The following is a 57671-nucleotide window of genomic DNA, read 5'->3' as shown; positions in this document are numbered from 1 at the left end:
TTGTGGCTCATGCTTCCTTGTCCGAACGCTCGTTTTTCCACCACATGATAAAACCGTATACGATATGCAGCAGCCCGAAGCCGAGCGCCCAGAAATAAAGCCCGTAGCCAAGGTACTGCGTATTGATCAGGCCGAGCAGGATCTCCAGTACACCGAGGTAACGGATATCGTTGACCGTATATTTACTGGCATTCACCAGCGCGAGACCGTAAAAGATGAGGCATACCGGCGCCACCAGCACGGGCAGGCGAAGCTGCAGCAACCACAGGATGACCAAGCCGCCCGTGATGAGCGGGATGAGTATGTTGGTGGTAAGCTGGCGCGCGGTGCGGTCCCAGATGGGCAACCCGCGGCGACGCGCGCGGCGCCAGGTAAAGAAGAACGCGGAAGCCAGCGCCAGCGCAAACACGCCTCCCGCCAGCAGCAGCAGCGACCAGATGAGCGCCTCTACTTCACGAACCTGGTAGGTATTCAGCAGGCGTCCGTGGTAGGGTGCCAGAAGCCGCGCCGCCACGAAAGCACCCACCAACGCCCAGATGCCGGCGGCAATACCGCTCAATCCGCTCAGCGACAAAAAGCGGCTGGAGCGGTTCATCAGGCGGCGGATGTCCTGGATCGCCTCGAGGGATTGGGTTTGCTCATTCATAAAAAGCACTTTGCATTACAAAGTAAATACTCTTTCCCGCTCTATTCCAAACTTTTCGCAAACTATTTTTCACTTACCGTTCTGTTCGCGGCTCGATGGGACGTCCGCCGAGCACCGGCGTGACGCTGAAGCCGCGCCGCCGCAACAGCGCCAGCACGCCTTCCGGGCCCGGCAGGTGCCCGGCGCCGATGGCGAAAAAAGTAGGTTGCCGCCGCGCGATGCTGTCCATACGTACCGCCATCTTCCGGTTGCGCCGCAGCAACTTGCGTACAAACTCCGAGCTGTCGCCGTAGCTGAGTCGCTCGATGCCGGCCAGGTCCTGCCGCAGGTACAGCTGGGTCAACTGCTCCGTCTGCGCCCGCACCGACTCTTCGCTGTCGAGAATGCCCTGTGTATCGAAGGGGCCGCTGAGCACTTCCTCGAGGTTGAACTGGTCGCTAAGGTCTTCGATGCCCAGCACCGGCTTACCCCCGCGGCGCGCCAACTGCTGTAGATACAGGTCCATCGGCTGCTCCATATCGTCGGGGCGGCGCCGGCGGTAGGGTCGCAGCTGCGCATAGAGCCAGGCTTCCTTGCGCCGGACGGTCCGTGCAGGCTTGTTCAACGCGCGCTCCAGCACAGGACCCAGCTTGCGAAACACCGAATCGGGAAGCACGGTATACACAAAGGCCGATGTGTCTTGCGCCAGCATGAACGGCAACAGCTCCGCCCCTGCCCGCTCAGGATCGAGCTCCATGGCAAAGGCGCGGGTCTGGTCCAGAAAATAATACAGGGAGTCGGTAAAAGCGAATACGCGGCGGTCCTGCAGGTGGATGGTGCCCCACAGGTAGGAGTCTGCATTCAGCCCGGCGCCCGAGATCCGCCACAGGAGCGTCGGCGGGTAGTCGCCCTGCGCGCCGGCACGCAGGGCCAGCCACAGCGGCAGGCAGCACAACAGGAAACGCGCGGCGCTTTTCATAACATTCCTTTCCGTAAAAGTACGCCGGCAGCTATTGGTCGGACAATTCGTCATCGATAAACTCCCGGATGCAATCCTGCATCGTTTTCGCGCTGTAGGCTACGTACGACACGTGGGCCGTAACGTCGTCGTTGCTCGGCTCGGCAGGGTTGGTGCTGAACGGGCCGGCCACGGCGGGATAGCCGGCTTTCGCGTCGTCGCCGACAAAGAAGACCTTATACAGGTAGAAGCGACGCTTTCGTCCATTCACCAGCTCATCGCGGGTGCCTACGAACACAGAGCGTTTCAGTTCGTATTCATCATTGGCGGCCGAGTATACGGCACTCTCCGCGAAGGAAGACTGGTTGCGGTATTTGACCGGGAAAAGATCGGCACGCTTGAGTCCCTGCAGCGCCGTATACAGCGCGGGGCGGGTGCCGCGGTCGGCGGCCAGCGGCAGCACATCGGCTACAACGAGCGGCTGCTTGTTGCGAAGCAGCGCTTCCACGGCATTCACCTGTGGATAACCAACGGGGCCGCGGAGCAGTGCGCGCAGCAGGGTGTTACCGGCAGGCTCATTCCAGTATTGGAGAAAGGTGATTACGTTGTTGATACGCAGCAGCCAGTTGTCGTTGCCCCCGATGTGCGCGTGCACCCGGTTCTTTGCCTGCTGCAGCAGTTGAGCGCTGTAGGGAGCGAGGTCGCTCTTTTTCAGCAGTCCGCTGTCGAGCAGGCGGGCCGTAGCCGGCAGGAGCCAATCCGTAGAAATACTGTCGCGGAACAGTCCGGCCACTTCCGGGAAGAGGCGCCGGGTAAGCGCCAGCGAATCGGTCAGCGCAGAACTCAGTACCGACGAGTAGCCCGCCGGCGGCGGTCCCAGCAGGAGCAGTGCCTTGAGGCTGTCGTAGGCCGCATCGGTCTGTTGTTGCGCGAGCAGCCCCAGCAGCGAAAGCTTCACCGGGCTGTTGGGCGCCAGGCGGCGATAAGCCTGCGGCAGGAAGGTGGCCGTAGAGGGATCGTCCATTCCGCCTACGGCCTTCAGCAGGTGGTCGTGGATCGTGGTGCCGGTGGAATCGAAATCGAAGTAAGGTTCGAGCAAAGCTTCCTGCAGCGCCGGGAGGTCTTTCTTTTCAAAGACGGCTTCTTCGAGGAATGCTACTGCGGGGGTACGAACGGTGGTATCGTTGCTGCGCAGTGCCGCGAGCAGTTGCGCCACGTTGCCACGGTCGCGCACGAAGGGGCCGGGCGATGCAATGCGGAAGTCGCGGAAGCAGGCGTCGGCACCATTGCCTTCAACCTCGGTCTCGGGGAGGTAGCTGTACAGCATATAGAGCGAGTCGCCGGAAGGCAGGATGCGCAGGCGGCGGGTGCTGATCGTCTTGAGTTCATTGCGGAAGCGGTATTCGTAGCCTTGTACCGTGCCGTTGGTTATGGGCACGGTGGAAAGCACGCTATCGCCGTACTGGTAATAGGTATCACGCCAACGCCTGAAAAATGCGCTGTCGGAGGTATACCAGCGGTAGCGCGACAGGGGGTGCACATCCACGTAGAAAGAAGTTTTGCGCACACTGTCGTGCGCCACGTATTGCACCGAAAGGCCGTCGGCAGTTTGGGTCTCTGTGCTCCGCTCGAAAGGAGCCGGGGCCGTGCTGCTGAAGCTGCGGGCCGAATCGGACTGCGTTGTCCAGCGGTCGGTGGGATACGGCAACAGGCGGAAGCTCCGGAAGAATCGATCGGCCAGCAGGGAGTCGGGCCCGCCGGAATTGGTGGTGGTCAGCAGGAGGTACACGCGGTTGCCGCGCACGAGCTGGAAGTAGCGCACACTGAGTCCGCCGGCGCGGTTGAAGCCGTTCACACGCATTTGCGGGTACTTGTCGCGGCGGACGGTATCGATGTTGGTGATGCTGATCCCGGGGCGGGCCTGGAGGTTGGTCACGGCTTCCTCGATGATCGAATTCGGGTCGGTGATGATGTAGCCCGGCAGCGTTTCGCGCACGGCAAGCACATAGAAGCGGGCGTTCGTGGCATCGAACCAGGATCGCGTTTCGATGCGCCAGCTGCCGGCGTCAACAGCCCGGAGTTGCTGCAGCATGTCGGCGTCTTTTTCGGGTGCGCCGGGAAACTGGACGCTGTAGCCGCGGGTGCTGTCGCTGTATTCCTGCCAGGGCTCGTTGCTGGTTGCAGCAAGGGGCAGGCTGCGGGTGCGCAGGATCTTCAGGGAGCCAAAAAAACGCTCCGCATCGGTGCTCTTGAGTTCGCGCTCGTCCTGGGTGCCGATCATCAGCAGGATGACCTCCGGACCGTTACCGATGCCGCGCACGCGGTAGTGCGTTTTCTCCTCGTCTTCCATCAGCATCTCGTATGCGCTGCGGCCGTTGACGAGCAGGCGGCGGATGGGGCCGGCCTTCTTCTTTCCCTGGCGCAGCAGGGCGAAGCGCTGCACGATCACGCTGTCGATCGGGTCGTTGCCACCGACGAGAAAATCCATCAGGAAGTAAGCGATCTCGGTATGCACATCAGCATGAACGCTCATCGCCATACCGGGGGGCGGCGTGCCTACGGGCGCGATGGCACCGGGTGTTTCCACCGAGTAGCTCGCCGAGTCGTTCTGGCTGCGCACCCACCCGATCTGTGACCGTTCGAAATGGTAGTCGGATGGATCGATTTTGCGGCCACCGAGCACGGGTTCTACGGTAAAGCCGCGGGCGCGCAGCAGGGAGATGACCCCGTCGTTGCCGGGCAGGTGCGCGGCTCCCATCGTGAAAAAAGTCGGGCGGAGCGCCATGAGGCTGTCGAGGCGGCGCGCCATCTTTCGGTTGCGGCGCACGAGTTCTTCAATGCCGGCCGTATCGCTGGCGGTCATCCTCTCCACGCGACTAAGGTCCTGCGCCACATACACCCGCACGAGGTCTTCGTAATAGCCGATCTCGTGCCGGTTGTGTTTGAGCAGCCGTTCAACATCGAGGACGGTCTTCATTTCCTCGGCCGGATCGAACTGGTCTTTGAGGTCTTCGATACCCGTTACCACTTTTTGCTTGCTGCGCGCAATGGTGTATAGGTAAACGTCCATCGCTTCGGGCATATCGTCCTTGCGCACCGGGAGGTCGGCATGGTCCTGCAGGTACATCCAGGCGCGGCGCTGCGTGATCGCTTCAGCGGCGATGCCGAGCTCCTTTTCGAGCTTCGGGCCTACGCGCCTGAAATCTGCCGGCGACAGCAGGTCGCGCAGCAGGGGCGTCGTGTCTTTTTCGGCGTAGAAGCGCACCACCGTGGCCGTTGCCTCCTCAGGGTCGAGCTCCATGGCGTAGCCGTCGGAGGTTTCGAGGAAGCGGTACAGCGAATCGGTAAAGCGGAATACACGGCGGTCTTTGATGTGCACGGTGCCCCAGAGATAGCTCGGGCGGGCTAGTCCTTTGCCGGAGATGCGCCAGAGCAGCGTTTTCGGCAACGGCGCCGTCTGGGCCGAAACGGCCGTGGCGGCAACGACTAAGAGCAGTAAGAATGAAGTACGGAGGCGCAGGGAGAAGGAGCTCATAAGCAGTGGTTCGGGAATTTCGAGTACAAATATAATTTGCAAATAATATCAATCAGGCTTCGGCAGCAGCGCGGATAACGGTGCAGGCGCGGCGGATCTCCTCTTCGCTGATGGTCAGCGGCGGCGAGATGCGCAAGCAGTCGGAGGCAAAGAGAAACCAGTCGGTGAGCACTCCTGCGGCGATGCATCGGTCGATGACGGCCTTGCAGTGCTCAAAGGATTCGAAGCGCAGGGCGAGCCAGAGGCCGCAGCGGTGCAGCGCGCGGGCGCCGGGCACATCGCGGAGCAATTCTTCGAAGTGCGCGCCTTTGGCAGCGGCACCCGCGGCCAGTTCTTCGCGGCGCAGCGCTTCAAAGGCGGCGAGGCCGGCGGCGCAGCAAACCGGGTGTCCGCCAAAGGTAGTGATATGCCCCAGGACCGGCGCATCGGCAAAGTGGTCCATATGCTCTTTGGAAGCAATGAAAGCGCCCAGCGGCATGCCGCCGCCCAACGCTTTGCCGAGCAGCAGCACATCGGGCACGACGCCGTAGGCCTCAAAGGCCCAGAGGGTGCCGGTGCGGCCGAAGCCGGCCTGTATCTCGTCCAGGATCAGCAGGGTGCCGGTTTCGGTGCAGCGGGCGCGCAGCGCCTGGAGCCACTCCTTCGATGGTGGCAGCACCCCCGCCTCGGCCTGCACGGTTTCGGCGATGACGCAGGCCGTATCTGTAGAAATACGGTCCAGCGCTGAAAGATCGTTGTAGCGCGCGTGGTGCACGCCGGGCAGCAGCGGACGGTAGGCATTGCGCCAGTATTCGGAGCCGATGATGCTGAGGGCGCCCTGCGTGGACCCGTGGTACGAATCTTCGAAGGCCACGATCTCCGTTCGCCCCGTCACGCGCTTTGCGAGCTTCATCGCCCCCTCCACCGCCTCGGCGCCCGAGTTGGTAAAGTACACGCTGCCCAGCGTTTCGGGCAACGTGGCGGCGAGGGCTTCGGCATAGCGCACCTGCGGGCTTTGAACAAACTCACCGTATACCATCACGTGCAGGTATGCATCGAGCTGGGTGCGCACGGCCTCCAGCACGGCCGGGTGGCGGTGCCCCACGTTGGCCACCGAAATGCCGCCGATCAGGTCGAGCCACTCTTCGCCGGCAGCGCCATAGAGGGTGCAGCCCTCGGCTTTAACGATCTCGAGGGCGAGGGGGGCAGTGGAGGTCTGGGCAACGTGTTGCAGGAAAAGCTGGCGCAGGTTCATTCCGCAAAAGTAAGGGCCGCAAAAAGGCGCCCGGGGGCGCCTTTTTGAAGTCTGGTTAAATCGTATTATAAATAGCGGCCGGCAACGAGGAGCTTCGCCATCGCCTGCAGGTACTCGACGCGGGTGCTGAAATTCGCCGGACCGTACTTTTTGATGCTGGAGTAGCGATAGGTGACTTTGTCTTTGGGTGTCGTCAGCGACTTCTCGGAGCCGGTGTAGCGGGCAACGGCGCAGCCGCCGTTGTTCAGTACTTCGAAGGCCAGCGGCGTTTCGCCATCGAGGTTCATGATACCACCGCTGAAGTCAAATTCGGAGGACTCGCTGCGGAAGCTTTTCAGCGTGCCTTCGCCGCTGATGGTGCCGAGTTGGGTTTCCCCCTGCTGCACCCGGTAGGTTACACGGACGTCGCGGCCGATCGTATCCACCTGGAGCAGTTGCACAGTAACGGCATCGAGCTGCCTGGCGTCGCTTTTCACCGGCTCATTGAAGGAGGCGATGCAGGCACGCTCGTGCGCTACACGGGCGAGGTAGGTGCTGCCGATGGCAACGGGGTAGTCTTTTTTGAAGCGGGCAGCGCCCTCGGGGCTGAAGGCACCGTTCTGGAAAAATCCGTATTTCGCGATGATGCCCGCCAGCGCCTCTTCGCCTTTCGGCAGCAGTGCGTTCTTATGGAAGGCATAGAATTGCTTCGTTTCGATCTCCACGGTATCCGGCGCACCGGCAAACGTCACGCGGAACCAGGTATTGGGCTCGCCATCAGGGCCGGTCCCGGCCGACTGGTGGGCGAAAACAGCCACGGGCTGCTTATCGAGCGTGCTGACAAAGAAATCCGGCACCGGCTCGAGGAATCCTTTCTTCTTCTTTTCGATGCGACAGACGGCGCTGTCGTTCACGTACACTTGATCTTTCTTTACTTTCACTGCCGGTTGGGCAAAGGCGCCGGCGGCCATCAGGAGGCCGGCAAGCAGCACAGTCATTCGTTTCATAAGGTGTGTTTGGTGTTTTGCGGAGCGCAAAGTTAGCTCCTCCGACTCACTTGCGCCTTTTCTATAATTCGTTATTTTCTCGGTATATGGCACTGATACTTCCGGTCGAAGACAAAACCCCGGTATGGGGCGAAAACTGTTTCATTGCGCCCAACGCCACCATCGTGGGCGACGTGGTCATGGGGCATGAATGCAGCATCTGGTTCAACGCCGTGATCCGCGGCGACGTCAACAGCATCCGCCTCGGCAACCGGGTGAATGTGCAGGACGGGGCGGTGCTCCACGCCACGTTCCAGAAAACGAGAACGGTCGTCGGTAACAACGTATCGATCGGGCACAACGCCATCGTGCACGGTTGTACGGTGCACGACGATGTGCTGATCGGGATGGGCGCCATCGTGATGGACAACGCCGTGGTGCATTCCCGCACTATTATTGCCGCCGGCGCAGTGGTGCTGGAAGGGACGGTGTGCGAGGGAGCGTCGATCTACGCAGGCGTGCCCGCCAAAAAAGTAAAGGACCTGCCGGAGCACTTGCTCGAAGGCGAAATACAGCGCATCGCCAACAACTACCTGCGCTACTCGGCCTGGTTCAGCAGCGTCAACGAGGCGGAGCGGGCCGGCGGAAATGCGGGTTCACCCCAGGTCTGACCGGCGCCGGCCGGCATCTTCGGCCTTTTTGGGGAATTCTTCCGAAATTCGGGGTTCAAACCTTCCGGATATGAGAAACCCGACCCGTCCCCTTCTTTTCGCCGTTGCCGTTTTGGTGCTGGCCTCCTCCTGCAGCGTGTTCAAGAAAAAGGGCGAGGGCTGCCCCAGCGACGGGCGCAATGTGGGCGCGGAAAAGCTGCTCAACGAGCCGCCGAAAAAGAAGGCCAAATGGCGGGGACCCAAAAGCTACGATTACTAGGTTCTACGGCCGGGCACAAAGTTTGCGACAATGCAGCTACTGACGCGCTTTTGGCGTCTTACTAAAAACCGCCCCTGACATGAGCCTGACCTTACGCACCGCACTGGGATGCACGGAAGCCGTTATCGACGACGACGGCGGCCTCAAGCGCTTTTACCTCGTAGCCGACATCCTGTCTTCCGACCTCAACGTATCCTTTACCCAGAAAGAAGACGAATTCGACGCCATCAACTGGAACTTCTCCTTCGGCAAGCACCTGCTCACGCTTTGCTACAGCATCTACAACGGCATTTCCCTCTTCCCGACGCAGCTGAACGAAGCCTCGCGCCGCGCCAATGAAGCCGTGGTGGAACTCGCCTCTGTGCTGGAAGGAAAGCTGATGACGGTGGACCTCAGAAACTAAACATTCCGGCCCTGCGCCCGGCACTCCAAAAAAGATCCCGGCGCAGGGCCGGGATCGCAGAATCGTTGTTGCGTACGCAGGTGATCGGCTTACTTCGCATTCAGCTGCAGCGCAATGCGGCGGTCTTGTCGCCGCTCTTCATCGCTGGCCGTGGCCGGTACTTTTGCAAACTCAGATCCATAGCCTTCGGCGCCCGTTAATTGGGCCGAATTGCCACCCGCTGTTTTGATTGCGTTCAGCACCGCATCGGCCCGCTGCTGGCTCAACTTCTTATTGGCAGCCGCATCGCCGGTTTTATCGGTATACCCACCTACTTTCACATGCGCAGCCGGGTAGGCATTGAGGATGGCTGCGATATTCCGTACCTGGTCCTGGCTTTGCGCCGTCAGCGTCGCACTGCCTACTTCGAAATTAATGTTGTCGAAATCAAACCACTTGTCTTTGCCGGCCTTGCAGGACGCATCGTTCAGGCAATTCACCAATTGTTCCTCGACGCCGCCGGCATAGGCATTCAATTCCGTGCCGTTGGCCAGCCGAACCCGCGTTGAGGTACGCCCGGCGGGGGCAGCAGTGCGGGCGGTATCCATAGCCACCGGCGTTGTTGTGCGGGTGGTGGTTGTATCCTCGTAGCGGCTGCCCGTTTCGCGGTTGTTGCAACCCCTTCCCAACAAATACCACAACAGCACGGCGGCCCCGATGATGAGGAGCGGCCAGAGCCAGCGGTTGCCACCCGGCTTTACATCCGATACGCTGCGGTCGGCACGGACCGTACTTCCCTGCGGCCGGTCGGCCGTTCGCGTAGCCGTTGTTGTTCCCCAGGAGCGGTAGTCGCTCAGGCCCGGGATGGAAGCCAGGCTCAGGCCCGCCGGCAGCGCACTGGCGATATCGCTTTTGTGACTATCCATGAACGATGAAAAGGCCGAGGCGTTCATATTGTGTTCTACCGCATGCTCGCCCAGCTTACCGAGGGCTACGGGCGCCACGAGCGACAACAGCGTACCCGCTGATGCTTCCTTGATGCCGGCATGACCGGCAACGGCCTGGCTGAGCGCGGACGTATGGGTACCGAAAAGGCCGCGAACCATGTCCATGCCCCGGGAAATGAGCGACTGAACGTCGCCACCGGCCAGCCCGCGTAACGTATTCATCAGTCCGCCCTGGGCCGCGCCCCTGGCTATATCCAGCGCGCCGGAGGCATCGCCCGAATGGGTGCGGGACAAAACACCGCCGAAAATAAGGGGAATGATACCGGAGAGCGCCTTGTGAACACCGCTTTCATTTTCTCCGAGTGAGGACGCGGTTCTGCTCACCACTTCCTGGTTGAACAGGGCTTTGACTGAATCCAGCAAATGCATAGACATAACACAACGATTTTGGTTAAAAACAGGGTTTCGATCCGAAAAGATTCGTTGCGGGGGATGGTTTCTAAATGTACCCCAATGCCAGAGACGTTGCGCAGCAGGCGCATAAAAAAAACACCGGTACGGCTATTGGTTGGTGTTAGACCCGGCAGTAAACATGCGTGATCGGGAGCGGTGCGTGCTGCTGCCGAAGACATTCAAAGCCCGGCTGCAGGGCCCGTGGCTAGTAATTCTTCTCGTCGATTGTATCAAGGATGGTGGCGTAGTTGACGTAGCGCTCCTCGGAGATCTCGCCGTTGCGCACCGCTTCCTTGATAGCGCAGCCGGGCTCGTTGAGGTGCAGGCAGTTGTTGAACTGGCAGTCGTTAAGGCGCGCGCGCATTTCGGGGAAGTAGCCGCTCAGCTCGGCCTTCTTCACGTTAACGAGCCCGAACTCTTTCAGTCCGGGCGTATCGATGATGGCGCCTCCAGCGGGCAGGTCGTACATCTCGGCAAAGGTGGTCGTGTGCTGCCCTTTACCGCTCCAGCCGCTCACATCCTGCGTTTTGATGGCCGTGCCCAGCACCGCGTTGATGAACGAGCTTTTCCCCACGCCGCTGTGCCCGCTCACGAGGGTCGTTTTGCCCAGCAGCAGCTGCTGAACTTCGTCCACACCCTTGCCTTCCACCAGCGAGATGAGCTTCACAACGTAGCCGATTTCGGAATAGATGGCCTCCAGCTCGGCAAAGAGATCCCATTCCTTGTCGCCATACAGGTCGGCCTTGTTGAACAGGAGGATCGCCGGCACGTGGTAGAGCTCGCAGGTAACGAGAAACCGGTCGAGGAAACCCGTAGAAGTACGGGGATCGCGCAGGGTGGCGATAAGCAGCGACTGGTCTACATTGGCCGCCACGATGTGCTGCTGGTGGCGCCCCTTAGGCGACAGGCGGTTGATGTGGTTCTCGCGGTCGTGGATGGCGGTAATGGTGGCGGTATCCTCACCTTCGTTCTCCGGTTCGATCGACACGTGGTCGCCCACGGCGATGGGGTTGGTGGAGGTAAGGCCGTTCTGCTTGAACGTGCCCTTCAGCCGGGCCTTCCACCAGCGGCCATCGGCGTCTTTCACCGAGTACCAGCTTCCTGTCGATTTGTACACAACGCCTTCCATGATCAGGGCAAAGTACGGAATAAAGTATAGCGCAGCAGCCCTTCCAGGAGCAGAAAAAATAACGCGCCGAGCAGGAACCAGTGATACTCTTCGTGGTAGCGCGTGCGGTTGACCACCTGCACGTCGCTTTTTTCGAGTACGTTGATGCGGGCATACACACCCTCGAGGGCCTGCTTGTCGCGGGCGCGGAAGTAAGCCCCGCCGGTGGCGGCCGCCATCCGCTGCAGGAGGCCTTCGTCGATGCCGGGCGCGGGGCGCTGCCCGTCGGGCGCCATGATGGTGCCCGAGTTGAGGCCGATGGTATATACCTTGACGCCCTTGGCGCGGGCGATGCCGATGGCCGTTTCGGGATCGATGATGCGGGTCGGCGGTGCTTCCTCGCTGCCGTCGGTAAGCAGCACCACCACCTTGCTCTTTCCGGGTACGTCTTTGAGGCGCGCCACCGAGTTGGCCAGCCCCTCCCCGATGAGTGTTCCGCGTTGCAGCATGTCGGGGCGCAGGCTTTTGATCTGCTCCAGCAGTGCTTCGTGGTCGGTGGAAATCGGGAATTGCGTGAACGATTCGCCCGCAAAAACCACGAGCCCGATCTGGTCTACGGGGCGCGCGCGCACAAAATCCATCGCCACTTCCTTGGCCACCGCCAGGCGGTAGGGGGTAAAGTCGGGCGTAGCCATGGAGCCACTCACGTCCATACAAAGCACAATGGAAATCCCGTTCCCCTGGAAGCGCTTTTGCACGTCGCGCACCTGCGGCCGCGCCAGCGCCGCCACGAGCAGGAGGCCGGCGAGGGTGCGCAGCAGCGGCAGCAGGAAGAGCCAGCCGGCCTTGGCCGAGCGCACACGGAACACGGCGGCCGTCGACACCCTTAGCGCGGGGCGCCGTCCCTGCCGGCTGCGCGTCCACAGGATGGCCAGCACGGGCACCAGCCCCAGGAAGGGCAGCACCCAGGTATAGGCGAAGCTCAGTTGTTGCAACCAATCGTAGATCATCGGCTATGCTCCTCCAGGGCCACGACGGCGCGTTTTAGGGTTTGAACGGCAGCATCCATCGCGGTGCCGCCGGGTTGCAGCTTGGCAAATTTCACCAGGTCGCTTTCCTGTAAAGTAGCCCGAAGCTCTTCCTGCAGCGAGGCCGGCACCCGCCACTGCGGCAGGCGCTGCACGAGGTCCGTGCTGGTGTCGGCATCCGAATAATAACCCTTGCGGCGCAACAGGTAGCCGCGAAAGATCTTTACGAGGTCGGTGTAATACTGCTTCGGCTCGCGGCGCCGCGCCTCGTCCTGCTGCAGGGCCTGCAATTGCTGCAGCACTTTCTTGTAATAATGCTCGTCCACGCGCACCACTTTGGCGGCTTCGCCCTTATGGCGCGGGAAGAGCAGCAGTGCGATGCCTGCCAGCAGGATGGCAAGCACTACGTACCAGATCCAGGTATTGCGCGCCGGCACTTCCACATTCTCCACGTCCTTGATGTCGTGGTAGGGGGCGTTCTTGTCGAAGGGCGACGAAAAGCGCACCGCGATAGGAATGGCCTGCGAGGCGCGGCCGGCGTAGGGGATCGGCGGAATGCGGCGCAGGCCGCTGTCCCAGCTCGTAAGCACCCAGACCTGGCGTACCGTATAATTACTGCCCTGGCGCACCGTGTCGGCCGCGCGCGTTTCGAGCACCTCAAAGAAGGGGAGGCTGTCGAGCGCCACCGGCGCCACGGGGCCGGCGGCCGTCACGGCCACCTCCAGCTCCAGCGGCTCGCCGATGAGAATCGTTTGCTTGCTCGCCTTGACCGACAAGGTTCCCGGCTGGGCCGCGAGGGCCCCGCACATACAGGTGGTCAGGAGCAGGAACAGGTATCGGATCATGGGCGGACGCGGCTTATGAAGAATCGCTGCAACACTTTTACATAGTCTTCATCGGTGCGCAGGTGCAGCAGGTCGGAGCCTGCTTTTTTGAATTGCGTGTTGGCATATTCGGTGATCTTGAAAAACTCCTGCTCGTATTCGTAGCGCACGAACGCGTTGCCCGTGTCTACCAATTGACGGCGCCCGGTCTCGAGGTCTTCCACTTCGAGCAGGCCCACGTCGGGGAGGGTCTGGTCGAGGCGGTCGTAGATCTTGATGCCCACCACGTCGTGGCGGTTACTTACCACGCGCAGGGCGTCGGCGTAATTGCTGTCGAGAAAATCGCTGAGCACAAAGGAAATACTGCTCTGGCGGCGGGTATTGTTGAAATAGCGCAGGGCCTTATCGAGGTCGGTGCCCTTGCCTTTGGCCTCCAGCGTCAGCAGTGTGCGCACGAGGAACAGTACCTGCTGCCGTCCCTTTTTCGGGGGAATGTATTTTTCGATGCGGTCGCTGTACAGGATGGCGCCCACCTTGTCGCCGTTGTTGATGGCCGAAAACGCCAGCACCGCCGCGATCTCGGTGGCAAGCTCGCGCTTGTTGGTATTCGTGGTACCGAACAGCGACGAAGCGCTCACGTCGATGAGCAGCATCACGGTGAGCTCACGCTCCTCTTCGAACAGCTTGCTGAAGGCATGGCCGAAGCGCGCCGACACGTTCCAGTCGATAAAACGCACATCGTCGCCGGCAGCGTATTCGCGCACTTCCTTGAACGACATTCCACGGCCCTTGAACGCACTGTGGTATTCACCCGTAAACAGGTCGCTCGTCAGCTTCTTGCTCTTGATCTCCAGGATCCGGACCTTTTTCAATATGTCGGCAGTCGTCAGCAAGTGAGGGATACGTTTAATGGTAAATTGGTCTATTGGTTAATTGGTAAGGGCGTTTACAGCTCAAAAATTCTTTTGTAAATCGAACATAAAACCTGCGGGTGAACGCTTCTTTTATTGGAGCCTAAAGCCAACTACAAACCACAAACTACAAACTACAAACTTCTCTTAAGGCAGCGGAACGGCCTTAAGAATCTGCTCAATGACCATCTCGGACGTGATGTTCTCCGCTTCGGCTTCGTAGGTGATGCCGATGCGGTGGCGGAGCACGTCGGTGCAGATGGCGCGGATGTCTTCGGGGATGACGAAGCCGCGATGGTTGAGGAAGGCCTGCGCCTTGGCGGCGATGGCCAGGTTGATGGAGCCGCGCGGCGAGGAACCATACGAGATCAGCCCATCGAGGTTGCTGAGCCCGGATGCTTTCGGGTCGCGGGTGGCGAACACGATGTCGAGGATGTATTGCTCCACCTTTTCGTCGAGGTACACCTGGCGCACGAGGCGGCGTGCTTCCAGCACCTCCTGCAGCGCCACCACGGGCTCCACGCGCGGCGGCGCGGAGCCGGCCACCTGCTGGCGGATAATGAGCTGCTCCTCCTCCCGGGTGGGATAACCCACTACGACTTTCATCAGGAAGCGGTCCACCTGCGCCTCGGGCAGCGGGTAGGTACCCTCCTGCTCCAGCGGGTTCTGGGTGGCCAGCACCAGGAAGGGCTCGTCGAGCTTATAGGTCTGGTCGCCGATGGTCACCTGCCGCTCCTGCATCGCTTCCAGCAGGGCGCTCTGCACCTTGGCCGGGGCGCGGTTGATCTCGTCGGCGAGGATCAGGTTGGCGAAGATGGGGCCCTTGCGCACCACGAAGTCAGCCCGCTGCTGGTTGTAGATCATGGTGCCGATGACGTCGGCCGGCAGCAGGTCGGGGGTGAACTGGATGCGGCTGAACTGGGCCTGGATGGCCTGTGCCAGCGATTTGATGGTCAGCGTCTTTGCGAGCCCCGGCACGCCTTCCAGCAACACGTGGCCGTTGCTCAGCATCCCGATAAGGAGGCGATCGAGCATGTAGGGTTGCCCGATAATGACCTTGCCCACCTCGCGGCGAAGGGTATCAATAAAGCGCGCCGCGTAGGTGATGCGTTCGTTAAGCTGCCGGATCTCTTCGGAGGATTGTACCATGGTGCCAAATTACGAAGCGACACTCAGCAAATGACGGGCCGTTATGGCCGGGCCGTCGATAAGGGTTATCTTTACCGGGCATGAAACGTATGACACCGATCCGGGCAACCGCCCTGCTGGCGGGCCTTCTGGCCTTCGCCGCCTGCCGGAAAGAAGCCGACACGAGCCTCAGCTACGACCAGCAATTGCGCCGCGGCTGGCTCACCGATACTACCTGGACCTTCGAGTGGGCCGCCCTCGACCTCGATCGCGACGGCGACGCCGACCAGTACATCCAGCCCGGTACGATGGCCGACTGCGTATTCGACAACGCCTATACGTTCCTGCCCAACGGCAGCGGCGACGCCTACGACAGCACCCACCGCTGCGACACCAATGTGGCCGTCCACGCACCCTTTGCGTGGTCGCTGGCCGACAACGACCAGGCCCTCACCGTGACCGGCACCAAGCTGTTCGGCATCGGCGGGCGCCTGCGGATCAACTACCTCGATAACCGGGTGCTTACCGTATCGCGCGACACGCTTGTGCCCGACCCGCTCGTGGCGCAACCCATCACCGCCTCGCTGATCATCAGCATGAAACACTGACTATGAGGAACCTGCTGCTTGCGACTACCGTGCTGCTGGGACTGTTACTGCTGCAAAGCTGCCAGAAAGAGCTCAGCTTCGAAGGGGGTGGCCTACCACCGACGACACGCCGCTGTGTTTCCTGCACGTACCTGCCCTTCTGCGATTCCTCGGAATTCACCTACCTCGTAGACGGCACCGATACGCTCGGCGGACCGGTCTTTCTTAGGAACGACACCACGGTCAACGGTGTGCCCTTCGCGCAGGTGAGCGCCATCCCGGGCATTGGCCGCGGTCTTCTATACAGCTGCGCCGCCGGCGACTACCGCCTCGCCTTCCCGTTGTCGGAGCTGGGCCTAAATGCCGACTCGATCCGCCAGCTGATGGCGCCGCTGCTGGATTCCCTGCTGCCCGTACCCGCGGATCCTAATTCATTGCTGATCCCCGATGTGCTGTATGCGACGGTGCTCCAATCCAACAATGCCCAGGGTTCCGCCTGGCTGGATACGCTTACGGCGATCACGATCCCCTTCGGCACAGCGCCGCTTGTTTTCAACCTGCGTGTGTACGCCGGCATCGAGTATACCTACCTGGAAAAGGACGCCACCCGCACGGTGCTGGGCACCACCTATAGTAAGGTGCAGCACGTGCAGGGCAAACCAAAGATCGGCGTGACCGTGCCGGTGCCGGTGCCGCTGCCCATTCCTGCCGTTGACGCGCAGATCGATTTCTACCTCGCCAAAGATGTGGGCGTCATCGAAATGGCACAGCGCGACTCCAGCGGCGTGCAACATTCCGCGCAATTACTGCGTTACCGGCTCTAATATGGAGGCGAAGGGAAAGAAGGTTTTTCACCGCAAAGAAAAAAAGAGAATAAGGTATTCGCGAAGAGATATGAAACGTCCCGCCGATGGCGGGACGTTTCTATTGTTTTTAGAAGACGCATATGATGCGTCTCTTAGCGTACCAACTTCTTTTCTTCTTCTCTTAGCGGTTCCGAACCTTCTTTTTCTTCACAACCTTGTTACCCGAGGTACTTCGCCACGATCGGCAATCTCCGTCCCACCCCGAATGCCTTCGCCGATACACGGATGATGGGACAAAATTGCGCGCGCTTGTATTCGTTCATATTTACCAGCCGCAGGATGCGGTTCACCAGCGACTCGTCGAAGCCCTGGGCGATGATCTCGCGGGGCCCCTGGCGGAGCTCGATGTATTGGTACAGCACGCGGTCGAGCACTTCGTAGTCGGGGAGCGAGTCGGAGTCTTTCTGCCCGGGGCGGAGCTCGGCGCTCGGCGGCTTTACAAGGACGTTATTGGGGATGACCTCTTCGTTGCGGTTGATGTAGCGCGCGAGAGCGAACACCTGCATCTTGTACAGGTCGCCGAGTACGGAAAGTCCGCCGGCCATATCGCCGTACAGGGTTCCATAGCCCGTGGCCAGCTCGCTTTTGTTGGAGGTATTAAGCAGGATGTAGCCGAACTTATTGGCCAGCCCCATGAGCAGGTTGCCGCGGGTTCGGCTTTGCAGGTTTTCCTCGGCCACGCTGAACGGGCGGTCGCCGAAGATGGGCTTCAGCGACGTAAGGAGCGCATGGTAAACCGGTGCGATGGGAATGATGTCGTGCCGGTTGCCCAGGTTCTCGCTCAGCTTGACGGCGTCGGCCACGGAATGATCGGTGGAATATTCGGAGGGCAGCAGCAGCACGTGCACCGCGTCTTTGCCAAGAGCTTCCACGGCAAGGGCCTGCACCACGGCACTGTCGATGCCGCCGGAGGCGCCGAGGGTCGCTTTGCTAAAGCCCATCTTGCCGAAGTAGTCGCGGATGCCCAGGATGAGGGCGTCGTGGATCTCGCTGATGTTCTTTTCGTCGGTGAGGTAATGGAGCGTATCGGTGTCGCGGCCCACTTCCACGGCCGAATAATAATACTTGTGCGCAACCGCCGGCGTCGCTGCCTTTTTCTTCAAATCGTCCAGGTCGAAGAGCGCGCCGTCTTCCTTAAAGAAAGCCAGCTCGCGCACCAGTTGCCCGTTGCAGTCGTACACCACCGAACCGCCGTCGAAAACGATCTCGGTTTGCGAGCCGACCGTATTGCAATAAAGCATCGGCAGCCCGTATTTCACCGTATGCGCTTCCACGATCGAGCGGCGCACGGTATCCTGTGCAAAATTGTAGGGCGATGCCGACAGGTTGACCAGCACGTCGGGGCGCTCCCGGATCAGGTGCTCCATCGGCGTTTCGCGGTAGGTGGGGTTGTCGCCGAGGTTCCAGATATCCTCGCAGATGGTCACCGCCAGCTTGTGGCCGTTGAAGTCGATACACTTCCACGAAAAGGCCGGCTCGAAGTAGCGGTTCTCGTCAAACACGTCGTAGGTGGGCAAAAGGGTCTTGTGCACTTCGGCCCTGATCGCTCCATCGTGCAGCAGGAAGGCGGCGTTGAACAGGTCCTTACCCGCTTTCTGCGGGTTGCGGGCGGGTGCGCCGACCAGCACGCCGAGGTCGCCGGCATAGGCTGCCAGTTCTTCCAGCGCTTCGTAGCTCTGGCGGATAAAGTCGTTGAACTCGAGAAAGTCGCGCGGGGGATAACCGCACACGCACAGCTCCGAAAACACCGCCAGGTCGGCGCCGGCACCGCGGGCCGCATCAATGCCTTCCTTTATTTTCGCCACGTTGGCGGTGAAGTTGCCGATATGATAATTCTGCTGCGCGAGGTAGATCTTCATGTGAATTAGTTAATTGGTCTATTGGTTAATTGGTCCTTGGGCAATCCTCAGGATGACAAAACCAATGTGTCACGCTGAGCGTAGCCGAAGCGCAAAACCCTAAAAACCTTAAGAACCATCAGAACCTTAAGAACCTTGGCTAAATTGCCGCAAAGTTCCGGAAAAGCCCATGACGCGTCCCTTCTTCTTTCTTGCAATTTTGATGCTCTTCGCCGCCTGCCGCCACGACGACCGGCACCCCGACATTTCGAAGATCAAGGTGTCGCTCGAAACCGATCGCTTCGAACGCGACTTTTTCCGCATCGATTCCAATAAGGTGGCTGCGGGTCTTGCCGCGCTGCGCAATGGGCACCCCGCTTTTTACGGCGACTTCGTGAACCAGGTGCTCGGCATCAATCCCGCCGACAGCAACGGGCAGCTCGTGGTGCGTTACATGCTCCGCGATTACCGGCCCATCTACGACAGCATCGACCGCAAGTACCGCGACTTCGACGATGTGCGCAAGGACCTCGAAGAAGGCTACCGCTATGTAAAATACTATTACCCCGACTACGCGGTACCGCGCCGCCTCGTCACCTTCATCGGTCCGCTGGATGCCGAATGGACGGCCATCAGCACCGACTATATCGCCGTGGGCCTGCAGGCTTTCGCGGGAAAGAACTTCTCGGTATACAGCGCCCCCGATGTGCAGCAGATCTATCCGCTGTACATCTCGCGCCGCTTCGACCGCGAGTACATCGCTCCGACGGCAATGAAGAACGTGGTGAATGAGCTCTACCCCGACCTGAGCACCGGCCGGCCGCTGCTGGAGCAATTGGTGGAGAAAGGCAAGCAGCTGTACCTGCTCGACCACTTGCTGCCCGACGCCCCCGACTCGCTGAAGACGGGCTACACGGGCGCCCAGCACCAGTTTATCGCGAAAAACGAAGGCAACATCTGGACGCAGCTGCTCCGCAACGAAAACCTTTACAGCATCGACCCGGTGACGCTGCAGACCTATATCGGGGAAGCGCCCTTCACCCAGGGTTTGCCCGAAGAGGCGCCCGGCAACCTCGGCCCCTGGCTGGGCTGGCGCATCGTGCAGGCCTACGCTGCCCGCCACGACAAGCTGAGCCTGAAAGAAATCCTCGCCACGCCGGCGAAGACGGTGTATGAAGAGAGCCGGTACAAGCCGAAGTAATCGGGCGGCGTGAGCCGTGAGCCGTGAGCGCTTAAGCCTGATTACGAAAGAACGGAGGCCCAAGGCTTCCGTTCTTCATTGGTAGGTAGGCTTTCCTTTCTTCAGGAAGGGCCGAAAATGGGTTTCACGGCTCACGGCTCACGGCTCACGAAAAGGAAAGCCCCCACCGGAGGCAGGGGCTCTTCGTGGTTCGTGAGCCGTGCACCCGGCTTACAGCCCAGGTGCACGATTCACGGAGCACGCTCCTTTATAGGTATCCATAGTTAACGTCGACTTTGCAGGTATCCGTTCCGGTGGGCGGGCCGTCGGAAGGAGGTGTCAGCAACCGGAGCTTAGTTGTACTTGAAGGGGGTGATCATCTCGAACGCCGGGATGTTCACTTCAAACAACTGCTTCGTGTGCAGGTTCTCCATCAGGTAGGTGCCGTGCATCCGGCCCATCTCGGTGTGGAGGTTGCATCCGCTCACGTACTGGTACTCATCGTGGGCGTTGATGACGGGCTGCATGCCCACCACGCCTTCGCCTTCCACCTCGCGGTATTCACCGTCGGAGTCGAAAATGTACCAGTGACGGCTGAGCAGCTTCACCGGGAACGAGTTGTTGTTTTCGATGGTGATGCGGTAGGCAAACATGAACTCCGATTGGAGCGGGTTTGAATAGTCTTGTTGGTAGAATGTCTCCACGCTGATTTTCACCCCCTCTGATATTTTGGATACCATACTACAAGTTTAAATTAACTTATTCAAACCCGGTACCAATAATTCCGGGAAAAGGCCTTCGTACAATAGATTCCCCACTCCTAATTTTGCGGGCACAAAATATACCCAACCAACGGGGAAAGAAGCCGTCGCGAAAGGCGCGGCAGGTGGCACCCGGCCCCTCCGGGCGGGCCGTTGCCGGGCCCTTTTCCGTTAAAAACCAAAAGTTTAGATCATGAAAATCGCTGTAGCCAAAGGAGATGGGATCGGACCGGAGATCATGGACGCCGTATTGAGCATCTTTGCCGCCAATAAAGTGGACCTGGAATACGAAACTGTGGAAATGGGTAAATGGGTCTTCGATAAAGGGTACTCCAATGGCATGACGCCCGAGGCGCAGGCCACCATCGAACGCCTCGGCATCCTCTTTAAAGGCCCCATGGAGACACCAAAGGGCAAAGGCGTCAAGAGCGTGAACGTGACGGCCCGCAAGACCTGGAACACCTACGCCAACAAACGCACCTTCCAGACCCTGCACGGTGTGGACACCGTTTTCTCCAAGGCCGGCATCCCCATCGACATCACCATCGTGCGCGAAAACATCGAGGACACCTACGGCGGCATCGAGCACATGCTCACCCACGACGTGGCCCTCTCCCGCCGCTTCATCACCCGCCCCGGCTCGATGCAGGTGATCCGCTACGCCTTCGACATGGCCCAGAAAAAGGGCGCCCGCCGCATCACCTGCGGCCACAAGGCCAACATCATGAAGCTCACCGACGGCCTCTTTCTCGACTGCTTCTACGAGGTAGCCAAGGAATACCCCGACCTCAACGCCGACGACAAGATCGTGGATGACCTCGCCATGCAGCTCGTGGTGAAGCCCGACCAGTACGACGTGATCGTGATGACCAACCTCCAGGGCGACATCATCTCCGACCTCTGCGCCGGTCTCGTGGGCGGGCTCGGCTTTGCCCCTTCGGCCAACATCGGCGACCACATCTCCATCTTCGAGGCCGTGCACGGCACCGCCCCCGACATCGCCGGGAAGAACATCGCCAACCCCACGGCCCTGCTGCTGTCGGGCCTGGCCATGCTGCGTCACCTCGGCTTCCGCGAAAACGCCGCTGTTATCGAAAACGCGCTCCTCTATACCCTCGAGCAGGGCATCCGCACCGGCGACTTCGGCGACCGCTCCAAGCCGGCCGCCAACACCACCGAGTTTGCAGCAGCCATCATCGCCAACTTCGGCCGCGTGCCCGAGCAGGGCATGAAGCCCAGCCTGGCCAACGTGCCCGGAACGGCCGCCGTATGCCGCCTCGAGCACAACACCATGATGGTGAGCCGCGAGATCAGCGAGGAAAAGATCATCGGCGCCGACGTCTTCATCGAAAGCTCCGAGAACCACGACGAGGTGGCCCGCAAATGCCTCCAGCACACCGGCGACCTGTTCAAGCTCGTGACCATCTCCAACCGCGGCACGCAGGTATGGCCCAAAGGCTCGGTATACACCAACCTCGTCAACCAGTATACTTGTCGTTTCGAAAGCGTGGGCGAGGAGGCCGTTACCCAGACCGACATACTGGAGCTCCTGAAGCGCCTCACCGCCGACTTCAAGATTTGCTCCACCGAGCTGCTCAATATGTGGGACGGGAAGAAGTCGTACAGCCTGGCACAGGGCCAGTAGGCCCGGCCCATCCCCTAGCCCCTTCCCGAGGGGAAGGGGAATAAAAAAGCCCGGATCGCTTTGCGATCCGGGCTTTTTGCTTAATGAAGCAATGATTTAAAGTAAGCTTGTCGTAGTAAGGAATCTTCAACCTAAGTGCCCCCTTCGGGGGACAGGGGGCTAATCCATCTGCCACATCAGCCAGAACCAGAACCGGTACAGGAGCACCAGCGCCATGAAGCAAAGGGCGATCATGTAAACGGAATTGCGCTGCTTGCGCACGTCGTCGTGGCGAAAGCCGTGGGCGAGCTGCCGCAGCGACAGGGCCGCCTGCAGCAAAACGATGGCCGCTACGGCCAGGAAGAGCAGGGTGATTGCCATTTGCTTGAGCTCGTTCATCCGCCACCGCTTTTTTTCGTTCCGGTATAACCGTTCTTCAGCAGCCAGCCGATCACCTTTTCGCGCTGGTCGCCCTGCACCAGGGCTTCGCCGTCTTTGACGGAGCCGCCGGTGCCGCAAAAACCCTTGAGTTTTTTACCCAGCTCTTCGAGGTCGGCCGGGGTGCCCACGAAGCCAAAGACGACCGTGGTGGGCTTGCCGCCGCGCTTTTCGAGCATCACGCGCAGCTTCTGGCTGGCGGGCGGCAGCGTTTCTGCAGCCCCGCCCTCCTCGGGCTGGAACTGGAAATTCGGGTCCGTGCTGTACACGAAGCCGCTTTTATCGGGTTTCTTCTTGCTCATGACTGCTGCAAACTAAACTACAAACGACAAACCCCAAACCACAAACTAGACGACCACTGCCTTCAAGCTCAGGTCAAGGCTCTGTGCCTGGTGAATGAGCCCGCCCACGGATACATAGTCCACGCCTGCGGCCGCATAGTCGCGGATGGTGTCCCGGTTGATGCCGCCGGAAGCTTCCGTCTCGAAGGTGCCGCCGATGAGGTCAACGGCCTCTTTCACCAGTTGCGGCGTAAAGTTGTCGAGCATGACGCGGAATACTTTGCCGCCGCCGATGCGGAGTACGGTGCGCACATCGTCGAGCGAGCGCGTTTCCACCTCGATCTTCAGGTCGGGGCGGTAGCGCTGAACGTAGTCGGCGGCGCGCTCCACGGCCGCCTCGATGCCGCCGGCATAATCGATGTGGTTGTCTTTGAGCATGATCATATCAAAGAGCCCAAAGCGATGGTTGACACCGCCGCCGATGCGCACGGCCTCCTTTTCGAGCAGGCGGAAGTTGGGCGTCGTCTTGCGCGTGTCGAGCAGCTTCGTCTGGTAGCCTTCGAGCAGTTCCGTATAACTACGGGTGAGGGTAGCGATGCCGCTCATGCGTTGCATGCAATTGAGCACGAGGCGCTCGCACTGCAGGATGGTATGCACAGGCGCGTCCACCTCGAAGGCCTTCTCCCCCACCGTCATCGCATCGCCGTCGGCCTTGAAGCGGGTAAACACTGCGGCGGGATACTGGTGGCGGAAGATCTTTTCGGCTACGTCGAGCCCGGCCAGGATGCCTTCCTGCTTGATCTTGAGCACGGCCTTTCCCTTTGCGTCGGCGGGAATACAGCACAGGGTGGAGTGGTCGCCATCGCCGACGTCTTCCTGCAGGGCGTTATCGATCAGCTTGTACAACTGGTTGTCGAAGTCAGGGATCATGCAGCGAAGGTAAACAATAGCGTGCCGGAAGTCGTGAGGCGTGAGCCGTGAAGCGTGAGCGCGCAAATTTTTAGATGGGCGCAACCTTCAGCTACGCTCAGGCTGACAATTGTCAAGGTGAGCTTGTTGGACCATGCGCCAATCTCAATCATCATAAGAATCTGCGTACTTTCTCTCTGCTTGCCGGTCTAGCCATTCACGAAAAAGGGGCCTTTCAGCGCTTTTTTTTTGCGGAAGGCTTTGTAAACAATACAAACCGGGTTTTCATTTTTCACAATAGGGTTTGTACGTCTTACAAAGTGGGTTGTCAAAACAAACAATCAGGTTTGTAAGGCGTACAAAGTGGATTGTCGATTCTGCGATCGGGTTTGTAAAACGTACAAAGTTCATTGTCGAAACTGCCGACCGGGTTTGTAAGCCGTACAAAGTGGATTTCCAATTGAGAAACCGGGTTTGTGAAGCGTACAAAGTGGGTTGTCATTTCTTACAACCGGGTTTGTAAGCCTTACAAGAGAAAAAGCGGCTTATAGAAACACAAGAGCGCCTGTTTTTAAAAGGTACACAACTCATCCCCCCTCCCTTGGGGCAAGAGGGTTAGGGGTGGGGCCACGAAAAAGGCCCCTTTCGGGGCCGGGATGGATGGTGGTCTGTCTTTTTGGGGTGGATCTATTCTCCCTCCCCTTCGGGGAGGGCCGGGGTGGGGCTATTGCTGGAAGCGGATCTCGCGAACGAGTTGCTTTCCGTTGCGGCTGGAGAGGTACACCGTGGTGCGGTACGAACCCGAGCGCGTCAGCAGGGTGCCGATGCAGAACTGGTTGCCACCATTGTCGCCCTTGTGCTTCAGCTCGAAGCTCTTCACGCCGTTGTTGGCGAAGAAGTCCTGCAGCACCATGGTGGCCTGCGAGCGGCTGTAGCGGTCGGCCTTGTCGGGCAGCGAGATCTCCACGTTGTCGTCGATGTAGCGGGCCAGCTCGGTGGCGTTGCCGCTGCGCAGGGCGCCGATCACATCGTCCAGGCCGCTCAGGACCCGGAAGGAAAAGAGCGCCACCAACGCAAGACTAAAGAGTAATAGTTTTTTCATAGTGGATGGTTTTCGCCCGCCTCTTGGCTAAAATGGTGCCAGTTGGATGGGATGGGCTTTGAGGGACTAAAATAAACAAAACCTTTGCGATTTGGTAGCTTTGCGCCTTACGGAAAAAGAAATCTATGCCGCAACATAAAGTAGCCCTCGTGATCATGGACGGCTGGGGCCTCGGCCAGGTCGAAAGCGCCGACGCCATCCAGGCCGCCAACACGCCCTTTGTCGATTCGCTGTACAGCCAATACCCGCACACGACCCTCGTTACCTGCGGCGAGCCCGTGGGCCTGCCCGAAGGCCAGATGGGCAACTCCGAGGTGGGTCACCTGAACCTCGGCGCCGGCCGCATCGTATACCAGGAGCTGCAACGCATCAACGTGGCCGTGCGCGACGGCGAGCTGGCCCGCAACGAAACCCTTCTCGCCCTGATCAGCTATGCCCGCAGCAACGGCAAGCCGCTGCACCTGATGGGCCTCGTGAGCGACGGCGGCGTACACTCCCACAGCCGCCACCTGATGGCGCTGCTGGATATCTGCCGGGAACAGGGGCTCCGCGAGGTGTACATCCACGCCTTTACCGACGGCCGCGACACCGACCCGAAAGGCGGCTACAACTATATTAAAGAGATCGAAGAACATGCGGCGGGCTCTGTGGGCACCATCGCCACCGTGAGCGGCCGCTACTACGCCATGGACCGCGACAACCGCTGGGAGCGTGTGCAAAAGGCGTATGACGTACTCGTGCACGGGCGGGGCGAAAGCGCCCATTCCGCCCTCGAGGCGATCACCGCATCCTACCAGAACAACGTCACCGACGAGTTCATCCTCCCCACGGCCATCCTGCGCAACGGGGCGCCGGTGGCGACGATCAAAGAAGGCGATGCCGTTCTTTGCTTCAACTTCCGCACCGACCGTTGCCGCGAGATCACCCGCGCGCTGACGCAGACCGAATTTCCCACCTACGGTATGCACCCGCTGAAGCTTCATTATGCAACGATGACCGAGTACGACGCCACCTTCCAGGGCGTGCAGGTGCTCTTTCACAACGACAACCTCAACAACACGATCGGCGAGGTGATCAGCGCCGCCGGCCTGAAGCAGATCCGCATTGCCGAGACCGAAAAATACCCGCACGTCACTTTCTTCTTCAGCGGCGGCCGCGAGCAGCCCTTCGAAGGCGAGCAGCGGATCATGGTGCCGTCGCCCAAGGTGGCCACCTATGACCTGCAGCCCGAAATGAGCGCCGTGCCCATCACCGATGCCATCGTTGCCGAGCTGGCGCGCGGGGAGGCTTCCTTCGTGTGCCTCAACTTCGCCAATGCCGACATGGTTGGCCATACCGGCGTCTGGGAAGCGGTGATCCGCGCCGTGGAAACCGTCGACAGCTGCGTGGCCCGCGTGGTTACTACGGCGCTGGCCAACGGCTATACCGTGTTTCTCACTGCCGACCACGGCAACTCCGACTATATGATCAACGCCGACGGCTCGCCCAATACGGCCCATACCACCAACCCGGTGCCCCTCTTCGTGATCGACAAAGACTGGAAGGGAACGCTGCGGCCAGGCAAGCTCGGCGACATCGCCCCCACCATCCTGAGCATGATGGGATTGCCGGTGCCCGCCGAAATGACCGGTCAATTGCTCATCGACCCGGCCTGAGTAAAATCAGGAGTGCTTTTGCAACTGTGCAGGAACTTTAGTGCTGTAAATTCACCATCATGGGTAAACGTATTTTACTGATCATCGCCGCCATTCTGGTCATCATTCAATTCATCAGGCCGGAGCGGAACCTGCACCCCGGAACGCAAACCGCCAGTATCGGGCGCGCCTACCCTGTGCCCGCACCGGTGCAGGGCATCCTGGAAAAGGCCTGCTACGACTGCCATTCCAACAACACCCGCTACCCTTGGTACAGCAACATCCAGCCCGTGGGCTGGTGGCTCGAGCGCCACGTGAACGAAGGCAAACGCGGGCTCAACTTCGACGAGTTTGCCGGCTACACCCACCGCCGGCAGTCCAAGAAAATGAAGGAAGCGGCCGAGCAGGTGGAAAAGGGCGAGATGCCGCTGGATTCCTATACCTGGATCCACAAGGACGCCGTGCTGACCGCCCAGGAACGCAGCACGCTCATTGCCTGGGCCCACGATGTGCAGCGCCTGGCTGCCGACAGCACGAAGCCCGATACGGACTGAGGGCGTGAGGGCGTGAGGCGTGAGGCGTGAGGCGTCAGCCGTGAGGCGTGAGGCGTGAGGCGTGAGGAGTCTCCAAGAAAGAACGGATGCCTGCGGCATCCGTTCTTCGTCGCCGCGCATTGCGGGCTCACGTCTGACGCCTCACGCCTCACGCCTCACGATTTTTTTCGCCCCATGCAGCATTTCCCGACGGCAATTGTCTAACTTACAGGCACACCACACGGAAGCTTATGACCGAGGAAGACCTCTTACACGGATGTTTAAAAAACAACGCTTCGGCGCAGAAGGAACTGTACCTCCGGTTCAGCTCCAAAATGCTCGGCGTGTGCTACCGTTATGCCCATAACCGGGAGGATGCCGAGGATATGCTGCAGGAAGGATTCATCAAGGTCTTTTCGCAGATCCGCAGCTTTGAGAACCGCGGTTCGCTGGAAGGCTGGATCCGGCGTATTATGGTGCATACCTGCATCAACATCCTCAAGAAAAACAAGAAATTCAATGAGAGCGTGGACCTGATCCATGCCAATACCCTGCAGGTGCGCGAGGACGCGATCCCCTCCATCATGCAGGCCAAAGAGGTGGTGGAATGCATCCGCCTGCTGCCGATCGGTTACCGTACGGTGCTGAACCTCTTTGCGCTCGAAGGTTTCTCGCACCGCGAGATCTCCGACATGCTCGACATTGAAGAAAGCACCAGCCGAAGTCAGTATACCCGGGCCAAGGCGATGCTGGAAGACATTTTAAAAAAGAAAAATATCCTGGTGCCCCGCTCTTCCGAATGGATGTCCGTGGCTGCCAGGCGATAACCGCTTGCTTTAGACGAAATACCATGAGGCGAAAATTTACAGATGATTCGTTGGAAGACTTTCTGAAACAGAACGCAGACCGGTTTCAGATGCGCCCTTCCGACAAAGTGTGGAAGGGCATTTCAGACAACCTGAAGCGCCGCAACCGCCGCATCGGCTGGTTCACCGGCTTCTTCCTGCTGGCGGCTTCCGTATCGGGCTACCTCCTAACCCAGCAGGCTTCGCCCGATTCAACCCCGCTGGGCTACCAGCAGGCCGGCGAAGGCAACAGCGGCGGCGGCAACAGCACCGAAGCCGCCGGCACCGAAACCGCCCCCAGCACGGGCAGGTTGGCATCGGGCGCCGTCTTCGCAACCGGCGCCTCCGAACTGCAGAATGGCAATAATACCAGCGGCACCGGCGCCAACAACGCCGCCACGGCCCGCGTGACCCGCTTCCGCAACGGCTCCCGCGCAGGGCAGTCCGCTTCCGGGCCTATTCATTCCAACGCGCACGGCTCCTCGATTTCGGAACGCCGCAACGGCTCCGATGACCTCGACCGGATGTATACCGACGCCTCGCTTGCCGAGCCCGCCACCGGCCTCCGCGCCCAGAACAACAACGCCACGGCCGCCGACCGCAATGCCCTGCTGGCCCGCCTCGCTCCCGAAGACCGCCTCAGCGTTCAGTTCTTTGTAACGCCCACCCTCAGCTACCGCTCGCTGACCGAGAATAAAGACTTTACACAGACCGTGCCCCAGGCCAACGCCGACCCGAGTACGATGGCCCTTTACAACATCAACGATGCCGTGACGCACAAACCCAGCATCGGCCTTGAAGTTGGCCTCTCGGCCAAGTACGCCGTAGCCCGCAACCTGAAGATCCAGGGCGGCGTGCAGTTCAACGTCAGCCGCTACCAGGTGCAGGCCTTCGACAACTACGCCCCGCAAACGGCCACGATGGCTTATAACGGCGGCGGCTCCACGCAGCGCAGCACACCCTACAGCAACATCGACGGCGGCGGCAGCAAGGAAAAACTCCAGAACATGTACTTCCAGGTGTCGGCACCCATCGGCCTGGAGCTGAAGATCGCCGGAAATAGCCGTACCCAGTTCGGCATCACCAGTACCATCCAGCCCACCTACGTCCTCAGTGACCGCGTGTATATGCTTTCCACCGATTACAAGACCTACGCGGAAGTGCCCTGGCTCGTTCGCCGCTGGAACGTCAATACCGCCCTTTCCACGTACGTAGGCTACTCCACCGGCAAGCTGGCCTGGCAAGTGGGCCCTCAGGTACGCTACCAGCTCATGTCGAGCTTCGTGAGCAAATACCCCGTGAAGGAAAACCTGTTCGACTTCGGCCTCCGTGTGGGTGTTTCGCTCAACAAAGGAGCGCACTGACGATGACGCGATTTCTGTCCCGAATGTATCCGATCCCGGCCCCTGGCCGGGATCGTTCGTTGATCCCTAATTTTGGAGCTATGAAATACCTGCTGCTCGGTTGGACAATGCTGCTGCTGGTGGCCTGCCGCGACCGGAAGGAAGAACCTGCCCCCGACAACTCCGAGCCCTTCAAGGCCCTCTCGTTCATCAAGAGCCAGGTGCGCGACGTGGATACGGGGCTCTACAACATCCGAAAGATCGTTCACTTCAACGGCCGCTCCGACACGAGCTCCATCTCCCGCGAACAGTTCCGGAGGGAAGCCGCGCCCTTCCTGCAATTGCCCGACATTGCTTCCCCTGACCAGCGGAAGGGCTACACCGAGCAAAACCTCTTCGACGAAACGCTGAACCGCGTTGTGCTTTTTTATACGGCCAAAGACCCCGAAGCCCCGCTGCAGCGCCAGCAGGTGCTCATCGACCCCAATGAGGGCGGCGGCCTCGTCAAGACCCTCATCTTCGACTACTACGAAAAGCAGGGCGACTACTCGGTGCACCGCAACCTCGTGTGGACCACCAACGACCATTTCCAGATCTCTGAAAGCGTTCCCGGCCCCGGTGGCACTGAGCGGATACGCCGCACCGAAGTACTCTGGAACGATTTTACCAGCGTTAGCCGATAAGGAGCCGCAACATGACCCAGGAAGAATTTCAGAAGATCGCCCCGACGCTGCCGCAGGAACCCGGGATCTACAAATACTACGACGTGAACGGCAACCTGCTCTACGTGGGCAAGGCCAAGCACATCCGCAAGCGCGTCTCCTCCTACTTCACCAAGAACGACCACAGCTACAAGACCCACGAGCTCGTGCGCCGCATCCGCCGCATCGAGTTTACCATCGTAAACTCCGAACACGACGCCTTCCTGCTCGAAAACTCGCTGATCAAGCAGTTTCAGCCGCTGTTCAACATCAACCTCAAAGACGACAAGGCCTATCCCTGGATCGTGATCCGCAACGAGCCCTTCCCGCGGGTGTACCTCACCCGCCAGCGGATCGAGGATGGGTCGCAGTACTTCGGCCCCTATACGTCGGTCGGCCGCGTGCGCGACCTGCTCAACTTCATCAAGCAGACCATCCCGCTGCGCACCTGCCCGCTCAACCTCACGCCTCGCAATATCGAGAAGGGCAAGTTCAAGATCTGCCTTGAATACCACCTCGGCAACTGCAAAGGCCCTTGCGAGGCACGCCAGTCGATGGAAGACTACGACGAGAACATCGCACAGGTAAAAAACCTTCTGAAAGGACAGCTCTCGCCCGTGTTCCAGTATTTCAGGAAAGAAATGAAGGCCCACGCCGAAGCCCTCGAATTCGAAAAGGCCGAAGCGGTGCACCGCAAGCTTAAGTTCCTCGAGCAATACCAGTCGCGTTCGATCGTAGTGAACAACCAGGTGGACGGCCTCGACGTGTTCTCGATCCAGAAAGAAGAATCGATTGCCTACGTGAATTACCTGATGCTGGAAAACGGGGCCATCGTGCAAACAAAGACCCTGCGTGTAGAGGCGCAGCTGGATGAAACCGTGGAAGAAATCCTTTCCTTTTCCATCGGGCAGCTCCGCTCCACTTTCAACAGCAGTGCCCACGAGATCGTGGTGCCCTTTCCGATCGAATACGACGAGCCGAAGGTGGTGTTGACCGTACCCAAAGCCGGTGAAAAGAAAAAGCTGCTGGAGCTGTCGGAAAAGAACGTTCAGTATTTCGTGAACGAGCAGCGTGCCAAGGAGCGGCTCAATGTGGGTACGAAACCGAGCAAGTACCCGGTGTTGCTACGCATCCAGGAAGACCTGACACTCCCCGACGTGCCCGTGCACATCGAATGTTTCGATAACTCGCATTTTCATGGCTCCTTTCCCGTTTCCGCAATGGTTTGCTTCCGGAACGGAGAACCCAGTCGGAAGGACTACCGGATCTTCAACCTGAAGACGCTGGAAGGCAAGAACAACGACTTCGCCGCCATGAAGGAAGGCGTCTATCGCCGCTACCGCCGCCTCGTGAACGAAGGCGAGGACCTACCGCAACTCGTGATCATCGACGGCGGCAAGGGGCAGTTAGGCGCCGCCCAGGAGGCGATCGAGGAGTTGGGCCTGCAGGGACGCATGACGCTGGTGGGCCTGGCCAAGAACGAAGAAGAACTGTTCTTCGTGGGCGACAAGGAATCGCTGAAGCTCCCCTACAACAGCGAGGGGCTACTGCTCATCCGCCGCATCCGCGACGAAGTGCACAACCACGGCGTGTCGAGCCACCGCAACAAGCGCAGCAAAGGCACCTTCAAGAACGAACTCGAGGACATCAAAGGGATCGGCAGCAGCACCGCGCAAACGCTGCTCAAAACCTTCCGCAGCGTGGCCGGTGTGCGTCGCCAGTCGCTCGAGGACCTGGCCAGGGTGATTGGTGTGGGGAAGGCGAAGATCGTGCGGGCCTATTTCAACCGCGACGATGAGGCATCGGAGTCTGCATCTGATTAAAAGAAGGAACGCAGATTCTTAGGATGAATGAGATTTGCGCAGATTTTCATTTCACCGCGAATAAAATCATAAGGAATCATAACCAATCCGCGTATCCCGCTTGCGGTCCCGAGGCTTCGCAACTGCATGCTTTCGCTCCGGCGAGGGGTAAAATGAAAAAGGGCTGGATGGAAATCCGGCCCCGTTTTAAAATCCAATATCCTATGAAAAACCGGAGTAAAAATACAATACTTTATCCGATAAATACGGTAAAGACCACGGAAATATTTTGAGTTTTTTACGTGCCGGCAAAGAAAAAGTCCCCTGTTTCCAAGGGACTTTTTCTTTGCGATTAAGCCTATTAGTAAGACCACAGGTCTTGCTCGTAGTTGAAGATGCGTTCTTTGATGTTGTCGCCTTCCAGCAGGGCCAGGATCGGGTCCTTGATCATCTGGCGCACGTTCTTGTTGCCAGGGTTGTCGAGCGTCGACTTGGTGATGTAGGAGCTGAACATCCGGGCTTCGAAGAGTTCTTCCCAGGTCATGCGGCTGGCGCCCATGTTCTTGGGGTTGTACACTTCGTAGCGGGCCAGGATGGGGCGCAGGTCGGGGTAGTAGAGCCAGAACATCGGGGTCGATGCGTCGGACACCTGGCCGGGGCGGCCACCGGGTCCGGCGGGCATTTCGCGCGACTTCAAGGGGCAGATACCCAGGATGCGGACAAACATCCGGCTGGCTTCGCGGTCGAACACCCATTCCTCTTTGATACGCAGCTTCATCACCGTCTTGGCGTCGAACTGCGCGGAGGTTACCTTGTACTTGACCACCTTGTTCGGGTCGTTGATATCCGTTACCGGAACGGTATCAGTCTGGCCGGCGGTGAGTTGCTGTACTTCAGCCAGGGTCATCGGCGTGGTGAAGCGCTCGTCGGAGAAAGCGGTAACCTGGCCGGTGTTCACAGCCTTCAGCAGGATGTTCATGAACAGCTGGCTGCCGTTGTTCTCGTCGGCTGCGTAGCGGAAGCTCTGGTTGATCTTCTCACGCAGGTCGATCTCGCGCCATACCTTCTCGGCGAAGAGGGCATCGTCCCAACGCAGGTGCTCGTAGTTGAGCGGCGTCCGGTCGTTGAGGGCCGACTTGTCGTAGGCATTGTCGTTACGCAGCGACGCCTTTACAGCCGTATCGGAGGCACCGGTCGAGTCTTTCTCGATCGGAATGTTGCCGTAGGGATTGTACCCCGAAGGAGGGCGGGTCTGGTTGACCTGCTCGCTGGTCTCCGTGCCGCTGTTGGCGTTGTTAGTGGCCGGCGGATTGTTGTTGCGGCGGCGCGAGGGGCGCTGCGCATTCGCGTCGGCGGCTGCGAAACTCAGCAACAGCAGGAAGAACGAAGCCTTTAGGACAAGGTTTTTCATATGAACTGGTAGGTTATTACTTGATATAATAAACGAGCGAAGGAAGTTTACGACCTCGGCCATCAGGGCCCATAGCGCGGATCTGGTCGATCGTTACCATGCTGCCGGATTTCAGGCTGCGGAGGATCTGCTGGGCCTTCGCGTTGTTGAACGTGTTGCCCTGGCAGGGAGCGTCGATGATATCGCCGTTCTCGTCGTCAGCGGAAATGGTGAACGAGGTTACCGTGTATTTCAGGTCCAGGGGGAAGTCCTTGATGTAAGCACCCACACCAGCCTGGTTCTTGAAGGTACCGGCGTTCATGTTCTCGCCCGAAGCCACACCACCTACGGTAGCAACCGGGTCGGGGATGGTACGAACGCGGAACTGGGATACACCGGCCACTTTGCCGTCTACGGTTACCGTGATCTTACAATCGTCGGTTACCGAGCTTACGCGGGCCACGTACTTGCCGGGGCCGACTTTGTTGAGCGAGCCGCCGCCGCCGGAGATGGAAGCCGATACGCGGTCGTCGCCACCGCCGCTGGCGGCAATGGTCACGGAGTTGTCTACACCGATGTACATCACGTTCATCTTGTCGAGGGCGATCGAGGCGTTGGCCTGACCTACCGTGTATTCAACCGTCTTGTTAACCGTTTGCATTTTGCCGTCCTGGTCCATGAAGGAGATCACAACGGGAACGGTATGCTTACCGAGACCACCGCCCTGTACTTTGAGCTTGGCCTGGCCATCTTCGCCCAGGGGAGCGCCCTGGCCGGCGATGGTGATGGTGGGACGGGCGGCGGACGAGAAGGCACCTACACCGGCGCTGATCTCTACTTCCTGACCCGGCATAACGTAGTTGGTGTTCTGGCCTACGATGGCGGCGAACTTGTCGTAACGAACGGCTACTTTACCTACCTGCTCGTGGAACAGGGATACGGTACGGTTTTCTGCCGTGCGGATGTCGTTCTGGAACTTCGACAGGATCGTGATAGCGGCAACCGTCGGCACCATGTGGAAGTAGGCGGTCTGCCAATCCTTCGCACCGGCCTTTGTTTTCGGCGTTTCGAGGTTGATCTGCTTCAGGAAACCAGCGATCTGGGTCTGAATGGCAGCGTCACCGGCACCGAGGGCGGTCATCTTGTTCTTATAATCCTGCAGGCGGGCGAGCATTTCCTTGCCCTTGCCTTCTTCGATCATGTAGTGGGTGGCAACGTCCTGGTTGTCTTCCTTGTAGGTAGAATCGGGCTGGCCGTCTTTCTTACGGGTAGGGTCGAAACCGGCGTTCTTCAGGATCTGCTTCTTGGCGGCGTCGATGTAATCGAACATCTCCTTGGAAAGGGCCACAGCCTGGTCGGCTTTGGGTTTCCAGATAGCCGCTTTGGCAGCCGTTTCAGACTCTTTCAGCTTGTCTTCGAAAGAGGTCATGATCGTGTTCGTAGAAACCGCCATCGTGGCATTGGTTTCGGTGAGGCTTCGGTCAACTGTTTTAAAGGCGTTAAGAATCTCAGCCGAGACGTTCAGTGCCAGCAGGGCTGTCAGCACCAGGTACATCAGGTTGATCATCTTTTGCCGTGGCTCTTTAGGTAGTGCCATATCGGGTCAAAAATTTAAGGTCGGTTTGTTGAAAGTGGTTTTCGGTTTGCGGAAGGCGCCATTAGCGGCCCTGCATGGCGCTCAGCATGTTGCCGTACACCGTGTTGAGGCGGGTCAGGTTTCCGGCGAGGCCTGCGATCTGCTCCTGTACTTTCTTGGCGTCTTCGGCCGAGCTGTTCATCGTCTTGGCGGTCTCGGCGAGCTTACCGTAGTAGCTGTTGAGGGCCTGGATGTTGTTGTTGCCGGCTTTCAGCTCGAGCTCGTACATCGTGTTGAGCGAAGAAAGGTTCTTCGACAGCACCTGCATTTGCTCGTTGAACACCTTGGCGCCTTCGGTCGACTGGTTGAATGCGCTGACCGAGTTGGCGGCGCCCAGGTAGGCATCCTTCACTTTCGAAAGGGCGTTGGCCACTTCCTGGGTGCGGGTGGTATAGTCGCCGGTCACTTTCACTACGTCGGCGATCTGGTTCATGTTCGTGAGGGTCGTGTTGAGCTTCTTGAAGTTCTCGCCCAGCAGGTTCAGGTTCTGGGGCGTGATGTCGGCCTGGGCCATAGCCTTGTCGAGTGCGTGTACCGTGCCGGGAGCACCCTTGGCGCCGGCGGTCTCCACCAGCAGCTCTTCGCTGTGCGAAGCGTCGCCAACGGCAGGGTAAATGATGTAAAGGACACCGTAGATCAGGAACACCACTGCTTCTGTATACAGACCGATCTTCAGCCAGAGGTCAGCCGTAGGCGAGTGAAGGATTTTCTGAAGGGCACCATAGATAACAAGCGCCGCAGCGATCGATACGACTACGTCTACATACTTGCTTACTTTAGGAGGAATAGCAGCTGCCATAAAATTGTTCTTTTAGAAATGGTTGGTTAAAAAAGTTAGAATTGGAAACAGAAGGCAGCCTTACTAACGAAAGCTGTCTTCTGTTTATTGAATAAAGTGGTAGGAAATAGAAAAGAATTATTTGCGGCGACCGCGGCCAGACATGGCGGGCAGGTCGATCACGGAGCGGAAGCCAATGTAGGACTTGGCAGAATCCTGGTATTCATAGGTGCGGGTGCTGGTCTGCAGGTAGTAGCCTACATCTTTCCAGGATCCACCGCGGATCACTTTACGCTTCATCTTCGGGGGATCGGTTTCTTTGGCATTCCAGCGAACGTCGGGGTTCATGTCGTGCTGGAAGGTATAGCCACCCTCGTAGTAGATCGAGGAAGTCCATTCGGCTACGTTGCCCGACATGTTGTACAGGCCGAAGTCGTTGGGCCAGTAAGCGTCGGCGCGTACGGTGTAGAAACCGCCGTCCTCGGGGTAGTTGCCGCGGCCGGGCTTGAAGTTGGCCAGCAGGCAGCCTTTCTTGTTACGCAGGTAGTAGTTGCCCCAGGGGAACATCGACTGGGAGCGGCCACCGCGGGCGGCGTATTCCCACTGCGCTTCGGTAGGCAGGCGGAAGTCGGACTCCTGGGCCTGCTTCTTCGACTCGAGGAAGGAGTTCAGGTAGTGCGTACGCCAGTTACAGAAAGCCTCGGCCTGCTTCCAGCTCACACCCACCAGGGGGTAGTTGCCGAAGGCGGGGTGCGCGAAGTAGCGCTTGGCCATGGGTTCGTTGTAGGAATAAGAGAAGTCGCGGATCCACACCAGCGTGTCGGGGTAGACACGGATGGGGTACTTGCGGATGAACTGCGAGCGGGGCTTGGCGGCGTTCTCACGCTTGGCGGCCTCACCGTAGTCGTAGGCTTCGAACTGGTAGACGATCTTGTTGGCGTCCAGCTCCTTCTTGCCGTAGATGCGGTCTTCCGGCGACAGGATGATGTCCGTCTGGCCGAGCTGTTCCACCACTTTGGGGTCGCCCCACTTCATGGTTTTCATCTTGGCCCAGTCAACGTACTCATTTCCGTCGGTGCCGCTCTTCACATAGCCTAGTTTCTTGGCTACGATCGAGTCGGTGACCCACTTGGTGAACTGACGATACTGGTTGTTGGTAATTTCGGTGGCGTCCATCCAGAAACCGCTGATCGAGACCGAGCGGTTGCGGGCACTGAAGGCGTAGGCCGGATCTTCGTCGGAGGGACCCATGTGGAAGGTGCCCTGAGGTACGTAGACCATGCCGGGAGGACGTTTAGGCGTAAACTTGCCGCCAGGGGCGACACCGTGGACCTGTCCGTCATTGGGCAGGGCGCCACCTTTTTTACTGCCACCGCAGCTTACCAGCGCGAAAGAAGCAGCTGCGAGAATCGCAACGTAATGGTTTTTCATTGTCATACACGAGGGTATTGGGCAAATATAAGCTTTTGATAAAATTGACCGCACAAGGTTACAACTTATTTTTTTCATCTGCAAGCCCTTTAGGCGTACCGTCTTAAACGGCTTGCTACTGCAATTATTGTATTATTTTTTAACTTTTCCGGACCTATTCCGGTGAAAGCAACAAAACTTCAGATGAATTGCCCTATGCAGGAATGGGGAAAGGCCGCAGTGCGGCCTTTCTGTTATCGGAATGCGTACGCGCGGTTATTTTTTCTTGAATGTAGCGGCCAGGAATTGATCCAGGGCCGACACCATCGAGGGCGCCTGCGGCTGCGGGGCCTTGATGCCCAGCTCCAGCCCGGATTCCTCCACAGCCTTCGACGTATTGGACCCAAAGGCGCCGATCACCGTTCCGTTCTGGCGGAAGTCGGGCCGGTTGTCGAAAAGGCTTTTGACACCGCTGGGGGTGAAAAAGCAGATGACGTCAAACTCGTTGGCCGTCAGCAATTCCTTCACGTCGCGGCTGACGGTGCGGTACATGAACGCCAGGGAGAAGTCGCAGCCATTGGACTTCAGCCAGCCGGTGATCTCGGAGTCTTGCTGGTTCTCGGAGCATACATAGAGAAACTTCTCGTTGCTCTTGTGCTTGTTGATGACGTCGAACAGGCTTTTGTTGGAGCCGTCGGCACCATAGAAAACCTTGCGCTTGCGGTAGAGAATGAATTTTTGAAGGTAGAGGGCAACGGCCTCGGTGATGCAGAAATACTTCGTATCCTGCGATACGGCCACCCGCATTTCCTCGCAGGTGCGGAAGAAGTGGTCGATGGCGTTGCGGCTGGTGAGGATGACTGCGCTGTGCGCCTGGATATCGATCTTTTGCTTCCGGAATTCCTTCGCGGGGATCGGGTCGAGCTGAATGAAGGGCTGGAAGTCTAAGGAAACGCCGTATTTACGGCTGAGCTCAAAATAAGGGGATTTGTCACTTTCCGGCTTAGGCTGTGTGATCAGGATCCGCATACCGGCTTTGGCCTTCGCACCTGCCTTTGAAACCTCGTTTTTCACCATAAATAGGTAACCTAATGTACGGCAAAGGTACGTATTTTACCCTAATACGCGGAACAACAGTTTGTTAATCAGCAGCAACGGCACCAGCTCGAAGGCCACCAGGTAGAGCACGAAATGGAAGAACGGCAGCCGCACCTGTCGCTGCACGGTGGTATACGACAGGAAGTAGCGGTAGGCAAATACGCCGCCGGCCAACGTCAGCGCGAGGGTAAGTGCCACCTGGTTGAGCGCGCCCTCGGTAAAGGCCAGCAGCACCACGAAAGGCAGCAGCAGCATGGCCAGGATCTTGTTGGCCGTGAACACGATGAACACATACGCCTCCGCCGGCCCCGGCACGCGAAGGATCCAGCCCACCAGGCGCAGCACGATGAACTTGCCGAGGTACAGGGCCGCGAGCCCCGCCGCCGTGTAGCCGAAAAGCGGCCAGAAGCCCCAACCGCCGGCCAGCCCGAAGCGGCGGAACAGCAGATTCAGGAAAAGCGCTCCCACACCGAAATACAGCACGTTCATATACAGCGAAGGCATCGGCGACTGCTGCAGTTGCTCCTTCGCTTGCCGCTGCCGCAGGTTGGCGCGGAAGAATAGCCGGAACAAGTCGGCGAGGTAGCGTGGAAAGCCGCTCCGGGCAATGGCCAGCAGCAGCAGCAGGCCCATCGACGTGTAAAAAAGCGACTCCTTGCCTTCGGTCACGTGCACCGACTCTCGCAGGCGGACGGGGTTTTGAAAGGAAATGAACGGGTGCCGCGTCCACACGACGCTGTCAAAGCGCTGCGGCGTTACCAGCAACGGCGGGAGCTGAAAGGTGTCGCGGCGCAGGGTATCGGCGATCGGGTTGCCCAGCGAATCAAGGACGGAGAAGCGGGCCGTGTCAACGGGCAGGGAGCGGCTGTCGCGCGGCTGAGCACCGGCGCATAGGCCGGCCAACAGCATCAGGATCAGGCAAATGGAGCGACCGCTTTTCATGGGATGGAGCAAATGTACTCGCGATTTGTCAATCGCCAATCGTGAAGCGTGAGCCGTGAACCGTGAGCGCCGGCTCGTTTAATGGCAAACGGATTCATTCTGCCTATGTTTTTACCGCGTGTTGCGGGCTCACGGCTGACGGAACCTGCGGCTAGAAATAAGAGACGTAGCCCAAATGCACCTTGCTCTTCCGCAGGTTGAACGGTACGTCGTCGCGGCGGCCGATAGCCCAGGCCAGGTTGAAAATGCCGGCCTTTGTTTCCAGCGAAATGCCCAAACCGGTGCCGAGGTAAAAACGGTTGGCATTCACCGGCTCGGGCTGCCGCCCCCAGCCGCCGTCGGCGAATACGAAGAAGTGCGAATTCTGCCCGATAAGGTAGCGGAACTCCGCGGTGGTAATGGCATATTGCGACAGGTATTCACTTTCCTCGTCGAAGCCGCGAAGGAGCTTGTAGCCGCCCACCTGGAAGAGCTCATTGCGGTACACGGAGCCGCTCGCGAAGGCACCGGCGTTGATCGCCGTCCGCAATGTGCTCTGCCGGCCGAGCGGGAAGTAGTGGGCCCCGGAAAGCAACACGCGGAACTGGTACGTACGCAGCTTCACCGTATCGTACAGCTTCGCAAACGAAAAGGCCGGGTCGCCCGGGTCTTTGAGCTCCACCACCTGCGTGCTCGGCCGCAGCTTCTTGATGCCTGCGGAGGCGGTGATCTTGAATTCGGAGCCGCGGCGGGGATTGAAACGGTAGTCGGTGCCGTTCCAGTCGTAGCCGGCGCCGAGGTTATTGGAGGCTACGTCGGCCTCCACCGGCAGGCGGCGCTGTGCCAGCACCTGCTGCACGTTCACCCCGTTTACCACCGAAGAGCGACGCTGGAAGAAAAGGCTTGCCACCCCTTTGCCGCTGCGGTAGCGGGCCGTCAGGTCGAAGGTGAGGTTGAGGAAGGTGGTGTCTTTACGGAACATCTCGAAGTCGACGCCGAAGCCCAGCGGGCTGCGGAGAAAATAGGGCTGCTCAAATAGCAGGTGGAGGCGCGGCGAGCTTTGCTGGAGCTGCTGCCAGTTGAGCCCGATGGTTTCACCGCCGCCAAAGCCGTTGCGCAGCAGCAGGTTGGCCTCGCCGGTCACCAGCAGCTTTTTCGCGGCACCCGCGTCGGGGTTGGGCAGGAAGCCAACGAGGGCGTTCACCTGGCTGTTGCGCTTGGCTTTGAGGTATACGTTGAGGATGGAGCCGGTATTGAGCATCGTCAGGTCGGACGGGCGTTCCACCTGCACGTAAGGCAGCTCGGCGAGGCGCTTGTCTACCGCCTGCAGGCGGCGCCGGCTGTAGGGCGTTCCGTTGGGCAGCTCGAGGTGCCGCTGCAGCAGCTCGTTGGAGATCTTAAGGTCGCCGTAAACGCGGATGGAGTCGATGAGATAGCGCATCCCGCGGTCTACCCGCAGCAGGGCGCTGACCGAATCACCGCCGATCCGCACCGAGTCGAGGTACACACGGGCGAAGGGATAGCCGTTGTCTTCAAGGCGGTCGAGCAGGCGCTCCTGCAGGCTGCGGAGGCGCGGGAAGTCGAGCACGGCGCCATTAAAGGAGCCCGCGTTCCAGCGCAGGGCGCCGTACAGGTCGGCGTCTTCGGGGCGGGTGCTGAGGCGGGCCCAGCGGTAGGCCGCACCGAGAAAGATCCAGGCGGTGCCGGAGGCCGAATCGAGCCGCAGGCTGTCGAGGGAGGCGGTTACGTAGCCGCGGCCCTGCAGCGTGGCAGGCAGCGCGCGGGCATAGGCAGCGGCGGCGGCGGCATTACCGAAAGAGGCGCTGAGTGGCGGCAACGCAGCATGCGCGGCCGAATCGGCGATCACATACCGCAACCCGTATTGAGCCCGCAGGCCGGTAGCAACCAGCATTAACACCAGCGCCGCAAGCATTTGCTGTACCTTCGTCCGCACGTTTGTAAAAGTATTCAATCCAGAACGCCGTTGGCCGGAATTTATTTGCATATCCCCTTTTGTAAGCAGGGCTGTCACTATTGCAATTTCCACTTCAGTACCTCCCTGCGCTACAAGCCGGAACTCGTGACGGCGCTGCAGCAGGAAGCCGTCCTGCGCACGCCGTACCTCGCCGGAGCGCCCGTGGAAACGGTGTACTTCGGTGGCGGAACGCCCAGTCTCCTCAGCGACGCGGAACTCAATGGCCTCCTCGACACGCTGCGCCGCCAGTTTCCGCTCACCGCCGACGCCGAAATCACGCTCGAGGCCAACCCCGACGACATCACGCCCGAGCGCCTGCGCGCCTGGAAGGGAGCGGGCGTCAACCGCCTGTCCATCGGCACGCAGTCGTTTTTTGAAGACGAATTGCGCTGGATGAACCGCGCCCACACGGCGGCGCACGCGCGGCAATGCATTGAAGACAGCCTCGCCGCCGGCCTAAACAACCTCAGTATCGACCTTATTTACGGCTCGCCCCTCCTCTCCGACGAGCGCTGGGAAGAAAACGTGCGCATCGCTACCGGCTATGGCGTGCCCCACCTCTCCTGCTATGCACTGACGGTGGAAGAAAAAACACCACTGCACAAGCAGATCGAAAAGCGGCAGAAGACCGACGTCGACAACGAGCAGCAGGCGCGCCAGTTCCTGCTCCTGATGCAGTGGCTGAAAGCGGGGGGGTACGAGCACTACGAGGTCTCCAACTTCGCGAAGCCGGGGATGCGTAGCCGCCACAACTCCAGCTACTGGAAAGGTCTCCCCTACCTCGGCCTCGGCCCTTCGGCGCACTCCTTCAACGGCACCGAACGCTCCTGGAACATCGCCAACAACACGGCGTACATCCGCGCCCTCAAAGAGGGCCGCGCGCCGCAGGAAAGCGAGGCGCTGACGCGTGCCCAACGTCTCAACGAATACTTCATGATCTCGCTCCGCACCATCGAAGGCATCGACCGCTCCCGTGTAAACACCGCGGCAACAAATTCCGAACGCAAGGACATCGAAGCACGCCTGTCCGTATTTCTACGGGAGGGCCTGGTGCGGGAAACGCCCAGCGGCTATGCACTGACCGACGAAGGCATGCTGCGCGCCGACGGACTGGCCGCGGAGTTGTTCGTGTAGCGGACTGGTCAATTGGCTTATTCGTTTATTGGTAAACCGGAAACCGTGAATGCGTTCTTTGCGGTGAATTTTACTTCCCCTTCGCGACCTGCAGATTTCCGTGTTTCAAGTAACCGGCGCGCTCCAGATCGGTGCATAGCACCCCGGTGAACGTGCGCGCACCCCTCGCGTTCAGGTGTGCATTATCGTAAAAGTCGAGACTGTCGTCGAGCGCAACCTGCCCGTTGAGGTTCCAGTAGGACGCGCGGGAATGAAAAAGCGAATCCACCTCCTCCTTGTACCGGTAACATTGGTAGCGTGCCCGGGCTTGTGGCATTTGAAGCAGCAGAACCGGAACATTTCTGCTTCGCAGCAAGGCGAGACAAGCGTCGAGCTCCTCCAGGTACATCGGGTTTAGCGGCAGCCCTGGTCCGGGTATGCAGGCGGTGGGCAGGTCCTGGTTGTAGGTAAGCACACGCCTTTGTTGCATACCGCCGGGAATGTACACGTCATCTTCATTTCCGCTGCGAAGCGCCGGCGGTTGCGCCCCCGACCATTGGCGCATTGTCGTATAGAGCAACGTGTTGACCACGCGCAGGTTTTTATGCAACAGCGCCGTTCGCCAGATGGCACCGTCCACCCGGTCGCTCAACAACAGGTCGATGCTCGGCTCGATCCGGTCTTTGACGTACAATTCGGGATAAACGACCAACAGCACGCGCTTTGGCTGCACCGAATCCAGGTACCGCTCCAAAAAGATCCGGGCCTGCACGGGTGTTTGCCCGCCGCAGGTCAGCAGCAACGCCCGGTACCCTCTTTCCCGAAAAACGCGCGGGTCGATCCCACGGTGCGCGAGCGAAGGACCAACGATAAGCAGGTCGGCCTGGCGGTAGTCCGAAACTTCATGAATCCGCTCGCGGACGAAAGAACTCCGGATGGGCTGCCGATACAGGTTCTTCTGGAGGTGTTGAGGGATGAAAATGCCTGCGGCATACAACAAGCACAAATACACGGCACCGGCGAACAGCAAAAAGAGGACGATATGTTTCAGGAAGCGCGCCATGTCAGAATTGAAAGTACAAAAACGGTTGCTCCTCTGTCACCATGTACATCCCGATGATAAAGAGCAGCAACGCGTAAAAGCTCCAGCGTGCAAGCCGCGGCCAACGGCTGCCGAAGCCGGCGAGAGCAAATGGCCGCTCCCGCCCGAGCCATTCCACACCGAACAGGAAGGCCGATAGCAGCAGGGTCACCTGTGCCATCGGCGGCATACCCGGAAACGACAGCAGCGAACGCACAAACGTGTGGCGCAGGTAGCGGAGCGCGTCGCCGATGCTGGCCGCCCGGAAGAAGACCCAGGCCAGCGTCACGAGGGCAAAGGTGCCGGTCATGCGCGCCATGTCGGAGAGTGAGGGAAGGAGCCGGCCCGATGCGACCACGGAAAGGTGCACGCGGTTGCGGCCGGCCAGCAGCAGCGGCAGGAAGAAAAGGGCGTGCAGGCCGCCCCAGGCCAGGAAGGTCCAGTTGGCGCCGTGCCAGAGGCCGCTGACGAGGAAGATGATAAAGGTGTTCCGGATCGCTCGGGCGCGGCCATGGCGGCTGCCGCCGAGGGGAATGTAGAGATAGTCGCGAAACCAGCTGGAAAGCGAGATGTGCCAGCGGCGCCAGAATTCCGCGATGTCGCGCGAAAAGTAGGGATGGGCAAAGTTGCGCAACAGGTCGATGCCGAAAAGGCGGGCGGTGCCGAGCGCGATGTCGGAATAGCCCGAAAAATCGCTGTAGATCTGGATGGCGAAAAACAGGGCGCCCAGTGCGTGCTGGCTGCCCGAGTAATGGCTTTCGCCGGAAAACACCAGGTTCACATAATGCGCACAGTTGTCGGCCACGACGACTTTCTTAAAGAAGCCCCACAGCATCTGCCGCAGTCCTTCGGCCGCATCTTCGTACCGGAAGCGTCGGGGTGTTTTTAATTGCGGCAGCAGGTGGGTGGCCCGCTCGATAGGGCCCGCTACGAGCAGCGGGAAGAACGAAACGAACAGCGCGTAGGAAACAAAATGGCGCTCGGGGCGGATGCTGCCGCGGTAGCAGTCGATCACATACGACAGGCCGTGAAAGGTGTAAAACGAAATGCCCACCGGCAACAGCACGTGGAGCAGCGGCGGATCGGCATGAATGCCCACGCGGCTCAGTGCCGCGGCGAAGGAGGCGATGAAGAAGTCGTAGTATTTGAACAGCGCCAGGAAGGCCAGGTTCACGCCCACGCTGAGCACGAGCCAGGCCTTGCGCACCCGCGGCTTCGCTGCCGCGGCGATCCGCAGGCCCGAGCCGTAATCGAGGAGTGTTGAAAAAAGCAGCAGCCCCAGGAAGCGCGGGTCCCAGCAACTGTAGAAATACCAGCTCGCCGCCAGCAACAGCAGGTTCTGCGCTTCCGCACCCCGCCGCGCCAGCAGCCAGTACAGCGCGAACACGACCGGCAGAAAGTAAGCGAAGGACAGAGAGCTGAAGAGCATGCAGCGAAACAGTTTGGGGCTTTAGAGCCCGGCGTACGAGGTCGCATCAACCACTTTCCGGCACTCCCTCGACTTTCTGAACGTTCCTATACCAGCACCGCCTCGATCGTTTCAAAACCCTCGGCCGGCGACAGCTTTTCCCACAGAATGCGGTAGATCGTTTCGGCAATGGGCATGTCGGCGCCGATGCGCGCGTTGATGTGAAACATGCACTTGCAGGCGTTGTAGCCTTCGGCCACCATGTTCATCTCGAGCTGCGCCGACTGCACCGTATAGCCTTTGCCGATCATGGCGCCGAAGGTTCGGTTGCGGCTGTACAACGAATAGCAGGTTACCAGCAGGTCGCCGAGGTACACGGAGGCGGCATAGTTGATGTCGCGGCGCTGTGCGCCCGCCAGCGGCTGGTGCTTGCCCACCTCGATGTGCTCCACGCCGGCCTGCTGCAGGAAATTAGCCATCTCGTCTGCGCTGTTGGCGATGTATACACTCAGGAAATTGTCGCCGTATTCGAGGCCATGGGCGATGCCTGCACCGAGGGCATAGATGTTCTTCAGCACCGCGGCGTACTGCACGCCGAGGATATCGTGGTTGGTTACCGTGTTGATGTAGGGCGAACGGAAGTCTTCGGCGATCTGCGCCGTCATGGCATCGTCCACGCCCGAAAAGGTGAGGTACGACAGCTTCTCCGCGGCCACTTCCTCGGCGTGACAGGGACCCAGCACCGCGAAATAGTTCTCCAGCGGCAGGCCGAAGCGTTCCGCCAGGTATTCGTTGAGCAGCACGTCGGGACCGGGCACGATGCCTTTGATTGCCGACATCACCTTGCGCGTGCGCAACAGCCCGGGGTCCACCTGGTCGAGCACTTCGGTGATATAGGCCGAAGGCACGGCCAGTACCAGCACGTCGGCGGCGCGCACCACCTCGTTCACGTCGCCTGCGATGTGCAGCTTCGACACATCGAGGTAAGCCGTCGGGAGGTATTGCGGGTTGTGGCGGCGGCGCTGTATGTAGTCGCTCTGCTTGTCATTGCGCACCCACCAGTGGATGCGGTGGCCGTTATCGGTCAAAATCTTCACGAGCGCGGTCGCCCAGCTGCCGCTGCCGATCACGCCATATGTCGTCGGTACGGACATGGGCTTATTTCTTGTCGAATAATTTTTCTTTCGCTACCACCTGCACGGCGTCGCCGTTCTTGAGGTTCTTGCTGATCGCGTTGAAGGGCGCCGTCACCACCTGCTCGCCGGCCTTGATGCCGCTGAGCACTTCGATATGGTTGATGTCCTGGATGCCGGTGGTCACCACGCGTTTTTCCACCTTGTTGTCTTTGGTGAGCACGAACACCACTTCTTCCAGTTCGTCGGTGGGCGCGGCTTCCGACTCCTGGTCGATGCCGGCCTCGTCGTCCTTCTTGTTCTCTTTCTTCTTGTCGTCGAGGTTCTTGTCGCTGCCTTTTACGCGGGCAGCCACGGCGGTGATGGGGATGGCCAGCACGTCGCTGCGTCGGCGCGTTTTGATGTCGGCGGAAGCGTTCATACCGGGGCGGAAAGGAAAGCTGCGCGGGTGCGCGGGATCCATCAGGTCGGCATAGGAAGCGGGATCGAGGCGGATGTGCACTTCGTAGTTGGTCACGTCGTTGGTAGCGGTGGCGCCGCCCGTCTTATTGGTGCTGGCGGCGATCTGCGTCACTACACCACGAAACTTGCGGGTGTTGTAGGCATCCACCTGCACGTCTGCGCTGTCGCCCACGTGCACTTTCACCACGTCGTTCTCCCCTACATCCACGCGTACTTCGAGCGAGCCCATGTTGGCCACGCGGAGCATTTCGGTGCCGGCCATCTGTGCCGTGCCCACTACGCGTTCGCCGAGCTTTACGTTGAGCTGCGACACGATGCCGTTCATCGGGGCCACGATGGTAGCGCGGGCGAGGTTCTTGTTGGCCATCTGGAGCTGCGTGCGCGAGCCCTGCACACCGGCCTGGCCGGCCCGGATGCCCTGCACGGCGGCGTCGTACTGCGACTGCGACGAGCGCAGCTTCGTAGCGTATTGCTCCAGCTCCGCGTCGGAGATCACCTTGTCGTCGTGGAGCTGCTTGTAGCGGTTATAGTTTTTGCGGTCCTGCTCCAGCTGCGCGTTGAGCGCGGCGATGGCGGCCGAGGAGTTGGCCACCTGGGCCTGCGACTGCGATACCTGCGCCTGCGCCTGGTCGCGCTGGGCGGAGTATATGTCGGCGAAGATGCGGGCCAGCACCTGGCCTTTCACCACGCTGTCGCCTTCCTGCACATTGAGCGCGGTGATCTCTCCCGAAATGTCGGAACTCACCTTTACCTCCACCTCAGGGTAGATCTTGCCCGAAGCATTTACGGTTTCGGTGATGCTGCGCGTCGTTACTTTTTCCACGGCCACTTTGGTGCCTTTATCCTTATTGCCCGTTACGGCCGACACGATCACCAGCACCAGCACGAGCGCTACCACGCCGATGAGGAGCCATTTTACAGTTTTACTCATAAGAGTTCAAAGTTTGTGGTTTGTCGTTTGTGGTCTGTAGTTGAAAAAGATCTGAACAGTTATGGAAGATCGTGTTGCCGCCGAAGGAACGACAAACTCCAAACTACAAACCCCAAACGGTATTTAAAGTTTCAGTCCCTGCCCTTTATAAAATTCGAGCAGCTTGATGCGGAAAACGTATTCGAATTGCGCCGACGAGCGTTGGAGCTGCGCGGTGAACAGGTTTGTTTGGGCCGTGAGCAGCTCGAAGGTGCTCAGGAGGCCGATCGCCGACCGCTTGGACGCGAAGTCGTAGGCACGCTGGTTGGCGTCCACGGCCTTGCCCGCGGCATTGAATTTCTCCAGTGCATTGACGGCGTCCGCATAAGCTTTATAAATATCCTGCTTGATGGTCAGGCTGTCGCCGGTCTGCTGCAGCTGCAGGTTCTGCAGGTTCAGCTGGGAGCGCTTCCAGGCCGTGCGGGCCTGCCCGCCGTTGAAGATCGGCACGTTGAGCTGCAGCACTACGTATTCGCGGAGGTTGCTGCCGATCTGGGAGAAATAGGTGGGGTTGTAAGGCTCCAGCACCGGTACGCCGGTTTGCTGGAAATACACCGGCGCCCCGTTGCCGTTGACGTTGCCGATAAAGGTGGTTTTGTCGGTGGTGCCTACCTGGCGAAAGCGGGTATACACGTCGGCGTAGTTGCTTTGCACGCCGGCGCCGGCGCTGATCGTCGGGTACATAGCGCCGCGGGTGGCGGCCACGTTCTTCTGCGCCGCCTGGATGCGCAGGGCATTGTAGCGCTGCTGCGGCAGGTTTTGCAGGGCCGACTGGTAAACGGCGTCGGGCTGCAGGGCGCCGAGCGGCTCCACGGGAATAAGTTCTACCGGCGGCGTCACCACGTCGAAGGGCTGGGCCGCATCGAGGGCGAGGAGGGCCTTCAGGTTGAAGAGGGTCTGGATCTCGGTGGTCTTCGCATTCACCACGTTGGCGCTGTCCTGCGCCAGCTGCGCCTCGATCTGGGCGGCGTTGAGCTCGGGGAGGGCGCCGGCGGCCACCTGCTTGCGGGTAAGCTCGAGCTGCGCCCCCGTCTGCGTTTGCTTGAGCCGCAGGATCTGCACCTGCTGGCGGGCCTGCAGCACCGTGAGGTACGTGGTAGCCACGTTGAGGGCGATGTCGTTCTTCACCTTGTCCACAAAAGACCGCGCCGCCATCGACTCGATGCGGTTGGCGGCAATGAGGTTGCGCTTTGCGAAGAAGTTGAACAGGTCTACCGATGACTGCAACGCGGGCTGGCTGAAGAAGTTGGAGTTGTCGGTAAAAGAGTTGGTGGTGGGGTCGATGGAGCGGCCGGTGCTGTACCCGTAGTTGGTACTGAGGTTGAGGCTGGGATACTGCGACAACTTCGCCTGCTCGTAGGTAAGTTGCGCAAGGCGGGCCTGCACATCCTGTTGCTTTACCGAAATGTTGTTGGCCAGCGCCCAGTCCACGCAGCGCCGGAGGTCCCACTGCTCCTGCCCCTGGGCCAGCAGGCCGAGCAGAAGCCCCAGGAAGCAGCTGATTGGCTTTTTCATGGGAGTAAAAGTAGGAGATTTGGATCGGGAATCGGCAATCGGGTTCGTGAAGCGTGAGGCGTCCGGCGTGAGCGGCTTACGCCGGTCATCGAAGAACGGATGCCAACGGCTTCCGTTCTTTTAGTATGGTGCATGGCGACCTCACGCTTCACGCCGGACGCCTCACGCATCCCGCGCCTCAAACGAGGGCCAGCGCCCCCTCCAGGTCCCGGATCAGGTATTCGGGTTCCTCCAGCCCCACATACATCCGGATGTACTGGTGTTCCATGTTGGACGGATCGAAGGCAGCAGGGTCGATGCCGGCGCATTTGGGCAGAATGAGCGATTCGTGGCCGCCCCAGCTGACGGCCATCAGGAAGTGCCGCAGCGCCTCGCAGAAACGCGTGATGCGCTCCGGCGTTCCGCCTTTCAGCGTGCATGTAAAGAGTCCGCCGGCGCCGCTCATTTGCTTCCGGGCAAGGTCGTATTGGGGGAAGTCCGGATCGAGGGGATAGAGCACGCGGTCCACCTTCGGGTGGGCCTTCAGCCAGGCCAGCACGGTGGCCGCGCTGCGGCTGATGCGCTCGAGGCGCACGGGCAGCGTGCGCAGCCCACGGAGCAGCAGCCAGGCGTTGAAGGGCGACAGGCCCGAGCCGATGGCCAGGTAGTCGAGCTCGAAAATGCGGCGGATGCGTTCGTGCGTGCCCGTGAGCACGCCGCCGAGCGTGTCGCTGTGGCCGCCGATGTACTTGGTGGCCGTTTGCATGCACAGGTCGATGCCCAGCTCGTGGGGCCGCTGGTGCAGCGGCGTGCAGTAGCTGTTGTCGATGAGGGTCACGATGCCGCGGGCCCGCGCCAGCGCAGCTACTTCGGCGAGGGGCTGGAGGGCGAAGTTCCAGGAGTTGGGCGACTCGAGGTAGATGAACGTCGTATGGGGACGCAGCGCTTCTTCAAACTGACGGATGTCCGTACCATCGATATAGGTCGTTTCGATACCGAAGCGCGGGAGGATCTGGTCAAACGTCTTTTGCGCCCAGCTGTAGGGGCTTCGTACCGACAGGATGTGATCGCCCTTCTTCACGAAGGGCAGCACGCCGGCGAAGATGGCCGCGGCGCCGTTGGCAAACAGGAGCGCGTCTTCGGCGCCGTCGAGGGCCGCCAGCTTTTTGCGCAGGATGTCCACGGTGGGGTTGAGGCCGCGGCTGTAAATGTAGCCGCCCATTTCATCGGCGAAGGCACTGCGTAGCGCGGCCACCGTGGGGAAGGCGAAGTTGCTCGTTTGCAGGAGGGGTGGCGCCACCGCGTTGAAATAGAGCGACCGGTCCTCCCCCAGCTCGTTGAGGATCTCCGACAGCTCCATTACTTGCGTTTTTTCTTGCGCAGCCCGCGGAAAAAGAACAGCAGCCCCAGCAGGGCCGCGCCGGTGAGGGCGGCGATGGCGGGCAGCGGCGCGCGGTGCACGTCGTTGATCAGGTAAAGCAGCGTGCCCAGGGTGGCGGCGCTCCAGAGGAGCAGGAGGGCCTGGCCGAGCGTAAAGCTGTTCTTGGTCTTGCTGTCGGAGGAGCCGCGGCGCGAGCTGCCGTTGCTGCGGCTCCGGCCGTGGCGGGAGCGGCTGTGACGACTGCTGCCCCCGCTGCTGCGGTGGCGGCGCGACGATCCTGGGTTGGGTTGGCTTTGTGTTTCTTCAGACATCCATTGACGTTTTAGCCTTGCCGAAGACGAGGAAATAGAGCCCGATGAACAAACTCATAACCCCGATGCCGATGAGGCACAATTCGGTCTGCTGCTTCAGCAGGCTGATAGCTACAAATAAATACGCAAAAATGAAGAGCACCGGTTGCAGGGGGTACGCTTTCATTTTAAAAATCCCGGTTTCGTCCAGGTGTCGGGTGCGTCGCCGAAGCAAAAAGATGCTGCCGGCGGAAAGTATCATTCCAAAGCAATCGAGGAAAATGGAGAAACCCAGAACAGTCTCGAACTTCTGGGCCCAGCCCACGATGAGCATGCAAAGGACGGCAAATATAGTGAGGGAAACCACCAGAACTCCCGTGCGCGGGTGGCGGCGGCGGAAGGCCGGCGGCAGGATGCCGTCTTCGCTCATGGCATACATCACCCGCGGGTTGGAGAGCAGCAGGGCATTGACGTAGCCCAGCACCCCCAGGAACAGGAATACCGACAGCACCCGCTCCGCCTGCGGCCCGAACACGCGGGCGGCCATCAAGGCGGCGATGTTGGGACTTTGCTCCTGGTGGCCCATGGCCTTCAGGTTGTCGAAGCCGATGACGTGCACGTAGGCCCAGTTGATGGCCAGGTACAGCGTAATGATGAGGGCGATGCCCAGGAAGATGCCACGCGGCAGGTTGCGCGCCGGCTGCCGCACCTCGGCGCCGAAGTTGATCGTTTGCTGGTAGCCGCCATAAGTGAACGATACCGCCACGAGGCCGCTGCCGAAGGCCAGCAGGTACTGGTTCATCGTGGGGCTCAGCGTCACCGACTGCGCCGTGGCCAGCACGGCGGGCGAGGCCTCTTTGGTCAGGAACAAGGGCAGGATCAGCAGCAGGATGAGCGTGATCTTGATGATCATGAGCGCGCTTTGCGTGCGGGCGCTGAGCTTCAGGCCAAGCAGGTTGATCCCGTAAAAAAGCGCGATGGCGCCCACGGCGATGGCCATCTGCAGCGCCTTGCTCGCCGCCAGCGGGCCGCCGATCACCGGACCAACGACCGCCGAAATATATTCGCCCCCGATCAGGGCTACGCCGGCCAGCGAGGCGGCATTCGACACGAGGATGACGCAGTTGATGGCAAAAGCCACGGAGGGATGATAGGCATAGGAAAAGACCTTGTAGTAACCGCCCGTAACGGGCAGGCGCGAGCCGATCTCGGCGTAGGTCAGCGCCCCGCACAGTGCCACCACGCCGCCGGCAACCCACACGGCGAAGAAAACGCCCGCCGAGGGCGCATCGCGCGCCACGTTGACCGGCGTGCGGAAGATGCCCATCCCGATCACGAGCGAGACGACGATCATGGTAAAATCGAAGAGGCGGAGTCCGGGCTTGGGCGGGGTCATAGGGCGGGCACTGAGGGCTAAATATAGCCGATGCGGGGAAAAGGTCCCGATTATTCCATGGTGATTGTTCCCTTGCCGTCGATGTTGGTACGCTTGTCGAACACGAAGTCGACATAGCGGGCCTCGTTGCGCTTGCCCGTCACCGGTTGCGACACGCGGCCGTATTCCTGTCCGCCCGCCGTGAACACTTTCACCGTAAGCACCTGCGACAGGTCTTTGTCGAAGATCAGGTAGGCCGTTACGATGTTGTCGGATGTGCTGTCGGTGCCGTTGATCAGCACCTTGCCCGTGCGCAGGCCTTCGCCCTTCAGGGCGTCTGATACGACCACGGCGTTCTCAAAGCTTTTTTCGACGCCTTTCGAAACGCCGTTGACGAACTCCGAGCCCGCCTTCCCCACCACCTCGCCGGTTTTGTTGACGGTGTCTTTGGTCTTTTGCTTGAACCAGTTGCAGGAGCCGAGGAAGAGAGCGGCGATGAGGAGATACAGGAATTTCATGCGCGGGGTTTTATCCGGAACAAGGTAACGAATTCGGATCAGCGGGCCGCTTCGGCGAGGCCCTTCAGCGCCTGGAGCACCGGGTTCTCCTCCCCTTCGGGCTCCTTTTGCACCGCCACGGAACGGCCGTCTTCCTGGAGGATGGTCAGCTTCGTGCCGCCGTCCGCTTCTTCAAGGCGATAGATCATCACGAAATAATTTTCGGGTTGGTCGTCCAGGCCCGCGCGCGGGGCGAAGAGGCTGTACGACAGCTCCTCGTGCGGGCGAAACGCCCGCACCGTGCCCCATTGCTCGAATACCTGTCCCTGCCAGGGCGTGCGAAAGCGGATGGGCGTGCCGGGCTCCCAGCTGGTGATCAGCTCGCTGCCGTACTGCCAGCCCTTGACCAGGGCGGGATTGGAAATGACGTTCCACACACGCTCTTTGGAGGCGTTGATGAAGATCGAAGAAAGATTAGAAACCATGGGGCATGTTTGATGTAGCAAATACAACTGCCTTTGCCGGCAGCTGTGTCCTGGTTGCAGCCGCCAAAATACGGATTGCCGGCGGGAACGGGAGCGCGGCCCAGGCTGTTCTAAGAGACTGTCTAAAATTAAGTGGTTGATTACCCGATGGTAAGTACTGCCTCGAAGAGGCAGCATGTTGGTAGCCCCGGGTGTAACCCGGGGTAGCGTGAGCCGGGGTGAGATGGCGCGCCCTGTAGGGGCGCCACTTTATCCCTGGGGCTTAAGCCCCAGGGAGGGCCCGTTCGACGCGGTGGCACCCCTACAGGGTGCGCGGTTAACCTACCCGCATTTAACCCCGGGTTGCACCCGGGGCTACCGATATTCCGTCCCTTCGGGACGGTTCGCTACTAACGCACTTTCAACGAATTATTTAGACAGCCTCTAAGCGAGTCTGAACCGCGTTACTCATTCCACTCTTTCAAAAGCTTGTAAAAATCAACCGTTGGAAATGCCTTTTCCCGAAGTTTTCCGCAATCTCCTCCCCCCCGTTCGAGCCCGCCCGGAATCTTTTCGAACCTGCCCCCACATCCGGGAGCCCTCCCCGGGAAATGGGCGGCCCTGTCGGGGCATCCGGCAGCCGTCAAAAATTTCCGGGCGCCCCTTCCGGGGCTTCCGGAAGGGGCGAAAAGAAAAATTCCGGGGCTTCCGGGGCTTCCGACAGGTCTGAAATAAAGATGGACGGAGCTATCCGTACTGGGGATCAATGGGTTATGAAATGCCCTTGGAGGAGGCGTTCCGGCTATGCACGCGTTTTCCACAACTGCCGGCGGGCTCTTGTACCGGTGCTTCGGCTACTGTAACTTGGTAGAAAACTAAACCATGAACGAACTGCTCCGCCTCGACCCCCGCGACCTGAACAACGCCGAGTGCGTTTTTTACAACGACCGCATCGCCAGGCACTTCACCGGCCTGAATCTCGCGCCCCCGGTAGTGGCCGCCCTCGCGCATTTTACCGAAACCAACGACGAGATGAACGGCCTCGTGCAACTCGCCAAAGGATCCCGCTTTTCCGACGACGTCCAGGCCGCCGACGCCGGCCGCGACCGCTTCACGCTGGCCTTCTTTCACCTCTGCGAAGGCTTCGCCCTGTGCGAAGACGACGGACGCGTGGCCGCGGCCGTGCTCCTGCTCACCGTGCTGGAAACCTACGGCCCCGCCAGCAAGCTCACGGGCGCCAACTTCGACAGCCAGTCGAAACTCACCGCCAACCTCGTGCGCGACCTCCGCGCCCGCCCCGAACTCGTGGACGCCCTGGAAACCCTGGGCCTCGTGTCGCTGCTGAACGCCCTCGAAGGCGCCAACAACCGCTTTATCGAGTTGCAGGAAAAACGCACCGACGATGAAACCGTGAAGCCCGCCGCCTACCGGATGGTGGCGCTGCGCCGCGTGTCGGCCAAGGCCTACACCGCGCTGATGAAGCAGGTGGAGAGCGCCTGCAATTTCACCGGCGGCGCCGAGCCCTATGCGGGCCTGGTTGCCGGCATCAACGCCGTGACCGCGGAAGCGAAAACGAAGCTGGCCCAGCGCGCCGGCCACACCGAAGAAAAGCCCGCCAGCGCCTGAGCGCCTCGGGAATGCTACCAAAAGCCCCTTCGTCCGAAGGGGCTTTTTTTATGGCAGTTGCCCCGGAATTCCCTCGCGAATGTGCCGGTTACCTACCGTCCCGAAGGGACGGCCTGTTGGTAGCTCCCGCCGCTGCGAGGCGGTACGTACCATCAGGTAATCAACCAACTAATTTTAGACAGCCGCTAAGGTGCTCTAGTCGTTTACCCTGCCCCTCCCTAAGCCAAATCTTCATTCAACGACACAACCCGCCTCTATACCGAATATTCGGTAGGCCCGCCATACACCTGGTTTAGTTTTGCGGCTCCGCGCGCCTGAAAAGTCGCCGTACCCCCTAAAAACTACCTTATGAGAACATGGCTTCTTTGCTTGTTCGGCCTCCTCACCCTGTCGGCATCCGCCCAAACGACCACCAGCTGGAAAGGCAGCGCCAGCAGCGCCTGGTCCAATTCCGCCAACTGGACCGCCGGCATTCCCAGCGCTACGAAGGCCGCCGTCATCGGCGACGCCAGCTACAGCGGCCCCTATTCCCCCACTGTCTCTTCCAACTCGAGCTGCGCCGGCCTTACGGTGCAGGGCGGCCTCACGCTCTTCGTCAACAAGAACCTGAGCGTGTCGGGCTCCATCTCGGTTGCTGCCGGCAGCACCTTTAAACAGGGCAAGGCTACGGTCACCGTATCGGGCAGCTGGACCAACAACGGCACCTACACCTATTCGGCCAACCAGGCGTCCATTATCTTCACCGGCACCGCCGCCGTCATCAGCGGCAACGCGATGGTCTTCCGCAAGGCCACCATCAACGCCAACGCCGTACTGACCCTCAACACCGCCATCACGTATGCCGCCGGCCTCACCGTCAACGGCACCCTGCTGCCGGCAGCAACCGTGCAGATCGGGGCCAACGGCCAGACCCTCACCGTCGGCAGCACCGGCACCCTCAAGGTGACGGCCGCCACCTTCGGCGCCAACTACGCCGGCACGGTGACCCTTAACGGCGGCTCCACCGTGGAATACAATTCCGCCGGCGCCCAGACGGTCGCCAATATGACCTACTCCACCCTCCGCATCAGCGGCGCGGGCACCCGCATCCTGGCGGCCGGGATCACTTCGATGAATATGGCCAGCCCCAACTACGGCAACATCTACGTGGATGGCGGCATCTTCGACCTCAAAGCCCTCAGCGCCAACCGAAGCGCCTCCCCGCCCGCCTCCGGCGGCACCTTCAGCCTCGCCAACGGCACGAAGCTGATGCTCAGCGGCGCCTCCAACTTCCCCGCCAACTTCAGCACCTACAGCCTCGGCTACACCAGCACCGTGGAATACTACGGCGCCGCCCAGACTGTTTCAGGCAGGTCGTATGGCAACCTCACCCTCTCCGGCTCCGGCAGCACGCCGGTGCCCGCGGGCACCGTTGTATCGAACGCGTTCACCACGTCGGGCAGCGTGGCCGTAACCACCGCCGGCAAGCTGACCGTGAGCAACGGCAGCACGATCGGCAGCGGTACATCCCTCTCGGGTTCTTCCGATACGCTGACCCTCGGCGGCGGCCTCGCCAACGCCGGCAGCATCAGCGGCGGCACCGGCACCGTAACGCTTACCGGCTCCGGCTCCACGGTGAGCGGCAGCGGCACCTTCAACTTCAATAACCTCAACGTAGTGGCTTCCGGCATCAGCATCGCGGCCAGCGTGGCGGCCGTCAATGTAGCGGGCAACCTGTCCACCACCGGCTCGGGGGTGCTTACCTACGGCAGCGGCACCCTCACGATGAGCGGTACGACCAAAACGATCTCCGGCTCGGGCATCAGCCTCAACAACCTCTCCGTCAGCGGCACCGTTACCGCCGCCGCGGGCTTCACCCTTACCGGCAACCTGGCCGTGAGCGGCTCCTTTACCATGGGCGGCATCCTGGTGATGAGCGGCGCATCCAAAACGATCTCCGGCTCCGGTACCATCAGCCTCAACACCCTGTCGGCCACCGGCTCGCTCAGCACAGCCACCTCGTTTACGATCAGCAACACCCTCGACGTCACGGGCGCGCTCACCGCTACCGCCGGCACCGTCAACTTCTCCAATACATCGGCCACCTGCCTGTTCTACGGCACGGCCAACCTTTATAGCGTGGCCCTGGTCAGCACCACGAAGCTGCAGCTGGCGGCCAACTCCAGCCTCGGCATCGCCGGCGCCCTCACGCCCGGCTCGGGCACCTTCAACGCCACCACCACCATCCCCAACACCGTGGTGTACAACGGCGGCGCGCAGACCGTTGCCGGCGTGACGTACGACAACCTGACACTGTCCAACGGCGGCCTCAAGACCGGCGGCGGCGCCCTCGTGACCAATACCGACCTGACCATCGCCGCCGGCACCACCTTCGCCGCCGGCGCCTTCATCGATACCGTCAAAGGCAACTGGACCAACAACGGCACCTTCAGCCCCGCCGGCAGCAGCATCGTGTTCGGCGGCGGCGCCGACGCCACGATCACCGGCGCCACCACCTTCAACGTGCTGACGCTGAACAAGACCTCCGCCACCAACTCGCTGTTTCTCGCCAACAATATGAACACGCCGACGCTCAACATGACCAACGGCGTGCTCCGCACCGGCAGCAGCAAGATCACCGTCACCGGCGCCGTCAGCTACAGCAACGGCAGCCACCTGTTCGGAACTATCGAGCGCACACCGGCCGGCGGCCTTGTTGCCGGCACCGCCTACGCCTTCGAGAGCGCCGACAACCAGCTCACCTTTGCCGGCGCCTCGGGCATCAGCGGCGTGACTGTTACGGTAGCGCAGACGGCCGTATCGGGCTTCCCCTTCGGATCGGCCGTCAACCGCACCTATGCCGTCAGCCTTGCCGCCGGCAGCTACAGCAGCGCCACGCTCCGCCTCCACTACGAGGATGGTGAGCTGAACGGCAACAACGAAGCGGCCATGCAACTCTATCGCTTCAATAGCGGCACCTGGACCGGCGCCGGCTCCGCCTCCAGCAACGCCACCGACAACTGGGTGCAGCAAACGGCGCTCGCCAATATCAGCGGCACCTGGACCCTCTCGGCCACGGCCAACGTGGTGAACTGGAACGGCTCGGCAAGCGACGACTGGAGCAACCCCGCCAACTGGACCTACGTGCAGGGCGCCCCCTCCTACCCGCCCTCGATCAACGATATCGTGCAGATCGGCGTGGTGGCCTACAACGCGGCCAACCAGCCCAAAGTGTATACCGCGGCCAGCGCCAAGAGCATCCTGCTCGGCAGCGCCCAGCCCGTAACCCTCAGCCTCTCGGGCGGCCCGCTCAGCACGCAGGGCAACATCAGCGGCAGCTGGAGCGCCAACGCCACACACAGCATCAGCGTGGGTGCGCAAACGCTCACCGTGGGCGGCAACATCCTGCTCAGCGACGGCACCAGCGGCCACGACATCAACCTCGTTATCGGCAGCGGCAATGCAACACTCACCGGGTCGCTCACGCAGAGCGGCGCGGCAGCCATCACCTTCAACGGCGCCGGCAACCTCTCTATCGGCGGCGACTTCACCTACAGCAGCGGGAACTTCAGCGCCGGCAGCGGCACCGTGACCTACAACGGCGGCGCCTTCCAGTCGGTGGGCGGCGTGACCTACAACCAGCTGGTGATCGACAAGACGGCCGCCACCGCCAGCACCAACCCGCTCGCCAGCACCACCGTTACCGGCAACCTGCTCG

51 protein-coding genes (2 of these 51 cut by a window edge) are annotated in these 57671 nt (G+C 60.2%); 16 read left to right on the top strand and 35 right to left on the bottom strand.

Going from position 1 to position 57671, the window contains the following annotated elements; translation table 11 throughout:
* From E0486_RS06075 to E0486_RS06050, 6 genes are all read right to left on the bottom strand, one after another.
* Positions 1-11, bottom strand: partial view of a winged helix-turn-helix domain-containing protein gene (locus E0486_RS06075; RefSeq protein WP_131851255.1) — the beginning only. 295 nt of this gene lie to the left of the window's left edge; only the first 11 of its 306 coding nucleotides appear in the window; it begins with the start codon at positions 9-11; its stop codon lies off the left edge, out of view.
* A complete protein-coding gene (locus tag E0486_RS06070; protein WP_131851254.1) occupies positions 8-646 on the bottom strand; it encodes a hypothetical protein in 639 nt (212 codons plus the stop codon). Before E0486_RS06070 ends, E0486_RS06075 begins: the two co-directional genes overlap by 4 nt.
* 73 nt (positions 647-719) lie before the next feature.
* On the bottom strand, positions 720-1604 hold the full coding sequence (locus E0486_RS06065) for a TraB/GumN family protein (RefSeq protein WP_165917211.1): 885 nt from the start codon (positions 1602-1604) through the stop codon (positions 720-722).
* A gap of 31 nt (positions 1605-1635) precedes the next feature.
* Positions 1636-5118: a TraB/GumN family protein gene (locus E0486_RS06060; protein WP_131851252.1), complete on the bottom strand. Its 3483-nt coding sequence runs from the start codon at positions 5116-5118 to the stop codon at positions 1636-1638.
* Positions 5119-5170: 52 nt separating this feature from the next.
* Positions 5171-6352 (bottom strand): aspartate aminotransferase family protein, encoded by a 1182-nt coding sequence (locus E0486_RS06055; protein ID WP_131851251.1) that lies wholly within the window; start codon positions 6350-6352, stop codon positions 5171-5173.
* Positions 6353-6417: 65 nt separating this feature from the next.
* A complete protein-coding gene (locus E0486_RS06050; protein ID WP_131851250.1) occupies positions 6418-7338 on the bottom strand; it encodes a hypothetical protein in 921 nt (306 codons plus the stop codon).
* Positions 7339-7424: 86 nt separating this feature from the next.
* Here E0486_RS06050 and E0486_RS06045 point away from each other — a divergent pair, with 86 nt between their 5' ends.
* From E0486_RS06045 to E0486_RS06035, 3 genes are all read left to right on the top strand, one after another.
* On the top strand, positions 7425-7988 hold the full coding sequence (locus E0486_RS06045) for a gamma carbonic anhydrase family protein (protein ID WP_131851249.1): 564 nt from the start codon (positions 7425-7427) through the stop codon (positions 7986-7988).
* 70 nt (positions 7989-8058) lie between these two features.
* Positions 8059-8247 carry a hypothetical protein gene (locus E0486_RS06040; RefSeq protein ID WP_131851248.1) on the top strand — a complete coding sequence of 63 codons (189 nt, stop codon included), beginning with the start codon at positions 8059-8061 and terminating at the stop codon, positions 8245-8247.
* Between the two features lie 79 nt (positions 8248-8326).
* Positions 8327-8650, top strand: a complete 324-nt coding sequence (locus tag E0486_RS06035; RefSeq protein ID WP_131851247.1) for a hypothetical protein — start codon at positions 8327-8329, stop codon at positions 8648-8650.
* An 89-nt stretch (positions 8651-8739) separates the two neighbouring features.
* Here the strand turns inward: E0486_RS06035 and E0486_RS06030 are convergent, their stop codons facing one another.
* The 6 genes from E0486_RS06030 to E0486_RS06005 all read right to left on the bottom strand — a co-directional run bounded on the left by E0486_RS06030 (position 8740) and on the right by E0486_RS06005 (position 15049).
* Entirely contained in the window at positions 8740-10011 is a 1272-nt protein-coding gene (locus E0486_RS06030; RefSeq protein WP_131851246.1) for an OmpA family protein, read from the bottom strand.
* A 223-nt stretch (positions 10012-10234) separates the two neighbouring features.
* Entirely contained in the window at positions 10235-11158 is a 924-nt protein-coding gene (gene rsgA, locus E0486_RS06025; RefSeq protein WP_131851245.1) for a ribosome small subunit-dependent GTPase A, read from the bottom strand.
* 2 nt (positions 11159-11160) lie between these two features.
* Positions 11161-12147, bottom strand: coding sequence for a VWA domain-containing protein (locus E0486_RS06020; RefSeq protein WP_131851244.1), 987 nt, complete (start codon positions 12145-12147; stop codon positions 11161-11163).
* Entirely contained in the window at positions 12144-13010 is an 867-nt protein-coding gene (locus E0486_RS06015; RefSeq protein WP_131851243.1) for a hypothetical protein, read from the bottom strand. The genes E0486_RS06020 and E0486_RS06015 overlap by 4 nt, the downstream gene beginning before the upstream one ends.
* Positions 13007-13882 carry a DUF58 domain-containing protein gene (locus E0486_RS06010; RefSeq protein WP_131851242.1) on the bottom strand — a complete coding sequence of 292 codons (876 nt, stop codon included), beginning with the start codon at positions 13880-13882 and terminating at the stop codon, positions 13007-13009. Before E0486_RS06010 ends, E0486_RS06015 begins: the two co-directional genes overlap by 4 nt.
* Before the next feature lie 165 nt (positions 13883-14047).
* Positions 14048-15049 (bottom strand): AAA family ATPase, encoded by a 1002-nt coding sequence (locus E0486_RS06005; RefSeq protein ID WP_131851241.1) that lies wholly within the window; start codon positions 15047-15049, stop codon positions 14048-14050.
* A gap of 80 nt (positions 15050-15129) precedes the next feature.
* Between E0486_RS06005 and E0486_RS06000 the strand changes: the two genes are divergently transcribed.
* Positions 15130-15636: a hypothetical protein gene (locus tag E0486_RS06000; RefSeq protein WP_131851240.1), complete on the top strand. Its 507-nt coding sequence runs from the start codon at positions 15130-15132 to the stop codon at positions 15634-15636.
* 2 nt (positions 15637-15638) lie between these two features.
* Complete coding sequence (locus E0486_RS05995; protein WP_131851239.1) at positions 15639-16439, top strand: hypothetical protein; 801 nt, start codon at positions 15639-15641, stop codon at positions 16437-16439.
* A 200-nt stretch (positions 16440-16639) separates the two neighbouring features.
* Here the strand turns inward: E0486_RS05995 and E0486_RS05990 are convergent, their stop codons facing one another.
* Positions 16640-18340, bottom strand: coding sequence for an NAD+ synthase (locus E0486_RS05990; protein WP_131851238.1), 1701 nt, complete (start codon positions 18338-18340; stop codon positions 16640-16642).
* A gap of 169 nt (positions 18341-18509) precedes the next feature.
* Between E0486_RS05990 and gldB the strand changes: the two genes are divergently transcribed.
* Positions 18510-19520, top strand: coding sequence for a gliding motility lipoprotein GldB (gldB, locus tag E0486_RS05985; RefSeq protein ID WP_131851237.1), 1011 nt, complete (start codon positions 18510-18512; stop codon positions 19518-19520).
* 332 nt (positions 19521-19852) lie between these two features.
* On the opposite strand, the gene apaG is transcribed toward gldB, so the two are convergent.
* Entirely contained in the window at positions 19853-20239 is a 387-nt protein-coding gene (gene apaG, locus E0486_RS05980; RefSeq protein ID WP_131449253.1) for a Co2+/Mg2+ efflux protein ApaG, read from the bottom strand.
* 214 nt (positions 20240-20453) lie between these two features.
* Between apaG and E0486_RS05975 the strand changes: the two genes are divergently transcribed.
* Positions 20454-21905, top strand: coding sequence for an NADP-dependent isocitrate dehydrogenase (locus tag E0486_RS05975; RefSeq protein WP_131851236.1), 1452 nt, complete (start codon positions 20454-20456; stop codon positions 21903-21905).
* A 159-nt stretch (positions 21906-22064) separates the two neighbouring features.
* Here the strand turns inward: E0486_RS05975 and E0486_RS05970 are convergent, their stop codons facing one another.
* The 4 genes from E0486_RS05970 to E0486_RS05955 form a co-directional block, all read right to left on the bottom strand.
* Complete coding sequence (locus tag E0486_RS05970; protein WP_131851235.1) at positions 22065-22283, bottom strand: hypothetical protein; 219 nt, start codon at positions 22281-22283, stop codon at positions 22065-22067.
* Positions 22280-22624 carry a translation initiation factor gene (locus E0486_RS05965; protein ID WP_131851234.1) on the bottom strand — a complete coding sequence of 115 codons (345 nt, stop codon included), beginning with the start codon at positions 22622-22624 and terminating at the stop codon, positions 22280-22282. The genes E0486_RS05970 and E0486_RS05965 overlap by 4 nt, the downstream gene beginning before the upstream one ends.
* Before the next feature lie 45 nt (positions 22625-22669).
* Positions 22670-23533, bottom strand: a complete 864-nt coding sequence (nadC, locus tag E0486_RS05960; RefSeq protein ID WP_131851233.1) for a carboxylating nicotinate-nucleotide diphosphorylase — start codon at positions 23531-23533, stop codon at positions 22670-22672.
* A 703-nt stretch (positions 23534-24236) separates the two neighbouring features.
* Entirely contained in the window at positions 24237-24614 is a 378-nt protein-coding gene (locus E0486_RS05955; RefSeq protein ID WP_131851232.1) for a DUF4783 domain-containing protein, read from the bottom strand.
* Between the two features lie 125 nt (positions 24615-24739).
* Between E0486_RS05955 and gpmI the strand changes: the two genes are divergently transcribed.
* The 6 genes from gpmI to uvrC all read left to right on the top strand — a co-directional run bounded on the left by gpmI (position 24740) and on the right by uvrC (position 31493).
* A complete protein-coding gene (gpmI, locus tag E0486_RS05950) occupies positions 24740-26269 on the top strand; it encodes a 2,3-bisphosphoglycerate-independent phosphoglycerate mutase (RefSeq protein WP_131851231.1) in 1530 nt (509 codons plus the stop codon).
* Positions 26270-26328: 59 nt separating this feature from the next.
* Positions 26329-26802: a heme-binding domain-containing protein gene (locus E0486_RS05945; protein ID WP_131851230.1), complete on the top strand. Its 474-nt coding sequence runs from the start codon at positions 26329-26331 to the stop codon at positions 26800-26802.
* Positions 26803-27032: 230 nt separating this feature from the next.
* Positions 27033-27608 (top strand): RNA polymerase sigma factor, encoded by a 576-nt coding sequence (locus E0486_RS05940; protein ID WP_131851229.1) that lies wholly within the window; start codon positions 27033-27035, stop codon positions 27606-27608.
* Between the two features lie 89 nt (positions 27609-27697).
* Positions 27698-28990 (top strand): hypothetical protein, encoded by a 1293-nt coding sequence (locus E0486_RS05935; RefSeq protein ID WP_131851228.1) that lies wholly within the window; start codon positions 27698-27700, stop codon positions 28988-28990.
* Between the two features lie 80 nt (positions 28991-29070).
* Positions 29071-29652, top strand: coding sequence for a hypothetical protein (locus E0486_RS05930; protein ID WP_131851227.1), 582 nt, complete (start codon positions 29071-29073; stop codon positions 29650-29652).
* A gap of 11 nt (positions 29653-29663) precedes the next feature.
* Positions 29664-31493, top strand: a complete 1830-nt coding sequence (uvrC, locus tag E0486_RS05925) for an excinuclease ABC subunit UvrC (RefSeq protein ID WP_131851226.1) — start codon at positions 29664-29666, stop codon at positions 31491-31493.
* A gap of 340 nt (positions 31494-31833) precedes the next feature.
* Here uvrC and porN read toward each other — a convergent pair whose 3' ends face one another.
* From porN to E0486_RS05890, 7 genes are all read right to left on the bottom strand, one after another.
* Positions 31834-32883: a type IX secretion system ring subunit PorN/GldN gene (gene porN, locus E0486_RS05920; protein ID WP_165917210.1), complete on the bottom strand. Its 1050-nt coding sequence runs from the start codon at positions 32881-32883 to the stop codon at positions 31834-31836.
* Between the two features lie 16 nt (positions 32884-32899).
* A complete protein-coding gene (gene porM / locus E0486_RS05915) occupies positions 32900-34459 on the bottom strand; it encodes a type IX secretion system motor protein PorM/GldM (protein ID WP_131851224.1) in 1560 nt (519 codons plus the stop codon).
* 61 nt (positions 34460-34520) lie between these two features.
* Positions 34521-35297: a type IX secretion system motor protein PorL/GldL gene (gene porL / locus E0486_RS05910; protein ID WP_131851223.1), complete on the bottom strand. Its 777-nt coding sequence runs from the start codon at positions 35295-35297 to the stop codon at positions 34521-34523.
* Positions 35298-35414: 117 nt separating this feature from the next.
* A complete protein-coding gene (porK, locus tag E0486_RS05905) occupies positions 35415-36707 on the bottom strand; it encodes a T9SS ring complex lipoprotein PorK/GldK (protein ID WP_131851222.1) in 1293 nt (430 codons plus the stop codon).
* Between the two features lie 255 nt (positions 36708-36962).
* Entirely contained in the window at positions 36963-37715 is a 753-nt protein-coding gene (locus tag E0486_RS05900; RefSeq protein WP_131851266.1) for a uroporphyrinogen-III synthase, read from the bottom strand.
* 84 nt (positions 37716-37799) lie between these two features.
* Positions 37800-38726 (bottom strand): DUF4271 domain-containing protein, encoded by a 927-nt coding sequence (locus tag E0486_RS05895; protein WP_131851221.1) that lies wholly within the window; start codon positions 38724-38726, stop codon positions 37800-37802.
* 151 nt (positions 38727-38877) lie between these two features.
* Entirely contained in the window at positions 38878-40659 is a 1782-nt protein-coding gene (locus tag E0486_RS05890) for a BamA/TamA family outer membrane protein (protein WP_165917209.1), read from the bottom strand.
* A gap of 45 nt (positions 40660-40704) precedes the next feature.
* On the opposite strand from E0486_RS05890, the gene hemW reads away from it, so the two are divergent.
* Positions 40705-41814: a radical SAM family heme chaperone HemW gene (gene hemW, locus E0486_RS05885; RefSeq protein WP_243697389.1), complete on the top strand. Its 1110-nt coding sequence runs from the start codon at positions 40705-40707 to the stop codon at positions 41812-41814.
* 70 nt (positions 41815-41884) lie between these two features.
* Here hemW and E0486_RS05880 read toward each other — a convergent pair whose 3' ends face one another.
* From E0486_RS05880 to E0486_RS05835, 10 genes are all read right to left on the bottom strand, one after another.
* Positions 41885-42856, bottom strand: coding sequence for a hypothetical protein (locus E0486_RS05880; protein WP_131851218.1), 972 nt, complete (start codon positions 42854-42856; stop codon positions 41885-41887).
* A gap of 1 nt (position 42857) precedes the next feature.
* Positions 42858-44303 (bottom strand): MBOAT family O-acyltransferase, encoded by a 1446-nt coding sequence (locus E0486_RS05875; RefSeq protein ID WP_131851217.1) that lies wholly within the window; start codon positions 44301-44303, stop codon positions 42858-42860.
* Between the two features lie 86 nt (positions 44304-44389).
* The gene (locus E0486_RS05870) at positions 44390-45436 is read right to left on the bottom strand and encodes an NAD(P)H-dependent glycerol-3-phosphate dehydrogenase (protein WP_131851216.1); all 1047 of its coding nucleotides are present in this window, start codon (positions 45434-45436) and stop codon (positions 44390-44392) included.
* Positions 45437-45440: 4 nt separating this feature from the next.
* Positions 45441-46808, bottom strand: coding sequence for an efflux RND transporter periplasmic adaptor subunit (locus E0486_RS05865; RefSeq protein WP_131851215.1), 1368 nt, complete (start codon positions 46806-46808; stop codon positions 45441-45443).
* A gap of 123 nt (positions 46809-46931) precedes the next feature.
* Positions 46932-48362: a TolC family protein gene (locus tag E0486_RS05860; protein ID WP_131851214.1), complete on the bottom strand. Its 1431-nt coding sequence runs from the start codon at positions 48360-48362 to the stop codon at positions 46932-46934.
* A gap of 178 nt (positions 48363-48540) precedes the next feature.
* A complete protein-coding gene (locus E0486_RS05855; RefSeq protein ID WP_131851213.1) occupies positions 48541-49701 on the bottom strand; it encodes a trans-sulfuration enzyme family protein in 1161 nt (386 codons plus the stop codon).
* Positions 49701-50033 (bottom strand): hypothetical protein, encoded by a 333-nt coding sequence (locus tag E0486_RS05850; RefSeq protein ID WP_131851212.1) that lies wholly within the window; start codon positions 50031-50033, stop codon positions 49701-49703. Before E0486_RS05850 ends, E0486_RS05855 begins: the two co-directional genes overlap by 1 nt.
* Entirely contained in the window at positions 50026-51408 is a 1383-nt protein-coding gene (locus E0486_RS05845) for an APC family permease (RefSeq protein ID WP_131851211.1), read from the bottom strand. The genes E0486_RS05850 and E0486_RS05845 overlap by 8 nt, the downstream gene beginning before the upstream one ends.
* A gap of 50 nt (positions 51409-51458) precedes the next feature.
* Positions 51459-51905: a hypothetical protein gene (locus E0486_RS05840; protein ID WP_131851210.1), complete on the bottom strand. Its 447-nt coding sequence runs from the start codon at positions 51903-51905 to the stop codon at positions 51459-51461.
* Positions 51906-51943: 38 nt separating this feature from the next.
* A complete protein-coding gene (locus E0486_RS05835) occupies positions 51944-52369 on the bottom strand; it encodes an SRPBCC family protein (RefSeq protein ID WP_131851209.1) in 426 nt (141 codons plus the stop codon).
* An 861-nt stretch (positions 52370-53230) separates the two neighbouring features.
* Here E0486_RS05835 and E0486_RS05830 point away from each other — a divergent pair.
* Together E0486_RS05830 and E0486_RS05825 are read left to right on the top strand one after the other, a co-directional pair.
* Positions 53231-53974: a DUF6261 family protein gene (locus E0486_RS05830; RefSeq protein WP_131851208.1), complete on the top strand. Its 744-nt coding sequence runs from the start codon at positions 53231-53233 to the stop codon at positions 53972-53974.
* Between the two features lie 348 nt (positions 53975-54322).
* On the top strand, positions 54323-57671 hold the 5' portion of the coding sequence (locus tag E0486_RS05825) for a T9SS type A sorting domain-containing protein (protein ID WP_131851207.1). Its footprint extends 3335 nt past the window's final position; 3349 of the gene's 6684 nt are visible here — the first part of the coding sequence; it begins with the start codon at positions 54323-54325; its stop codon lies off the right edge, out of view.

Origin of the sequence: Flaviaesturariibacter aridisoli, from assembly GCF_004343705.1 — a bacterium.
Classification (GTDB): Bacteria; Bacteroidota; Bacteroidia; order Chitinophagales; family Chitinophagaceae; genus Flavisolibacter; species Flavisolibacter aridisoli.
This window is presented reverse-complemented; position numbering and strand designations above follow the sequence as displayed.

Excerpts from the sequence above, each read along its gene's own strand:
- gldB (WP_131851237.1), top strand. The coding sequence starts at position 18,510 with ATGACGCGTCCCTTCTTCTTTCTTGCAATTTTGATGCTCTTCGCCGCC.
- E0486_RS06020 (WP_131851244.1), bottom strand. The coding sequence starts at position 12,147 with ATGATCTACGATTGGTTGCAACAACTGAGCTTCGCCTATACCTGGGTG.
- E0486_RS05855 (WP_131851213.1), bottom strand. The coding sequence starts at position 49,701 with ATGGAGCTGTCGGAGATCCTCAACGAGCTGGGGGAGGACCGGTCGCTC.
- E0486_RS05895 (WP_131851221.1), bottom strand. The coding sequence starts at position 38,726 with ATGAAAAGCGGTCGCTCCATTTGCCTGATCCTGATGCTGTTGGCCGGC.
- E0486_RS05870 (WP_131851216.1), bottom strand. The coding sequence starts at position 45,436 with ATGTCCGTACCGACGACATATGGCGTGATCGGCAGCGGCAGCTGGGCG.
- E0486_RS05970 (WP_131851235.1), bottom strand. The coding sequence starts at position 22,283 with ATGAACGAGCTCAAGCAAATGGCAATCACCCTGCTCTTCCTGGCCGTA.
- E0486_RS05940 (WP_131851229.1), top strand. The coding sequence starts at position 27,033 with ATGACCGAGGAAGACCTCTTACACGGATGTTTAAAAAACAACGCTTCG.
- E0486_RS05965 (WP_131851234.1), bottom strand. The coding sequence starts at position 22,624 with ATGAGCAAGAAGAAACCCGATAAAAGCGGCTTCGTGTACAGCACGGAC.
- E0486_RS05875 (WP_131851217.1), bottom strand. The coding sequence starts at position 44,303 with ATGCTCTTCAGCTCTCTGTCCTTCGCTTACTTTCTGCCGGTCGTGTTC.
- E0486_RS05865 (WP_131851215.1), bottom strand. The coding sequence starts at position 46,808 with ATGAGTAAAACTGTAAAATGGCTCCTCATCGGCGTGGTAGCGCTCGTG.
- E0486_RS05935 (WP_131851228.1), top strand. The coding sequence starts at position 27,698 with ATGCGCCCTTCCGACAAAGTGTGGAAGGGCATTTCAGACAACCTGAAG.
- E0486_RS05900 (WP_131851266.1), bottom strand. The coding sequence starts at position 37,715 with ATGCGGATCCTGATCACACAGCCTAAGCCGGAAAGTGACAAATCCCCT.
- porN (WP_165917210.1), bottom strand. The coding sequence starts at position 32,883 with ATGAAAAACCTTGTCCTAAAGGCTTCGTTCTTCCTGCTGTTGCTGAGT.
- E0486_RS05930 (WP_131851227.1), top strand. The coding sequence starts at position 29,071 with ATGAAATACCTGCTGCTCGGTTGGACAATGCTGCTGCTGGTGGCCTGC.
- E0486_RS06065 (WP_165917211.1), bottom strand. The coding sequence starts at position 1,604 with ATGAAAAGCGCCGCGCGTTTCCTGTTGTGCTGCCTGCCGCTGTGGCTG.
- E0486_RS06015 (WP_131851243.1), bottom strand. The coding sequence starts at position 13,010 with ATGATCCGATACCTGTTCCTGCTCCTGACCACCTGTATGTGCGGGGCC.
- E0486_RS06005 (WP_131851241.1), bottom strand. The coding sequence starts at position 15,049 with ATGGTACAATCCTCCGAAGAGATCCGGCAGCTTAACGAACGCATCACC.
- E0486_RS06000 (WP_131851240.1), top strand. The coding sequence starts at position 15,130 with ATGAAACGTATGACACCGATCCGGGCAACCGCCCTGCTGGCGGGCCTT.
- E0486_RS06060 (WP_131851252.1), bottom strand. The coding sequence starts at position 5,118 with ATGAGCTCCTTCTCCCTGCGCCTCCGTACTTCATTCTTACTGCTCTTA.
- E0486_RS06045 (WP_131851249.1), top strand. The coding sequence starts at position 7,425 with ATGGCACTGATACTTCCGGTCGAAGACAAAACCCCGGTATGGGGCGAA.
- E0486_RS06040 (WP_131851248.1), top strand. The coding sequence starts at position 8,059 with ATGAGAAACCCGACCCGTCCCCTTCTTTTCGCCGTTGCCGTTTTGGTG.
- porK (WP_131851222.1), bottom strand. The coding sequence starts at position 36,707 with ATGAAAAACCATTACGTTGCGATTCTCGCAGCTGCTTCTTTCGCGCTG.
- E0486_RS06035 (WP_131851247.1), top strand. The coding sequence starts at position 8,327 with ATGAGCCTGACCTTACGCACCGCACTGGGATGCACGGAAGCCGTTATC.
- porL (WP_131851223.1), bottom strand. The coding sequence starts at position 35,297 with ATGGCAGCTGCTATTCCTCCTAAAGTAAGCAAGTATGTAGACGTAGTC.
- E0486_RS05840 (WP_131851210.1), bottom strand. The coding sequence starts at position 51,905 with ATGAAATTCCTGTATCTCCTCATCGCCGCTCTCTTCCTCGGCTCCTGC.
- gpmI (WP_131851231.1), top strand. The coding sequence starts at position 24,740 with ATGCCGCAACATAAAGTAGCCCTCGTGATCATGGACGGCTGGGGCCTC.
- E0486_RS05845 (WP_131851211.1), bottom strand. The coding sequence starts at position 51,408 with ATGACCCCGCCCAAGCCCGGACTCCGCCTCTTCGATTTTACCATGATC.
- apaG (WP_131449253.1), bottom strand. The coding sequence starts at position 20,239 with ATGGTATCCAAAATATCAGAGGGGGTGAAAATCAGCGTGGAGACATTC.
- E0486_RS05850 (WP_131851212.1), bottom strand. The coding sequence starts at position 50,033 with ATGTCTGAAGAAACACAAAGCCAACCCAACCCAGGATCGTCGCGCCGC.
- E0486_RS05860 (WP_131851214.1), bottom strand. The coding sequence starts at position 48,362 with ATGAAAAAGCCAATCAGCTGCTTCCTGGGGCTTCTGCTCGGCCTGCTG.
- E0486_RS06030 (WP_131851246.1), bottom strand. The coding sequence starts at position 10,011 with ATGTCTATGCATTTGCTGGATTCAGTCAAAGCCCTGTTCAACCAGGAA.
- E0486_RS05975 (WP_131851236.1), top strand. The coding sequence starts at position 20,454 with ATGAAAATCGCTGTAGCCAAAGGAGATGGGATCGGACCGGAGATCATG.
- E0486_RS05990 (WP_131851238.1), bottom strand. The coding sequence starts at position 18,340 with ATGAAGATCTACCTCGCGCAGCAGAATTATCATATCGGCAACTTCACC.
- E0486_RS06050 (WP_131851250.1), bottom strand. The coding sequence starts at position 7,338 with ATGAAACGAATGACTGTGCTGCTTGCCGGCCTCCTGATGGCCGCCGGC.
- E0486_RS05955 (WP_131851232.1), bottom strand. The coding sequence starts at position 24,614 with ATGAAAAAACTATTACTCTTTAGTCTTGCGTTGGTGGCGCTCTTTTCC.
- porM (WP_131851224.1), bottom strand. The coding sequence starts at position 34,459 with ATGGCACTACCTAAAGAGCCACGGCAAAAGATGATCAACCTGATGTAC.
- E0486_RS06055 (WP_131851251.1), bottom strand. The coding sequence starts at position 6,352 with ATGAACCTGCGCCAGCTTTTCCTGCAACACGTTGCCCAGACCTCCACT.
- rsgA (WP_131851245.1), bottom strand. The coding sequence starts at position 11,158 with ATGGAAGGCGTTGTGTACAAATCGACAGGAAGCTGGTACTCGGTGAAA.
- E0486_RS05835 (WP_131851209.1), bottom strand. The coding sequence starts at position 52,369 with ATGGTTTCTAATCTTTCTTCGATCTTCATCAACGCCTCCAAAGAGCGT.
- nadC (WP_131851233.1), bottom strand. The coding sequence starts at position 23,533 with ATGATCCCTGACTTCGACAACCAGTTGTACAAGCTGATCGATAACGCC.
- E0486_RS06070 (WP_131851254.1), bottom strand. The coding sequence starts at position 646 with ATGAATGAGCAAACCCAATCCCTCGAGGCGATCCAGGACATCCGCCGC.
- E0486_RS05830 (WP_131851208.1), top strand. The coding sequence starts at position 53,231 with ATGAACGAACTGCTCCGCCTCGACCCCCGCGACCTGAACAACGCCGAG.
- uvrC (WP_131851226.1), top strand. The coding sequence starts at position 29,664 with ATGACCCAGGAAGAATTTCAGAAGATCGCCCCGACGCTGCCGCAGGAA.
- E0486_RS05945 (WP_131851230.1), top strand. The coding sequence starts at position 26,329 with ATGGGTAAACGTATTTTACTGATCATCGCCGCCATTCTGGTCATCATT.
- E0486_RS05995 (WP_131851239.1), top strand. The coding sequence starts at position 15,639 with ATGAGGAACCTGCTGCTTGCGACTACCGTGCTGCTGGGACTGTTACTG.
- E0486_RS05880 (WP_131851218.1), bottom strand. The coding sequence starts at position 42,856 with ATGGCGCGCTTCCTGAAACATATCGTCCTCTTTTTGCTGTTCGCCGGT.